Origin of the sequence: Microbacterium sp. NPDC089189 (assembly GCF_040685095.1) — a bacterium.
Classification (GTDB): Bacteria; Actinomycetota; Actinomycetes; order Actinomycetales; family Microbacteriaceae; genus Microbacterium.
The window spans coordinates 1-57162 of record NZ_JBFBHG010000021.1 but is presented as its reverse complement, the minus strand read 5'-3'; the positions used below and the strand labels follow the sequence as shown (position 1 = coordinate 57162).

The 57162-nt window shown below is 70.8% G+C and carries 51 protein-coding genes and 1 rRNA gene (1 of these 52 only partly in view); 26 read left to right on the top strand and 26 right to left on the bottom strand.

Features of this window, described 5'->3' with window-relative positions; translation table 11 throughout:
- The 9 genes in view from AB0N73_RS12610 to AB0N73_RS12570 are tightly spaced (at most 28 nt apart) and all read left to right on the top strand, a layout consistent with a single transcriptional unit that may run on beyond the window.
- A protein-coding gene (locus AB0N73_RS12610) for an Ig-like domain-containing protein (RefSeq protein WP_363563957.1) crosses the window boundary here: on the top strand, positions 1 to 4193 show its 3' portion. It extends 1843 nt beyond the left edge of the window; 4193 of the gene's 6036 nt are visible here — the last part of the coding sequence; its start codon lies beyond the left edge, outside the window; it ends in the stop codon at positions 4191 to 4193.
- Positions 4194 to 4203: 10 nt separating this feature from the next.
- The gene (locus AB0N73_RS12605; protein WP_363563955.1) at positions 4204 to 5169 is read left to right on the top strand and encodes a MoxR family ATPase; all 966 of its coding nucleotides are present in this window, start codon (positions 4204 to 4206) and stop codon (positions 5167 to 5169) included.
- On the top strand, positions 5166 to 6524 hold the full coding sequence (locus tag AB0N73_RS12600; RefSeq protein WP_363563953.1) for a DUF58 domain-containing protein: 1359 nt from the start codon (positions 5166 to 5168) through the stop codon (positions 6522 to 6524). Before AB0N73_RS12605 ends, AB0N73_RS12600 begins: the two co-directional genes overlap by 4 nt.
- Entirely contained in the window at positions 6521 to 9025 is a 2505-nt protein-coding gene (locus AB0N73_RS12595) for a transglutaminase domain-containing protein (RefSeq protein ID WP_363563951.1), read from the top strand. The genes AB0N73_RS12600 and AB0N73_RS12595 overlap by 4 nt, the downstream gene beginning before the upstream one ends.
- Positions 9022 to 9861: a protein phosphatase 2C domain-containing protein gene (locus AB0N73_RS12590; protein ID WP_363563949.1), complete on the top strand. Its 840-nt coding sequence runs from the start codon at positions 9022 to 9024 to the stop codon at positions 9859 to 9861. Before AB0N73_RS12595 ends, AB0N73_RS12590 begins: the two co-directional genes overlap by 4 nt.
- Complete coding sequence (locus AB0N73_RS12585) at positions 9854 to 10933, top strand: FHA domain-containing protein (RefSeq protein WP_363563947.1); 1080 nt, start codon at positions 9854 to 9856, stop codon at positions 10931 to 10933. The genes AB0N73_RS12590 and AB0N73_RS12585 overlap by 8 nt, the downstream gene beginning before the upstream one ends.
- A complete protein-coding gene (locus tag AB0N73_RS12580; protein ID WP_363563945.1) occupies positions 10930 to 11946 on the top strand; it encodes a hypothetical protein in 1017 nt (338 codons plus the stop codon). The genes AB0N73_RS12585 and AB0N73_RS12580 overlap by 4 nt, the downstream gene beginning before the upstream one ends.
- A 27-nt stretch (positions 11947 to 11973) precedes the next feature.
- Positions 11974 to 15873 carry an ATP-dependent RNA helicase HrpA gene (gene hrpA / locus AB0N73_RS12575; RefSeq protein ID WP_363563943.1) on the top strand — a complete coding sequence of 1300 codons (3900 nt, stop codon included), beginning with the start codon at positions 11974 to 11976 and terminating at the stop codon, positions 15871 to 15873.
- A 28-nt stretch (positions 15874 to 15901) separates the two neighbouring features.
- Complete coding sequence (locus AB0N73_RS12570; RefSeq protein WP_363563941.1) at positions 15902 to 16843, top strand: NADP-dependent oxidoreductase; 942 nt, start codon at positions 15902 to 15904, stop codon at positions 16841 to 16843.
- Positions 16844 to 16913: 70 nt separating this feature from the next.
- Here AB0N73_RS12570 and mmsB read toward each other — a convergent pair whose 3' ends face one another.
- The 5 genes from mmsB to AB0N73_RS12545 all read right to left on the bottom strand — a co-directional run bounded on the left by mmsB (position 16914) and on the right by AB0N73_RS12545 (position 22857).
- The gene (gene mmsB, locus AB0N73_RS12565) at positions 16914 to 18131 is read right to left on the bottom strand and encodes a multiple monosaccharide ABC transporter permease (protein WP_363563939.1); all 1218 of its coding nucleotides are present in this window, start codon (positions 18129 to 18131) and stop codon (positions 16914 to 16916) included.
- Positions 18132 to 18151: 20 nt separating this feature from the next.
- Positions 18152 to 19681 (bottom strand): multiple monosaccharide ABC transporter ATP-binding protein, encoded by a 1530-nt coding sequence (gene mmsA / locus AB0N73_RS12560; protein WP_363563937.1) that lies wholly within the window; start codon positions 19679 to 19681, stop codon positions 18152 to 18154.
- Between the two features lie 82 nt (positions 19682 to 19763).
- Positions 19764 to 20891, bottom strand: a complete 1128-nt coding sequence (gene chvE, locus AB0N73_RS12555; RefSeq protein WP_363563935.1) for a multiple monosaccharide ABC transporter substrate-binding protein — start codon at positions 20889 to 20891, stop codon at positions 19764 to 19766.
- 38 nt (positions 20892 to 20929) lie between these two features.
- Entirely contained in the window at positions 20930 to 21655 is a 726-nt protein-coding gene (locus AB0N73_RS12550) for an L-ribulose-5-phosphate 4-epimerase (protein ID WP_363563971.1), read from the bottom strand.
- Positions 21656 to 21840: 185 nt separating this feature from the next.
- On the bottom strand, positions 21841 to 22857 hold the full coding sequence (locus AB0N73_RS12545) for a LacI family DNA-binding transcriptional regulator (RefSeq protein ID WP_363563933.1): 1017 nt from the start codon (positions 22855 to 22857) through the stop codon (positions 21841 to 21843).
- Between the two features lie 324 nt (positions 22858 to 23181).
- Between AB0N73_RS12545 and AB0N73_RS12540 the strand changes: the two genes are divergently transcribed.
- Positions 23182 to 23733 carry a hypothetical protein gene (locus AB0N73_RS12540; protein ID WP_363563931.1) on the top strand — a complete coding sequence of 184 codons (552 nt, stop codon included), beginning with the start codon at positions 23182 to 23184 and terminating at the stop codon, positions 23731 to 23733.
- Here AB0N73_RS12540 and AB0N73_RS12535 read toward each other — a convergent pair.
- The gene (locus tag AB0N73_RS12535; protein WP_363563929.1) at positions 23717 to 25045 is read right to left on the bottom strand and encodes a M20/M25/M40 family metallo-hydrolase; all 1329 of its coding nucleotides are present in this window, start codon (positions 25043 to 25045) and stop codon (positions 23717 to 23719) included. The genes AB0N73_RS12540 and AB0N73_RS12535 overlap by 17 nt on opposite strands.
- Positions 25046 to 25086: 41 nt before the next feature.
- Between AB0N73_RS12535 and AB0N73_RS12530 the strand changes: the two genes are divergently transcribed.
- Together AB0N73_RS12530 and AB0N73_RS12525 are read left to right on the top strand one after the other, a co-directional pair.
- The gene (locus tag AB0N73_RS12530; protein ID WP_363563927.1) at positions 25087 to 26085 is read left to right on the top strand and encodes a Gfo/Idh/MocA family oxidoreductase; all 999 of its coding nucleotides are present in this window, start codon (positions 25087 to 25089) and stop codon (positions 26083 to 26085) included.
- 1 nt (position 26086) lies between these two features.
- Entirely contained in the window at positions 26087 to 26950 is an 864-nt protein-coding gene (locus AB0N73_RS12525) for an NYN domain-containing protein (protein ID WP_363563925.1), read from the top strand.
- 21 nt (positions 26951 to 26971) lie between these two features.
- Here AB0N73_RS12525 and AB0N73_RS12520 read toward each other — a convergent pair whose 3' ends face one another.
- Positions 26972 to 28498 carry a CitMHS family transporter gene (locus tag AB0N73_RS12520; RefSeq protein WP_363563923.1) on the bottom strand — a complete coding sequence of 509 codons (1527 nt, stop codon included), beginning with the start codon at positions 28496 to 28498 and terminating at the stop codon, positions 26972 to 26974.
- Positions 28499 to 28650: 152 nt separating this feature from the next.
- Between AB0N73_RS12520 and AB0N73_RS12515 the strand changes: the two genes are divergently transcribed.
- Together AB0N73_RS12515 and AB0N73_RS12510 are read left to right on the top strand one after the other, a co-directional pair.
- A complete protein-coding gene (locus tag AB0N73_RS12515; RefSeq protein ID WP_363563921.1) occupies positions 28651 to 30288 on the top strand; it encodes a sensor histidine kinase in 1638 nt (545 codons plus the stop codon).
- The gene (locus tag AB0N73_RS12510; RefSeq protein ID WP_363563919.1) at positions 30285 to 30938 is read left to right on the top strand and encodes a response regulator; all 654 of its coding nucleotides are present in this window, start codon (positions 30285 to 30287) and stop codon (positions 30936 to 30938) included. Before AB0N73_RS12515 ends, AB0N73_RS12510 begins: the two co-directional genes overlap by 4 nt.
- A gap of 7 nt (positions 30939 to 30945) precedes the next feature.
- On the opposite strand, the gene AB0N73_RS12505 is transcribed toward AB0N73_RS12510, so the two are convergent.
- The 4 genes from AB0N73_RS12505 to AB0N73_RS12490 all read right to left on the bottom strand — a co-directional run bounded on the left by AB0N73_RS12505 (position 30946) and on the right by AB0N73_RS12490 (position 35196).
- Positions 30946 to 31335 (bottom strand): hypothetical protein, encoded by a 390-nt coding sequence (locus AB0N73_RS12505; protein ID WP_363563917.1) that lies wholly within the window; start codon positions 31333 to 31335, stop codon positions 30946 to 30948.
- Positions 31332 to 31778: a hypothetical protein gene (locus tag AB0N73_RS12500; RefSeq protein WP_363563915.1), complete on the bottom strand. Its 447-nt coding sequence runs from the start codon at positions 31776 to 31778 to the stop codon at positions 31332 to 31334. Before AB0N73_RS12500 ends, AB0N73_RS12505 begins: the two co-directional genes overlap by 4 nt.
- Complete coding sequence (locus AB0N73_RS12495) at positions 31775 to 32584, bottom strand: LLM class flavin-dependent oxidoreductase (protein ID WP_363563913.1); 810 nt, start codon at positions 32582 to 32584, stop codon at positions 31775 to 31777. The genes AB0N73_RS12500 and AB0N73_RS12495 overlap by 4 nt, the downstream gene beginning before the upstream one ends.
- A 71-nt stretch (positions 32585 to 32655) precedes the next feature.
- Complete coding sequence (locus tag AB0N73_RS12490) at positions 32656 to 35196, bottom strand: ATP-dependent Clp protease ATP-binding subunit (protein ID WP_363563911.1); 2541 nt, start codon at positions 35194 to 35196, stop codon at positions 32656 to 32658.
- Positions 35197 to 35331: 135 nt separating this feature from the next.
- Between AB0N73_RS12490 and AB0N73_RS12485 the strand changes: the two genes are divergently transcribed.
- Genes AB0N73_RS12485 through AB0N73_RS12475 form a run of 3 tightly spaced genes read left to right on the top strand, consistent with a single transcriptional unit; the run spans position 35332 to position 36771 of the window.
- Positions 35332 to 36093, top strand: a complete 762-nt coding sequence (locus tag AB0N73_RS12485; RefSeq protein WP_363563909.1) for an EI24 domain-containing protein — start codon at positions 35332 to 35334, stop codon at positions 36091 to 36093.
- Entirely contained in the window at positions 36090 to 36563 is a 474-nt protein-coding gene (locus tag AB0N73_RS12480) for a hypothetical protein (protein WP_363563907.1), read from the top strand. Before AB0N73_RS12485 ends, AB0N73_RS12480 begins: the two co-directional genes overlap by 4 nt.
- A 55-nt stretch (positions 36564 to 36618) precedes the next feature.
- Positions 36619 to 36771 (top strand): hypothetical protein, encoded by a 153-nt coding sequence (locus AB0N73_RS12475; protein ID WP_363563905.1) that lies wholly within the window; start codon positions 36619 to 36621, stop codon positions 36769 to 36771.
- A gap of 26 nt (positions 36772 to 36797) precedes the next feature.
- Here AB0N73_RS12475 and AB0N73_RS12470 read toward each other — a convergent pair whose 3' ends face one another.
- Together AB0N73_RS12470 and AB0N73_RS12465 are read right to left on the bottom strand one after the other, a co-directional pair.
- A complete protein-coding gene (locus tag AB0N73_RS12470) occupies positions 36798 to 37262 on the bottom strand; it encodes a DUF3817 domain-containing protein (RefSeq protein ID WP_363563903.1) in 465 nt (154 codons plus the stop codon).
- A gap of 61 nt (positions 37263 to 37323) precedes the next feature.
- Complete coding sequence (locus AB0N73_RS12465; RefSeq protein ID WP_363563901.1) at positions 37324 to 37785, bottom strand: MarR family transcriptional regulator; 462 nt, start codon at positions 37783 to 37785, stop codon at positions 37324 to 37326.
- Positions 37786 to 37836: 51 nt separating this feature from the next.
- Here AB0N73_RS12465 and AB0N73_RS12460 point away from each other — a divergent pair, with 51 nt between their 5' ends.
- On the top strand, positions 37837 to 38949 hold the full coding sequence (locus AB0N73_RS12460; RefSeq protein WP_363563899.1) for a methyltransferase: 1113 nt from the start codon (positions 37837 to 37839) through the stop codon (positions 38947 to 38949).
- A gap of 10 nt (positions 38950 to 38959) precedes the next feature.
- Here AB0N73_RS12460 and acs read toward each other — a convergent pair whose 3' ends face one another.
- On the bottom strand, positions 38960 to 40963 hold the full coding sequence (gene acs, locus AB0N73_RS12455; protein ID WP_363563897.1) for an acetate--CoA ligase: 2004 nt from the start codon (positions 40961 to 40963) through the stop codon (positions 38960 to 38962).
- A gap of 204 nt (positions 40964 to 41167) precedes the next feature.
- Here acs and AB0N73_RS12450 point away from each other — a divergent pair, with 204 nt between their 5' ends.
- A complete protein-coding gene (locus AB0N73_RS12450) occupies positions 41168 to 41416 on the top strand; it encodes a DUF4287 domain-containing protein (protein ID WP_363563895.1) in 249 nt (82 codons plus the stop codon).
- Between the two features lie 134 nt (positions 41417 to 41550).
- Here AB0N73_RS12450 and AB0N73_RS12445 read toward each other — a convergent pair whose 3' ends face one another.
- From AB0N73_RS12445 to nrdH, 9 genes are all read right to left on the bottom strand, one after another.
- Complete coding sequence (locus AB0N73_RS12445) at positions 41551 to 41844, bottom strand: hypothetical protein (RefSeq protein WP_363563893.1); 294 nt, start codon at positions 41842 to 41844, stop codon at positions 41551 to 41553.
- Positions 41845 to 41961: 117 nt separating this feature from the next.
- On the bottom strand, positions 41962 to 42375 hold the full coding sequence (locus AB0N73_RS12440; protein ID WP_363563891.1) for a hypothetical protein: 414 nt from the start codon (positions 42373 to 42375) through the stop codon (positions 41962 to 41964).
- A gap of 398 nt (positions 42376 to 42773) precedes the next feature.
- A complete protein-coding gene (locus tag AB0N73_RS12435) occupies positions 42774 to 43106 on the bottom strand; it encodes a hypothetical protein (RefSeq protein ID WP_363563889.1) in 333 nt (110 codons plus the stop codon).
- 791 nt (positions 43107 to 43897) lie between these two features.
- Entirely contained in the window at positions 43898 to 44374 is a 477-nt protein-coding gene (locus AB0N73_RS12430) for a hypothetical protein (RefSeq protein ID WP_363563887.1), read from the bottom strand.
- A 129-nt stretch (positions 44375 to 44503) separates the two neighbouring features.
- Entirely contained in the window at positions 44504 to 44788 is a 285-nt protein-coding gene (locus AB0N73_RS12425; RefSeq protein ID WP_363563885.1) for a hypothetical protein, read from the bottom strand.
- Between the two features lie 174 nt (positions 44789 to 44962).
- Positions 44963 to 45937: a class 1b ribonucleoside-diphosphate reductase subunit beta gene (gene nrdF, locus AB0N73_RS12420; protein ID WP_363563883.1), complete on the bottom strand. Its 975-nt coding sequence runs from the start codon at positions 45935 to 45937 to the stop codon at positions 44963 to 44965.
- A gap of 29 nt (positions 45938 to 45966) precedes the next feature.
- Complete coding sequence (gene nrdE / locus AB0N73_RS12415; protein WP_363563881.1) at positions 45967 to 48123, bottom strand: class 1b ribonucleoside-diphosphate reductase subunit alpha; 2157 nt, start codon at positions 48121 to 48123, stop codon at positions 45967 to 45969.
- The gene (nrdI, locus tag AB0N73_RS12410) at positions 48105 to 48584 is read right to left on the bottom strand and encodes a class Ib ribonucleoside-diphosphate reductase assembly flavoprotein NrdI (RefSeq protein ID WP_363563879.1); all 480 of its coding nucleotides are present in this window, start codon (positions 48582 to 48584) and stop codon (positions 48105 to 48107) included. The genes nrdE and nrdI overlap by 19 nt, the downstream gene beginning before the upstream one ends.
- A gap of 3 nt (positions 48585 to 48587) precedes the next feature.
- On the bottom strand, positions 48588 to 48821 hold the full coding sequence (nrdH, locus tag AB0N73_RS12405) for a glutaredoxin-like protein NrdH (RefSeq protein ID WP_363563877.1): 234 nt from the start codon (positions 48819 to 48821) through the stop codon (positions 48588 to 48590).
- A gap of 382 nt (positions 48822 to 49203) precedes the next feature.
- Between nrdH and AB0N73_RS12400 the strand changes: the two genes are divergently transcribed.
- The 7 genes from AB0N73_RS12400 to AB0N73_RS12370 are packed head-to-tail and all read left to right on the top strand — an operon-like array spanning position 49204 to position 55518.
- Complete coding sequence (locus AB0N73_RS12400) at positions 49204 to 50409, top strand: MFS transporter (RefSeq protein ID WP_363563875.1); 1206 nt, start codon at positions 49204 to 49206, stop codon at positions 50407 to 50409.
- Between the two features lie 47 nt (positions 50410 to 50456).
- Entirely contained in the window at positions 50457 to 51212 is a 756-nt protein-coding gene (locus AB0N73_RS12395; RefSeq protein ID WP_363563873.1) for an alpha/beta hydrolase, read from the top strand.
- Positions 51209 to 52378 (top strand): acyl-CoA dehydrogenase family protein, encoded by a 1170-nt coding sequence (locus AB0N73_RS12390; RefSeq protein ID WP_363563871.1) that lies wholly within the window; start codon positions 51209 to 51211, stop codon positions 52376 to 52378. Before AB0N73_RS12395 ends, AB0N73_RS12390 begins: the two co-directional genes overlap by 4 nt.
- Positions 52375 to 53376, top strand: coding sequence for an aldo/keto reductase (locus tag AB0N73_RS12385; RefSeq protein WP_363563869.1), 1002 nt, complete (start codon positions 52375 to 52377; stop codon positions 53374 to 53376). Before AB0N73_RS12390 ends, AB0N73_RS12385 begins: the two co-directional genes overlap by 4 nt.
- Positions 53377 to 53402: 26 nt before the next feature.
- Positions 53403 to 54677 (top strand): DUF445 domain-containing protein, encoded by a 1275-nt coding sequence (locus tag AB0N73_RS12380; protein WP_363563867.1) that lies wholly within the window; start codon positions 53403 to 53405, stop codon positions 54675 to 54677.
- A 9-nt stretch (positions 54678 to 54686) separates the two neighbouring features.
- The gene (locus AB0N73_RS12375; protein ID WP_363563865.1) at positions 54687 to 55031 is read left to right on the top strand and encodes a gamma-glutamylcyclotransferase family protein; all 345 of its coding nucleotides are present in this window, start codon (positions 54687 to 54689) and stop codon (positions 55029 to 55031) included.
- 7 nt (positions 55032 to 55038) lie between these two features.
- A complete protein-coding gene (locus tag AB0N73_RS12370; protein WP_363563863.1) occupies positions 55039 to 55518 on the top strand; it encodes a histidine phosphatase family protein in 480 nt (159 codons plus the stop codon).
- Positions 55519 to 55538: 20 nt separating this feature from the next.
- Here the strand turns inward: AB0N73_RS12370 and AB0N73_RS12365 are convergent, their stop codons facing one another.
- From AB0N73_RS12365 to rrf, 3 genes are all read right to left on the bottom strand, one after another.
- Positions 55539 to 56015 carry a YbaK/EbsC family protein gene (locus AB0N73_RS12365; protein WP_363563861.1) on the bottom strand — a complete coding sequence of 159 codons (477 nt, stop codon included), beginning with the start codon at positions 56013 to 56015 and terminating at the stop codon, positions 55539 to 55541.
- 35 nt (positions 56016 to 56050) lie between these two features.
- Entirely contained in the window at positions 56051 to 56848 is a 798-nt protein-coding gene (locus AB0N73_RS12360) for a methyltransferase domain-containing protein (RefSeq protein ID WP_363563859.1), read from the bottom strand.
- 226 nt (positions 56849 to 57074) lie between these two features.
- Positions 57075 to 57162 (bottom strand): 5S ribosomal RNA (gene rrf / locus AB0N73_RS12355); the annotation flags it as partial.

The window sequence follows — 57162 nt, the reverse complement described above, 5'->3', positions numbered from 1 at the left end:
CGGAGTCCTTCGCCGCCATCGGCACGGCCGGCACGCCCACCACGGTCGACCTGCGCCCGCATGTCACCGGCCTCAACGGCGGCCTCTCGGTGCGCTCCGCGACGGCCATCACCGACGGCGCCGGCGACATCACCGTGAACAGCGTCGCGGGCACGTTCGTCTTCACGGCCGCCAATCCGGGCTCGTACCTCGTGCAGTACGTCGTCGCCGACGACATCGCCGAGGCGACGGGCACGGCGCGCATCACCCTCGTCGACCCGGCTCAGACCCAGATCTCCACCCCTCCCCTGACGGCGTTCGTCCGCCCCGGCGAGGACGCCACGATCGATGTCATCTCGCCCGTCGCGAACCCCGCGGGCCTCGTCCTGCTCGCCAGCGACATCCGCACGACCCCGGACGCGGTGGCGACGCTCGGCGTCGACCTGGTGGGCCAGAACATGCTGCGCGTGGCGGGTGCGACCGACAACGGCCAGCCGGGCGTGCTGGGCCTGGTGACCTACACGGTCTCGGACGGCACGGGCAACGGGTACACGACCACGACGGGCGAGGTCACGGTCGTCCTCCTGCCCGCGGCCACCGCCGAGCCGCCCATCGCCGTCGACGACGCGGTGACCGTGCGTGCGGGCTCCCAGATCGACATCCCGGTGCTCGAGAACGACACCGCCCCCGCGGGCGCGCTCTTCTCGATCGACGCCGAGACGATCACGAACGAGTCCGGCGCGGGCCTCGCCTTCGCGACGGGCCGGCTCGTGCGCTACCTCGCGCCCACGGAGCCCGGCACGTACACGGTCGGGTACTCGATCTACCGCATGGGCTTCCCCGACATGACCGACACCGCGCGGGTGACGATCACCGTCGTGCCGGGCGACGCGAACGCCGCCCCCGTGCCGCGCACGCTCGTCGGGCGTGTGCTCAGCGGCGCGACCGTGTCGATCCCGTTCGACCGCTTCGCCGTGGACCCCGACGGGGATGCGGTGGCCCTCGACCGCATCGTGGCGCAGCCGGAGCGCGGGTCGGCGACGATCTCCGCCGAGGGCGACGCGATCCTGTACTCGAGCGCGCCGGGCGACAGCGGTCAGGTCGGCTTCACCTATCAGGTGCGCGACGCGCAGGGGGCGACGGGCGTCGCCGAGGTGCGCGTGGGCGTGCTCGACGCCGAGTCGAACCCGAGCCCCGTCACGTACAGCGACTACCTCCAGGCGCAGGCCGGCGACGAGGCGGAAGCGGTGGTGCGCCCCGCCGACAACGACATCGATCCCTCCGGCAGCAACCTCGAGGTCATCGACGTGCGCCCCAACGCCGAGACCGGATCCGTCGAGTACCGCGCGATGGAGACGATGCTCGGCGGGCTCGAGGACGGCGAGGTGCGCCTCAAGGTCGGCACGCAGCTGGGCACGTACTCGTTCGCCTACACGGTGCGAAACGCCACCGGCGACACCGCGATCGGGCTGATCGTGCTGAAGGTCGTCCGCGACCCCGTGCCCGACTACCCGACCGTCCGGGACACGACGCTCACGGTCGAGACGCGCGAGGACTTCCCGACCGGGGTCGACGTGCTCTCGGGCAAGGTGTCGTGGAGCGCGGGAGACGCCGCCGACCTCGACCTGACGCTCTGGGGCGAGCACCCCGGTATCCGCGTGGAGGGCCGCAGCATCGCCGGGGCCATCCCGGACGAGACGCTGCTCATCCCCTTCCAGGTCGCGGGCACCGCCTTCGACGGCAGCGAGGTCGTCTCCTACGGGTTCCTGCGGGTGCCAGGAACGAACGATCTGCAGCTGACGCTCCGCGGCTCCGCCGCCTCCGCACAGGTCGACGAGCGTGCCACGGTCGACATCGACCTCGACCGCGCGGTCGCGCTGCCGCCGCGCGCCGACATCGAGATCGACCCGTCACGGGTGACCGTGGGCGGCGCACGCCCCGAGGCGCGGTGCGAGGCCACCACGGGCAACACGGTGCGCTACACCGCCGGCGCGGGAGCACCCTGGACCGACAGCTGCACGATCCCGGTGCGCCTGGTCGGCCAGGAGGACTACACGTTCCTGACCGTCCGCATCGAGATCATCGCCGAGGACCCGCAGCCCGAGCTGCGTCCCGCCTCGCTGACGGTGAGCCCCGGCTCGTCGCAGACCTACACCCTCACCGACATGACGACGTGGGCCGGGACCGAGGACTGGGCAGCCCTCCAGTACGCGGTCGGCTACGCCGGCGACCAGTTCACCGTCGAGCAGGCCGGCAACCAGGTCACCGTGACCGCGCGCGACGCCGCCCGCCCCGGTCGGCAGGAACCGGCAACCGTCACCCTGCCGAGCCACCGCGACGCGCGCCCGGCGACCCTCGCCCTGACCGTCGGTCCCGCGCCCTCCACGCTCCCGAAGGGCGCCACGCTCACGCAGCAGTGCTCGCAGTCGGCGGGCACCAGCTGCGCGATCAACGTCATCGGCGCCGGCGGCGAGATCAACCCGCTGCCGGGCACCCCCCTGACGCTCGTGTCCGTCGGCGCGAGCACCTGCACCGGCATCTCGTTCGCGGTGGCCAGCAGCACCGCCATCCAGGCCAGCTGGTCGCCGGATGCCGACGGCACCCGCTGCACGGTGGGATTCACGGTCGAGGACGCACAGGGCCGGCAGTCGGGAGGCGACCGCAACGGTCAGGTGACCCTCGATCTGCAGGGCTACCCGAAGACCCCGAACGCCGTGACCCAGACCGCCTTCGGCGACCGTTCCATCACGCTGCGCGTCGACCCGGGCACCGCGTCGAACGCCTACCCGGCACTCCAGGGCTTCCGCGTCTTCCAGGGCGCGCAGCAGGTCACCACGTGCGCCCCCAACGGCGCGTGCGAGCCGTTCAGCGTCGCCGCGAACGGCGACCAGCGCCAGTACGAGGCGCGCGCCTTCAACAGCGTCGGCGACTCCCGCACCGGCGTGCAGGTGCGCGCCTGGGCCTACCGGTCGCCGACCGTCGGCCGCGTCGTCGCGGAGCCGGTCTACCAGCCCGGCCGTACGACCAACGACACGGGCGTCGTGCATATCCGCATCGAGAACGCGGACCCCGAGGTGCGCTCCTACGAGGTGACGGGCGCCTCCGGCCCGGTGCCGGCCACGCGCACCAACGTGACCGAGGTCGACGTCACGCTGCCCGTGGGCTCGGCCAACATCACGGTCACGCCGACGAGCAACAACGCCGCCCCGGACGGCAGCGGCTCGGTCGGCTCGTCCGGCAACGCCGCCGTCACCGTCGCCGGCCTCCCCCGCACCGGCAACGTCGCGGTGGAGCGCGAAGCCCAGACCTCGCTGACCCTCTCCGAGGCGCCGCTCGACCGCAACGGCAGCTCCCGGCCGAACGAGGTCGTCTACGTGGCGGTGCGCGCCGGCGGCGACTTCTCATGCGACGTCGGCCCGGACGGCTCGGGCCTGCGCGTCCGCGGCGGCCAGGTGTCCCCGTCGCGCACGATCTCGGGCCTCGAGGAGAACGAGCAGTACACGGTCGGCGCGTGCGTGAGCAACGGATTCGGCGCCGCCAAGACCGGCACCGCCAACGGGTGGGCATGGAACCAGGGCGCGGCCCCGGTTCCGTCGGGCCCGGTGTACGAGATCCCGAACGGCCAGGGCAACGGCAACGGCACCTACCTGGTGCGCCGCGCCCCGTCGGTCGACGCGCCCCGCGGCTACGAGGCGGTCTTCTACGGCCACCAGGGCGACTCGACCCAGTGGCAGCAGCCCGTCATCGGCGCCGAGGGCAACATGCAGGTGAAGTTCTGCGTCCGAGGCTCCGAGATGTCGCGCTGCGGCGACGGCGTGCGGATCGCCGCGGCCGACCCCGCCCGCGCCAAGCAGGTGGAGCTGAACGATCCGCGCCTCACCGCGTGCGTCGTGGGCTCCAACCTGCAGGCCGCCATCAACCAGAACCCCGGGGGCCTGGGCAGCCTCGCCATCAAGACGACGGATCCCGCGCCGCGCTACTTCAGCGAGGGGATCCTCGGCGGCATCTTCGCCTCCGAGCTGGACCCCGACCCGAACAACCCGCTCAAGGTCCCCAACGGCACCTCGCGCGCGACGGCGACGCTCGTCTACACCTGGAACGACCCGGCCGCGCAGTACGGCACCCTGACGTTCCCCGCCGAGTTCCGCGGCTGCTCCGGCAGCGTCGCACCGGAACCCGAACCCACCCCGACCACCCCGCCGACGACCCCCTAAGGATGAACGCATGACCGTCACTCCCGAACAGACCTCCTGGTTCCAGGAGACGTTCGCGTCGCTCGTCGAGAACGTCGAGCAGGTGGTGCTGGGTAAGCGTCACGTGATCGAGTTGGCCTTCACCGCGATGGTCGCCCAGGGCCACCTGCTGCTGGAGGACTTCCCCGGCACCGGCAAGACCTCTCTCGCGCGGGCGATGAGCCAGACCGTGCAGGGCACGAGCTCCCGCATCCAGTTCACCCCGGACCTCCTGCCGGGCGACGTGACCGGCATCACGGTGTACGACCAGAAGCGCGGCGAGTTCGACTTCCACTCCGGGCCGATCTTCGCCAACATCGTGCTCGCCGACGAGATCAACCGCGCCAGCCCCAAGACGCAGTCGGCACTTCTCGAGGTGATGGAGGAGGGCCAGGTCACCGTCGACGGCGTCTCCCGCAAGGTCGGCGCCCCCTTCCTCGTCGTCGCGACCCAGAACCCGGTCGAGCAGGCGGGCACCTACCGGCTCCCCGAGGCGCAGCTCGACCGCTTCCTCATGAAGACCTCGCTCGGCTACCCCGACCACGCCGCCACCGTGCGGATCCTCGAGGGCAGCGCCGCGGGCAAGCGCGACGTCAACCCCGTGATCACGCCCGAGGCCGTGGTCACCCTGTCGCAGATCGCCCAGGACGCCTACCTGAACCCGCTCGTGCTCGACTACATCGCGCGCGTCATCGAGGCCACCCGCGCGGCCGCGCAGGTGCGTCTGGGCGTCAGCGTCCGCGGCGCCCTGGCTCTCACCCGCGCTGCACGCACCTGGGCGCTCGCCCATGGCCGCGGGTACGTCACGCCGGATGACGTGAAGGCGCTGGCCGAGCCGGTGCTCGCGCACCGCCTGATCCTCGATCCCGAGGCCGAGTTCGACGGCGTCACCGCGAACGCCGTCATCGGCCAGGTCATGCTCGACGTCGCTCCCCCGAGCCAGCGCGAGGCCGTGTGACCGACACCCAGTCCCGTCTGACCCGCGTCTCGTCGACGTCGACGTCCACGTCGACCTCCACTCGGACGCGGTACGACACATCGCGCCAGACGACGGTCATCGTCGTGGGCGGCATCAAGTTCTGGCGGCGCGTACGGCGCGCTCTCTCGCGCGCGGCCGAAGCCGTCGGCGAGACCGTCACCGCCGCGGGCTGGCTGCTGATCGGGGCGACCGTGCTCGGCCTCGGGCTCGGGCTGACGTTCGGCTGGCTCGAGTTCGTCATCGCGGGGGCTGTGTCGGCCGTGCTGCTGCTGTGCGCGGTGCCGTTCCTCTTCAGCGCCCGCGCGTACGACGTCAGCCTCAGCCTCGCGCACGACCGGGTCGTCGCGGGCAGCCAGGTCGACGCCGAGCTGCGCGTCGTCAACGTCGGCAACGGCGTCGCCTTGCCCGGACGCGTCGACGTGCCCGTGGGCGTCGGACTCGTGGATGTGGCGGTGCCGCTGCTGCGCAAGGGCGGCACGTACGACGAGACCCTCTCCATCCCGGCGATGCGCCGCGGCGTGCTGGATGTGGGCCCCGCCCGTTCGGTGCGCGGCGACCCGCTGGGGATCCTCCGCCGCGAGGTCACCTGGCAGGACGTCCACACGCTGTACGTGCACCCCGTGACGACGTCCGTTCCGAGCACCGCGACCGGATTCGTGAAGGACCTCGAGGGCAACCCCTCCTCGCTCATCGTCGACGCCGACATCTCGTTCCACGCGCTGCGGGAGTACGCCCCCGGCGACTCGCAGCGCCAGATCCACTGGAAGTCGACCGCGAAGACGGGCACCCTGATGGTGCGCCAGTACGAGGAGACCCGGCGCTCGCGCATGGTCATCGTGCTGGCCTGCGGCGCGGACGAGTACGCGGACGACGACGAGTTCGAGCTCGCCGTCAGCGCCGCCGCCTCGCTGGGCGTGCGCGGCATCCGCGACGGCCGCGACGTGTCGATCGTCGTGGGCGGCGAGGTGCCCGAGTTCGCACGCAAGGCCGTGCGCACCTCGCGGGATCTCACCACCATCACCGCCCGGACGCTGCTCGACGACCTCTCCGGTCTCGAGAAGGCCGAGCGCATCAGCCCCCTGCACGACGTCGCGAGCCTCGCCGTCGAGAGCCACCGCGATGTGTCGATCGGGTTCCTCGTGTGCGGATCGACCCCCACCGTGCGCACGCTCCAGCACGCGGCGCTCGCCTTCCCCTCGGATGTGGGCGTCGCCGCCCTGATCTGCGACCCGACGTCCGAGCCCGGCTACCGCTCGATCGCCGACGCCGCCTTCGTCACGATCGGCCTGCTCGAGGACCTGCGGCAGATCCTGGCCCGGAGCGCGAAGTCGTGAGCGCCCCCGCCGCCCCCGCCACGCGCCCGCGCCGCACGGCGCGCGCCGACCGCGACCTGTCGTTCCTCGTCGGCAACCTGCTCTTCATCGACGCCCTCCTGGTGGTCGGCGCGGCGTCCGCGTGGGCGGTGTACGAGTCCCCCTGGTACGTGCTCACGAGCGCCGCCGCGATCCTCCTCGCCACCGCGATCGGGCTCGTCGGCACCCTTCGCCGCTGGTCGTGGTGGATCATCGCCCTCGTCACCGCGGCCGCCTACCTCGTGGCGGGTGTGCCGCTGGCGGCGCCCACCATGATCACCGACCCGGCGACGATCCTGGGCGGCGTCCTCGGCGTCGTCACCGCCCCGGTCACCGGCTGGAAGAACCTGCTGACGCTCGAGCTGCCCCTCGGCATCTACCAGGCCTCGCTCGCCCCCTTCTTCTTCCTCCTGCTCGTGCTCGGCGTCCTCGCCCACACGCTGGCGCTGCGCGCGACCCGCCTGTGGGTGCTGGCGGGCCCGACGGCGCTGGTGGTCACCGTGTTCGGCGTCGTGTTCGGCTCGAGCGCCGTCATCGGCACCTGGCGGCTCGGCCCCTGGGAGCTCTCGGGCGTCTGGGAGGCCGTCGTCGGCCTAACGGCGCTCCTGGCGGGCTTCGCCTGGTACGTGTGGCGCAGCATCCACGCGCGACGCGCGGCGCTTCGTGCGGCCCGACGTGCCACCGGGGCGCACGGGGCCGGTCGCGCGAACCGCACGCTCGGCACGCGCATCGCCCTCTCGGCGGGCATGCTGGCGATCGGCCTGATCGCGGGTCTGGCCGTCGCACCGTGGGCCGTCGCCGGCTCCCCCCGCGATGTGCTGCGCACCGCCGTCGACCCCGAGGTCAAGGTGCGGGAGACCCTCAGCCCCCTCGCCGACTACCGCAACGCGTTCACCGACGACCGTTACGACGAGGTGCTGTTCACGGTCGCCACCGACGAGGCCGTCGACCGCGTGCGTCTCGCGACGCTCGGCTACTTCGACGGCCGTGTCATGCGCGCCACCGACCCCACCGGCACGGCGGCCGACGCGACCGCCTACACCCGCGTGCCGTCGGCGCTGCGGGTCGACACCGGCCGCGAGGTGCAGGCCGAGATCACGATCGGCGCCTACGAGGGCATCTGGGTGCCCACCACCGGCGAGCTCGTCGCGATCGACTTCGAGGGCAGCGCGCGCGCCGCCCTCGCCGACGGCTTCTTCTACAACGCCCCGGCCGGGATGGGCGTGGAGCTCGCCTCCCCCGGACTGACCGACGGCGTGGCGTACACGCAGATCGGCGCGGTGGGCGATCTCGTCCGCGATCCGGCGACGCTCACGCCCGCGCAGCGCGACACCGGCATCGACCCGGCCTACATCCCCGAGAGCCTCGGCGCGTGGATCGAGGCGCAGGACGCCCCGAGCGGCGGTGCCGGCCTGTCCGAGCTCATCTCCCGCCTCCGGGCGCGAGGGCTCCTCAGCCACGCGTTGACCGTCGACCCGGCGGCACCCCCGACCTGGATGTCGGAGCTCGGCGAGTACACGTTCGAGCCCAGCCGGGCCGGGCACTCGACCGACCGCATCGGCACGCTCTTCACCCAGCTGCTCGACAAGCAGAACGAGACCGGCGGTGACGACGACTCCCTGCTCGTGGCCGCCGCCGGCGACGACGAGCAGTTCGCGGTGGCCGGTGCGATGATCGCCGACCGCCTCGGGTTCCCCTCCCGCGTCGTGCTGGGGGCGCGTCTGACCAGCCCCGAGGAGGGCCTGACGGTCTGCGACGACGGCGCCTGCACGGGCGGCGACCTGTCGGCGTGGATCGAGGTGCAGGACATCGACGGCACCTGGACGGCGATCGACACGACGCCCCAGCACGACGTCGCCCTCTCGCCCGACATCCAGCAGCGTCGCGACCCGCAGAACATGACCGAGGTCGAGCCCGAGCAGGCCGACACGGTGCTGCCCCCCGAGGCCGATCCGGCCGATTCCGCCGCGCCCGACGAGGAGGAGCCCGACACGCCCGCCGACCTCAGCTGGCTGTGGACGACGCTGCGCATCTCGGGAATCGTGCTGTTCGCCCTGCTGGTGCTGTCGGTGCCCGCCATCGCCATCCTCCTGGCGAAGCTCTTCCGCCGCCGTTCGCGTCGCAACTCCCCCGATCCCGTCGACCGGGTCGTCGGCGGCTGGGAGGAGTACCTCGACACGGCCGTCGACCGCGGGTACCGCGTGCCGCGCACGGCGACGCGCTCCGAGACCGCGACAGCGTTCGGCGCCGCCCCGCAGGAGGCCGGCGGAACGCTGGCGGCGATCGCGGACCGCTCGGTGTTCGGCCCGTCCGAGCCGACCGAGGCCGAGAGCACCGCGTTCTGGTCGTTGATCGACGCGGAACGCGAACGATTCGACGGCACGCTGGGGTGGTGGGCACGCTGGAAGGCCCGCCTGTCGCTACGCTCGTTCGGACGAGGCCTGCGCGAAACGGCGGCACGCGTGCGAGGAGGACGCTCATGAGCGGAGTCGGTGTGATCGCCGGAGCCCGCAGCGACGTGGGTCGGGTGCGCGAGCTCAACGAGGATGCCGTGCTCGCGCAGCATCCGGTGTTCCTGGTCGCCGACGGCATGGGCGGGCATGAGGCAGGGGAACTCGCCAGCGCCGCGGTCGTCGAGGCCTTCCGCCCGCTGGTCGGCCGCAACGACGTGCACCCCGAGGAGGTCGTCGCCGCGGTCGAGGCCGCGCACGCCGCCGTCGCCGCCATCGGCAGCACGCACGCCCGCGGCGCGGGTTCGACGCTGTCCGCCATCGTCGCCGTCGTGCAGAACGGCACGTCCAGCTGGCTGGTCGTCAACATCGGGGACTCCCGCGTGTACCGGCTCGTGGGCTCCACGCTCGAGCAGCTGACCGTCGACCACTCCGTCGTCCAGGAGCTCGTGGATGCAGGGCGCATCTCGCGCAGCGAGATGGCCACCTACCCGGGCCGCAACGTCATCACCCGCGCGGTCGGCGACAGCGCGAGCCCCGCGGACTACTGGCTGGCCCCCATCGTGACCGGCGAGCGCCTCCTGCTGTGCACGGACGGGTTGTCGAACGACCTCAGCGACGAAGCGCTCCGCGCGGGACTATCGCTGGGCGGCTCGCCCGAGCAGACCTCGCACGCCCTCGTCGACCAGGCGCTGGCGCGCGGCGGCCGCGACAACATCACCGCCGTCGTCGTGGACGTCCGCTCGGGCGGGCTCACCCCGCGCGCGGACGACGTGACCGGAGGCTTCGCCACGAGCGAGCGCGGCGCCGTGCAGACGATCGACGTCGACACGATCACCTCGCGACGACAGCGCGTGCGCCATGACTGAGCGGACATGGTTCGACGGCGGCTTCCCGGCGATCGCCACCGACGCGCTGGCCGTCATCATCGGCGGCGACTCCCCGGTCGCCGCCGCGCGACGTGTGCTGGCCGTCGCCCGCGAGACGCCGGGCCCCGCCGATGTGCTCGACGCGCTCCTCGCCGACGGCGTCGCCGCCGTTCCCGCGTTCGCCGTCGTCGCCCTCGTGGACGAACGCCTCACGGCCTTCGTCCGCGGTGACTTCGTGCTGCGTTTCGAAGACCGCACGCGGCGGGTCTGGCGACTCGACGGCGTCGGCGCGCACACCTGGCGCGAGGTCGAGGCCGACGGCGTCACCCGCGCCTGGGCCGGCGCCCCGGACGCGGAACCCCGCCTGCTGGATCTCGGCACCACCCCCGAGCGTCCCGTCGTGCCGGGCCCGACGACGGCGGACGGCGTGGTGCTGCGGCACACGCCCGCCATCGCGCGCGTCGTGCCGGTCATCCCGCCCCGCCCGCCGCTCCCGCCCGTCCCCGCGGCGACCGCGGCCGGGAATCTGGACGCGTTGATGACCGCAGCACCCGCCACCGCACCGGTTCCGACCCCCGCCGTCGCTGCCGTCCCGGCGCCCGCCGCGGCTCCCGCTCCTGTCCCGGCGCCCGCCGCCGCCCCGGCACCCGCCCCGGCGGCGCCGTTCGCTCCCCCGGCGCCCGTCGCCGCTCCCGCTCTCGCTCCGGTGCCGGCTCCGCGCACCCCGCGCCCGCCCCACGCCATCGTGCTGCCCGACGGCGAGCGCATCCCCATCCGCGGCACGCTGCTCATCGGCCGCGGCCCGCGATCGGAGCGCGTCGACGGCGCCGAGATCCCCACACTGGTGCCGCTCTCGCGGGCGCCGCGCGACATCTCGCGCAGCCATGTGCGCATCTGGTCCGACGGCACCCGCGTGCAGATCGAAGACCTCGCCACCCCGGGCGGAACCGCCCTGATCGACGCCGACGGAGTGGCCCGACTGCTCGTCGCCGACCGTCCCGCCGAGGTCCGCGAGGGAGCGAGCGTCGAGCTCGCGGGCGGCGCCCGCATCCGTTTCGTGGGGGACGCGTGAACGACGACGACGAACGCACCCGCATCACCGCGCGCGACGATCCCGCGGACGACGGCACCCAGCTGGTCCGCCGCCGCATCCGCAGCACGCCCGATCCCGCGCCCGCTCCGCCCGTCCCGCCGCAGCACCCGGATGCGGCCGCCCCCATCGACGACGCGACCCAGCTCGTGCGACGTGCGGCGCCGGCGCCCGCGCCCGCGCCCGCGCCGAGCCTCGACGACACCGGCGAGGCGGAGGACGCGACCCAGCTCGTGCGGCGCCCCGCGCCGACGCCGGCGGAGGAGCCTCCCGCCGACGCCCCCGACGACGCCACCCAGCTCGTGCGGCGTGCGCCCGCAGCGTCGGCGCCGGTCGCCGATACCGGCGCCGAGGTCGAGGACGCCACCCAGCTCGTCCGGCGCGCGCCGGCGCCCGCCGACGTCGCGCCGCCGGCCGACCCCGACGACAGCACCCGGATCGTCGCGCGCGAGGCCGCCGCACCCGACGCGGATGCGCCGGAGGAGGTCGCCGCCCCGGAGGAGCGGACGCTGCTGCGGCGGCGCACACCGGCGCCGTCCGACGAGACGCGGCTGACACGCCGCGACCGTGCCGCGCGGCCCGCCGCCGGTGGTCCTCCCACGGAGGCACCGGCCGACGCCACCCGTCTGACCAAACGCCCCGCCGCCGACGAGCGCGACCGACGGGCACGCCCGGCGGATGCGGATGCCCCCGACGACGGCACGGCGCTCTCTCCGCGGGGACGCACCACCGCCACCGCGGCGACGTACGCCCCCGCGGCCGACCTCGACACCGCCCCGGCGATCGAGCGCTACGCGATCCGCGCGCCCCGCGTCGCCGCGGCGCTCCCACTGTCCACCGTGCCGGCGCCCGAGGCGGCCGTCGGGGACGGCGGCCTCGCCGCACGCCTCGCGCGCCGGCGCGCCCTGCGCACCCGCCTCACGATCGTCGGTGCCGCATCCGCCGTCGTGTTCGCCGGATCGCTCGCGGGCCTGATCGCGCTGATCGCCGCCTGAGCCGCACCCGCGATACCATCGAAGGCTGTGTCCACGCCACAACCCGTCATCGTCTTCCCGCCCGAGCTGCCCGTCAGCGCCGCGCGGGACGAGATCGCGCGCGCCATCGCCGAGAACCAGGTGGTGATCGTGGCGGGGGCCACCGGGTCGGGCAAGACCACGCAGCTGCCGAAGATCTGCCTCGAGCTCGGGCGTGAGCGCATCGCGCACACCCAGCCGCGACGGCTCGCCGCGCGCACGATCGCGGAGCGCGTGGCGGAAGAGCTGCAGGTGCCGCTGGGCGGGGTCGTCGGCTACAAGGTGCGCTTCACCGACAAGGTCTCCGCCGACACCAAGATCGCCCTGCTGACCGACGGCATCCTGCTCAACGAGATCCACCGCGACCGACTGCTGCGGCGCTACGACACGATCATCATCGACGAGGCCCACGAGCGCTCGCTCAACGTCGACTTCCTGCTCGGCTACCTCCGCCGCATCCTGCCGGAGCGACCGGATCTGAAGGTCATCGTCACCTCGGCCACGATCGACCCCGAGAGCTTCGCCCGCCACTTCGCGTCCGCCGACGACACCCCGGCGCCCGTCATCGAGGTGTCGGGCCGGACGTTCCCCGTCGACATCCGCTACCGCCCGCTCGTGCCCGATGCCGCGACGGACGACGAGGGCGACGCGGATGACGACGCGGCGCCGGCGAGCGATGCCGGGGGCGAGGACGAGGTGTCGGCGATCGTCTCGGCCCTGCGCGAACTCGACCGCGAGGCCGCGGGCGACGTGCTCGTGTTCCTTCCCGGCGAGGCCGAGATCCGCGATGCGGCGGATGCCGTGCGGGGCGCGTACGCCCGCGACACCGCGCCCACCGAGGTGCTCCCCCTCTTCGGCCGCCTGTCGGCCGCCGACCAGCACCGGGTCTTCGAGACCTCACGCGTGCCCGGTGTACGGCGGCGGGTCATCCTGGCCACGAACGTGGCCGAGACGAGCCTCACCGTTCCGGGCATCCGCTACGTCATCGACACGGGCACCGCGCGCATCTCGCGGTACAGCAATCGCTCCAAGGTGCAGCGGCTTCCGATCGAGGCGATCTCGCAGGCCTCCGCCCAGCAGCGCTCCGGTCGGGCCGGTCGCACCTCGCCCGGCATCGCCATCCGTCTGTACAGCGAGACCGACTTCGACCGACGCCCCGCGTTCACCGAGCCGGAGATCCTGCGCACCTCCCTCGCGTCCGTCATCCTGCAGATGCTCTCGCTCGGGTTCGGCGACATCTCCGCCTTCCCGTTCCTCACGCCGCCCGACTCGCGCGGCGTGCAGGCCGCCTTCGACCTGCTCGCCGAGCTCGGCGCGGTGAAGATCCGAGGCCGGGGCGGCGCGACGCTGACCGACCTCGGGCGCGAGATCTCGCGCCTGCCGATCGATCCCCGCTTCGCCCGGATGCTGATCGAGGCGCGGCGCACCGACGTGCTCCGCGACGTCCTGGCCGTCGTCGCCGGGCTCTCCATCCAAGACGTCCGCGAACGCCCCGAGGACCGACGGGAGGAGGCCGATCGGCTTCACGCGCGGTTCCTCGACCCGACGAGCGACTTCCTCACCCTGCTGAACCTCTGGAACCACCTCCGCGAGCAGCAGGAGGAGCTGGGATCCAGCGCCTTCCGGCGCCTCGTCCGCTCCGAGATGCTCAACTACGTGCGGGTCCGCGAGTGGTTCGACGTGCACCGCCAGCTCTCGCAGCTGATCGGCGCACCCCGCACCGCCCCCGCGGGCGCCGCCGATCCCGACGCGGTGCACCGCGCCATCCTCGCGGGCCTGCTCTCGCACATCGGCATGCTCGACGAACGCGAGAAGAAGCGCGGCGACCGTCCGACGCGCGCCGAGTACCGCGGCGCACGCGGCACCCGCTTCTCGCTGTTCCCCGGGTCGGGGCTGCGCAAGAAGCGACCGCAGGCGGTCATGGCCGCGGAGCTCGTCGAGACGAGCCGGCTCTTCGCCCGCACCGCCGCGGCGATCGATCCGGCCTGGGCCGAGCCGCTGGCGGGCGATCTCGCCAAACGCCAGCTGAGCGACCCCCACTGGTCCAAGGATGCCGGCGCCGCCGTCGCCGCCGAGAAGGTGACGCTCTTCGGCGTCGAGATCATCCCCCGCCGCCGCGTCCAGCTCGCCCGGTTCGACCGCCCGCTCGCGCGCGAGATGTTCGTGCGCCATGCGCTGGTCGACGAGGAGTGGGACGTCAGCGCGCTGCCCAAGACGCTCACCGCGTTCGCGCGGCGCAACCTCGAGCTCCGCCGCCGCCTCGAGAAGCTCGAGGAACGCGAGCGCCGCCGTGACATCCTCGCCGGCGACGAAGCCGTGTACGCGTTCTACGACGCCCGCGTGCCGGCCGACGTCTTCGACCTGCGCTCATTCGAGACCTGGTGGAAGGATGCGCAGACGCGCACACCGCGGCTGCTGGATCTCAGCGAGGCCGATCTGCTCGAGGGCGCCGAGCGCGCGGACGAGCAGGACTTCCCGGCCCGGTGGACGCAGGGCGATCAGGTGCTCTCGCTCGCCTACCGGTTCGAGCCCGGCGCACCCGACGACGGCGTGACCGTCGTCGTGCCGATGGCCCTGCTGGCGCAGATCCGCCCGGACGGCTTCGACTGGCAGGTGCCGGGGATGCGTGACGAGCTCCTCGCCGCGCTCATCCGCGCACTGCCGAAAGCCATCCGGCGTCATGTCGTCCCCGCCGCGGACTGGGCGGCGCGGTTCGCCGACGAGCTGCGCGCGGCCGGCCCGGAGAACCACGAGGGCCTCCCCGCGACGGGCCTGACCGATGCCCTCGCCGCCCGCATCCAGCGCGTCGCGAACCAGCCCGTGACGGCCGCCGACTTCGAGTGGGAGCGCGTGCCCGCCCACCTCACGGTGTCGTTCCGCGCGGTCGACGAGCGCGGGCGCACCGTCGGCTCCGACCGCGACCTCGCCGCCCTGCAGCAGCGGCTCGCCGATCGCGCACGCTCGTCGGTGGCCCGTTCGCTGAGCCGCCCGCCCGCGCCGCGGCCGGGAGCGGCCGCACCCGCGGGCGCATCGGCTCCGGTCGCCGAGCAGAGCGGGCTGACCGACTGGAGCTTCGGCGACCTGCCGCCGCTGGTCGACTCGCGCGTCGCCGGCGGGATCGTGCGCGGCTACCCGGCGCTCGTCGACGACGGCTCATCGGTGTCGCTCCGCCTCGAGGCGACGCCGGACGGCGCCGCGCGGGCCTCGCGCGCCGGCATCCGGCGCCTCGTGCTGCTCGCGGTGCCCTCGCCGGTGACGTACGTGCTCGATCACCTGACCGCCACCGAGAAGCTGGCGCTGACCACCTCCCCCTACGCGAGCGCGAAGGCGCTCGTCGAGGACGCCCGCGTGGCCGTGGCCGACGCCGTCATCACGCGGATCGTCCCGGACGGCATCGTGCGCGACCGCGCCGGGTTCGAGCGGCTCCGGGACGCCTTCTCGTCCGCGGTGACCGACGAGCTGTTCGCCGCGACCTCTCTCGCCGCCCGCATCCTCCTCGCCGCCCGCGAGGTCGAGCGCAGCATGAAGACGCAGAACTCGCTGACCCTCCTCGGCGCTCTGAAGGACGTACGGGCTCAGGTCGACGGGTTGATCTTCTCCGGATTCGTCTCGCGCGCCGGCCTCGCGCGCCTCGCCCACCTCCCTCGCTATCTGGCGGGCACCATCGAGCGTCTGTCGCAGCTGCCCGACCAGCCCGGACGCGACCGGCAGCGGATGACCGAGTACGAGCGCGCGGCGGCCGTGTTCTTCGACGCCGGGGGGACGATCCCGCCGGCCGCGGACGCGTCGCCCGGGCTCGTGCACGCGCGCTGGCTGCTCGAGGAGTTCCGCATCAGCCTGTTCGCGCAGCGCCTGGGTACCGCCGAAGCGGTGTCGGCGCAACGCATCGCCAAGGCATTGCGGGAGTGAGACCGCGCGCGGCAGAGTGGCAGGCACTATGACTCACGCGATCGTCTACACCGAACACGGCGACCCCGAGGTTCTCACCCTCGTCGACGTCGACCGCCCCACGGCCGAGCCCGGCCACCTCGTCGTCCGCGTCGAGGCCGCGGGAGTGAACCCCATCGACGCGAAGCTGCGCTCCGGGTTACGCAGCTCACCGCCCCTGACCAAGCCCCGCCGCATCGGCAACGACGGCGCCGGCACGGTGGTCGAGGTCGGACCGGACGTCGACGGGTTCCGCCCCGGCGACCCGGTGGTCGTCTTCGGTGCCTCCGGCGTCTACGCGAGCGAGGTCGCCGTGAAGACCTCCTCCGTGCAGCCGCGACCGCCGCAGGTGTCCGCCGCGGTCGGTGCCGCGCTCGGCATCCCCGTGGGCACGGCCTACCAGTCGCTGCGCTCGCTCGACGTGCGCGCCGGCGACACCCTCGTCATCCACGCCGGGTCCGGCGCCGTCGGACAGGCCGCCATCCAGCTCGCGGTGCTCTGGGGCGCGACCGTCGTCGCCACGGCCTCCCCGCGGCGCTTCGACCGCCTCCGCGAGCTCGGTGCGACCCCGGTGGCGTACGGCGACGGGCTCCTCGAGCGGCTGCGCGAAGCGGCGCCGCAGGGGTACACCGTGGCGTTCGACGCCGCCGGCACCGACGAGGCCCTGTCGGCGTCGCTCGAGCTCGTCACCGACCACCACCGCATCGCGACCATCGTGCGCGGGGCGGATGCGGCGGGTCTCGGCATCCGCGCCTTCTCGGGCGGCTCGCCCGATCCCCTGACGCCGCAGCAGCAGGCCTGGCGCGCCGAGGCCATCCCCGTCGTGCTGGCCCTCCTCGAGACCGGGCGCTTCTCGGTCGAGGTCGGCCCCGAGCTCCCGCTCGCCGACGCCGCCGAGGCCCACCGGCTGCTCGCCGCGAACACGGCGGGCAAGATCACGCTCACGCCCTGATCGTCGCCCGCCGGTGACGACGCAGCGGGCCCCGTCCGAGGAGGACGGGGCCCGCTGCGTCGTTAGGCGCTCAGTTGCCGGAGCGCCGCTTGTTGTAGACGTCGAACGCGACGGCCAGCAGCAGCACGAGGCCCTTGACGGCCTGCTGCCACTCGATGCCGATGCCCATGATCGACATGCCGTTGTTCAGCACACCGATGATCAGACCACCGATGATGGCGCCGCCGATCCGGCCCACACCGCCCTGCACCGCTGCACCGCCGATGAAGGCGGCCGAGATGGCCTCGAGCTCGAAGCCGTCACCGGCCTTCGGCCCGGCGAGGTTCAGGCGGGCGGTGAAGATGAGGCCCGCGAGAGCCGCCAGGAAGCCCATGTTGACGAACAGCCAGAAGTCGACGCGACGGGTCTTGATGCCCGAGAGCTCGGCCGCGTGACGGTTGCCGCCGATCGCGTAGATGTGGCGCCCGAAGACGGTGCGGTTCATCACGATGCCGTAGATGAGCACGAGCACGGCGAGCACGATGAGCGTCACGGGGATGCCCTTGTACGACGCCAGCGCGAGCGTGAACAGACCGATGGCGATCGCGATGAGCACGAGCTTGACCACGAACCACACCAGCGGCTCGGTGTCCTGACCGTACTTGCGACGCCCCGCCCGCGTGCGGCTCTGCTGCACGATGAGCGCGACGATGCCGACGCCGCCGAGGATCAGCGTGAACAGGTCGGGGTCGCCGCCCAGCACGCCGTCGAGGAAGCCGTTGCCGAGCGCGCGGTACTGCTCGGGGAACGAGCCGATGTTCGCGTTCTGCAGCACCACGAGCGCGAGCCCGCGGAAGATCAGCATGCCCGCCAGCGTCACGATGAAGGCCGGGATGCCGACGAAGGCCACCCAGAAGCCTTGCCACGCGCCCACCAGAGCACCGATCGCGAGCGAGAGGATGATCGAGAGCCACCAGGGAAGGCCCCACTGCACGGCGAACACGCCGGACACGGCGCCGACGAACGCGGCGACCGAACCGACCGACAGGTCGATGTGGCCGGCGATGATGACCATCACCATGCCGATCGCCAGCACGAGGATGTAGCCGTTCTGCACGACCAGGTTCGAGATGTTCTGCGGACGCAGCAGGATGCCGTCCGTCAGGACGGCGAACAGCACCACCACGGCGAGCAGCGCGATGAAGATGCCGTTCTTGCCGAGATCGGCGAGGACGTGCGCGAGCCAGCGGGTGGCTTTGTTGTCGACCGGGTTGATCGTCGCCCCGGCCGCGGTGTCGTTGTTGGACATGTCGTTGTCTCCTGCAGCCCTCAGCGGGGCTTCTCCATGGTCATGAGTTTGAGGACGGACTCGGGGTTCGCCTCGGCGATGGGGAGCTCCCCCGTGATGCGCCCCTCGGAGAGGGCGTACACGCGGTCCGAGATGCCGAGCAGCTCGGGCAGTTCGGAGGAGATCACGATGATCCCCTTGCCGGATGCTGCGAGCCGGTTGATGATCGCGTAGATCTCGTACTTCGCGCCGACGTCGATGCCTCGGGTCGGCTCGTCGAGGATGAGGACGTCCGGATCCGAGTAGATCCACTTCGACAGGACGACCTTCTGCTGGTTGCCGCCGGAGAGCTTCCCGGTCTTCACGAGCACGTTGGGCGCTTTGATGTTGAGGTCGCGGCGGTACTCGTTGGCGACCTTGTACTCCTCGTTGTCGTTCACGAGGCCGGCGGTCTCGAGCTTCTTCAGCGACGCCATCGAGATGTTGCGCTTGATGTCCTCGATGAGGTTGAGCCCGTAGGTCTTGCGGTCCTCGGTCGCGTACGCGAGGCCGTTGTCGATCGCCTCCGACACCGTGCGGGTCTTGATCTCCTTGCCGCGCATGAAGACCCGGCCGCTGATGCGCGACCCGTAGCTGCGACCGAACAGGCTCATCGCGAACTCGGTGCGCCCCGCGCCCATGAGTCCCGCGATGCCGACGATCTCGCCCGCGCGGACGGTGATCGACACGTCGTCGACGACCACACGCGACGCATCCACCGGGTGGTGCGCCGTCCAGTTCTCCACGCGCAGCAGCTCCTCGCCGATGTGCGGTTCGTGGTCGGGATAGCGGTGCTCGAGGTCCCGGCCCACCATGTCCTTGATGATGCGGTCCTCGGTGACGTCGTTCTTCGCGATCGTCTCGATCGTCTTGCCGTCGCGGATGACCGTGACGGTGTCGGCGACCTTCTTGATCTCGTTCAGCTTGTGGCTGATGATGATCGACGTGATGCCCTGACCCCGCAGGTGCAGCATCAGATCCAGCAGATGCGCGGAGTCCTCGTCGTTCAGCGCCGCGGTGGGCTCGTCGAGGATGAGGAGCTTGACCTCCTTCGAGAGCGCCTTGGCGATCTCGACGAGCTGCTGCTTGCCGACGCCGATCTGGTTGATCCTCGTCGTCGGGTTCTCCCGCAGGCCGACCCGCGCCAGGAGCTTGGCGGCCTCGGCGTTCGTGGTGTTCCAGTCGATCAGACCCAGCGCGCCGCGCTGCTCGTTGTTGAGGAAGATGTTCTCGGCGATCGAGAGGTACGGGCTCAGCGCCAGCTCCTGGTGGATGATGACGATGCCCTTCGCCTCGCTGTCGCGGAGGTTGCGGAACGCCACCTCCTCGCCGTCGAAGACGATCTCGCCGTCGTACGTGCCGTGCGGGTAGACACCCGACAGCACCTTCATCAGCGTCGACTTGCCGGCGCCGTTCTCGCCGCAGATGGCGTGGATCTCTCCACGCTGCACGGCGAGGGTCACGTTCGAGAGCGCTTTCACGCCCGGGAATGTCTTCGTGATCCCGCGCATCTCGAGGATGTTCTGGGACATCGTGCCTCCTTGCTCCTGGCTCAGGGTGCCGACCGGACCGGCCGGGCGGCGGAGTGCGCCGCCCGGCCGGGCTCGGGGTGTGTCAGCCGTTGATCTCTTCTTCGGTCCAGTAGCCGCTGTCGACCAGCACTTCCTGGATGTTGTCGCTGACGACGATCTGCGACTCGAGCAGGTACGACGGGACGACCTTCACGCCGTTGTCGTAGTCCTCGGTGTTGTTGACCTCGGGCTCTTCGCCGTTCAGCAGGGCGCTGGCCATGTCGACGGCGACCTTGGCGAGGTTGCGGGTGTCCTTGAAGATCGTCGCGTACTGCTCACCGGCGACGATCGCCTTGACGGAGTCGATCTCCGCGTCCTGACCCGAGATGATCGGCCATTCGGCGCCGACCGTGTAGCCCGAGCCCTCGAGCGCCGAGATGATGCCGCGCGAGATGCCGTCGTAGGGCGACAGGACCGCGTTGACGGTGGAGCCGTCCGAGTAGGTCGAGGTCAGGATGTTCTCCATGCGCTTCTGCGCCGTCTCGCCGTCCCAGCGCAGCGTCGCCGCCTGCTGGAAGTCGGTCTGGCCGCTCTTGACGTCGAGCACGCCCTCGTCGATGTAGGGCTGCAGGGTGTCGATCGCGCCGTCCCAGAAGAACGTGGCGTTGTTGTCGTCGGGCGAACCGGCGAACAGCTCGATGTTGAACGGACCGGCGGGAGCGTCGGCCGCGGCCGTTCCCTCGAGGTCGGTGAGGCCCAGGCCCGCCAGCAGCGACGTCGCCTGCTGGACGCCGACCTTGTAGTTGTCGAACGACGCGTAGTAGTCGACGTTCTCGCTGTCGCGGATGAGGCGGTCGTAGGCGATGACGGGGATGTCGTTGTCCGCCGCCTCCTGCAGGACGCTCGTGAGCGTCGTGCCGTCGATCGACGCGATGATCAGGGCCTTGGCGCCCTTGGTGATCATGTTCTCGATCTGCGATACCTGCGTGGGGATGTCGTCCTCGGCGTACTGGAGGTCGACCGTGAAGCCCTGCTCCTCGAGCTGCTCCTTGACGGCGTTGCCGTCCTGGATCCAGCGCTCCGAGCTCTTCGTGGGCATCGCGACGCCGACGAGACCGCCGTCGCCGCTTCCTTCGCCGGAACCACCGGAGGTTCCTCCGGCGCACGCCGAGAGCATGAGCGCGCCGGCGGCGAGCGTTGCCGCGGCGAACAGGATCTTGGTGCTCTTCACTGGGTTTCCTTTCCTTGGGACTTCATCGTCTGCTGTGTTCAGTTGTAGGTCTGGGTGGCGGCATCCACCGGGCCCGTGGGCGCCGGCCTGCCGGGGTCGGGCTGCTGCCCGTACACGTTCTGGTAGCGGGTGAACAGCCGGTCGATCGCGTCCTGCGGGATCGCGGCGATCTCACCGCCCTGGCGGGCCAGGTGCACCGCGCGGGCGACGTCCTCGAGCATCACGGCGGCCTTGACGGCGTCGCGCGCGGTGACGCCGACCGTGAACGGGCCGTGATTGCGCATCAGCACCGCTCGGGAGCGGTGGCCGCTCAGCGTCTCGACGATGCCGCGACCGATCGCATCGTCGCCGGCGATCGCGAACGGGCCGACCGGGATGGGTCCGCCGAACTCGTCGGCCATCGCCGTGAGCACGCACGGGATCTCCTCGCCGCGCGCCGCCCACGCCGTGGCGTACGGCGAGTGCGAGTGGACGAGTCCGCCGACCTCCGGCATATTCCGGTAGACGTACGCGTGCGAGGCCGTGTCGGTGGAGGGGGCGCGGTCGCTGCCCGGTGTGTCGGAGACGACGTTGCCGTCGAGGTCGCAGAGCACGACGTTCTCGGGCGCCAGCGTCTCGTAGGAGATGGCGGAGGGCTTGATGACGAAGAGATCCGCGCCGGGCACGCGACCCGAGACGTTGCCGTCGGTCCACACCACGAGGCCGTTGCGGACCAGTTCGCCGTGCAGTGCCGCGATCTCGGCGCGGGCGCGGGCGATGGCCACTTCGGTCTTGACGCCGGTGACGTAGCTGTCGCGCTGGGCAGCACTGGATGCAGACACGCTCGACTCCTTCGTCAATTCCGTTACCTCGTCGTGGGCAAATGTGACCGTTCACATTGCTGGCCCCATGTAACTCTCAGGACCGCGGAGATGTCAAGCCGAAGTGACGTCTCAGCTTGGTAACGGCGTCAGATCCGCGCTGCGGGGCCCGACGATCGACGCACCACGAGCTCGGGGACGATCGTCGTCGGAGCCGGTTCCACGCCGTCCGCGGGGCCCAGCAGCAGGTCGACGCAGCGTCGGCCGAGCTCGGTGAAGTCCTGCCGCACCGTGGTCAGCGGAGGCCAGAAGTGCGCCGCATCCGGGATGTCGTCGAAGCCGACCACGCTGATGTCGCCCGGCACGTCGAGTCCCTCGTCCCGGATGGCGTGCAGCAGACCCAGCGCCATCTGGTCGTTCGAGGCGAAGATCGCGGTGAAGTCGCGCACCCGCAGCAGCTCTCGGCCGGCGTAGTAGCCGAACTCCGCGGTCCAGTCCCCCAGGATCGGGGCGGTGGTGGGCACGTCGTTCGCGCTCATCTCCTCGAGGAATCCGCGCATCCTCGCCTCCGCCTCGATCCAGTCCTGAGGGCCGGCGATGTGGTAGATGTTGCGGTGCCCGAGGTCGATGAGATGCCGCGTCACGAGGCGGGCGCCGGCCATCTGGTCGACCGACAACGCGTGCTGGGGGTCGAGCTCCGTCGACTGGAGCGTGACGTACGGCACGTCGAGCTGCTGCGCCGCCAGCGCGCGGAAGACCCGCACCTGCGGCGCGATCACGACGAGCCCCTCCACGGACTGCGCCATGAGGTGGGCGATGCCGTCGGGGATGGAGCTCGGATCGTGCGGCGAGATGTTGGCGGTCGACACCCAGTACCCGCGCTCGCGCGCAGCCGCCTCGATCGCGGCGATGCTGGAGGCCGGTCCGTACTGCGTGCTCGAGGCCGACAGGATGCCGATGGTCTGCGATCGGCTCGTCACGAGCGCCCGCGCAGCGCGGTTGGGCCGGTACTGCAGCTCCGACATCACCGCCAGCACGCGGTCGCGCGTCTCCGGCCGGATGCTCGGATGGTTGTTGATGACCCGCGACACCGTCTGGTGCGACACCGCCGCCAGCCGCGCGACATCACGGATACTGGGCCGTCGCCCGGTCGCGTCGTCGCTCATGGATCTCCCGGCTCATGCGCACGGTCACATACTCGTTTGCCATTATGCACCCGCCGGCCGGTGCCGGCGCCGCCCGTTCCCCCGATGTGACAGTCACACAGCGCCCCATCCGCGCCCGCCCCGCTCCCCGCTCCCGATCCCGCCCCTCGCAAAGCCCACACGAGGACATCCGCCCGACCGGAGGACGTTGCCGCCGCAAGCGTCCTCGTCTCAGCCGAATGTCCTCGGCTCGGCCGCCGCTGCGGGCAAGGGCGAAAGCCCCTGCCGGAAGCAGCGCAGAACCTCACCCTGCGATTCGCGGCGGTCAGCGGTTACCCTGGAGATATGGCCGACGTTGCCCGGCACCTCCCTTTGAGCAATCGCCCGCGGGGCGATGAGTCCGCTGTGGATGCCGACCGCCGTCAGGCCCTGGCCGCCGTCCTTGACGAAGCCGCACGATTGCTGGATGCGGCGACGCCCGACCATGCCGTGCACTGCTCCCGCGCCCGCCGCTTCCTCGTAGAGGCCGGGCTCGGCACCGGCGCGGCGGGCGGGTCGCCCGACGATCTGGTGCGTCTGGCCGAGACGGTGCGCACGGGCCGCCGCCGCAGCATCCGACTGCTGACACGCGCCGTGCGCGCGCTCCTCGTCCTCGGCGACTCGCTGTCCGAGACGCCGAGGCTGGATCCGGCCGTGTCGGGATCGGTGGCGCTCTACGCGGCGACGACGGCGCCGTTCGACCGCCGCGCGGCGCTCCGGGGCCACGCCGTGCGGGCGAGCGACGAGGGGTGGGAGTTCGGGCTCGGCCCGGTGCTCGAGGCGACGGGGCGCACCATCCTGCGCTTCGTGCTCGCGCTCGACGACGAGCCGCCGCGGCTGGTCAGCTCGCCGCGATGAGGTCCCGGTAGAACCCGATCCCGCGCAGCCACACGTCGACGCGGATCCGTTCGTCGTGCGCGTGCAGGGCGTCACGCTCGCTGCGCGTCAGATGGAACGGTGTGAACCGGTAGACGTGATCGCTGATCGCCGTGAACCACCGGCTGTCGCTCGCGCCGAGCTGCACGTACGGGGTCGTGACGATCTCGGGGTCAAGCGCCGACGCGACCGCCCCGGCGATCCGCCGCCACGGCTCGCCCCGCCACGGCGACACCGGTGAGGGGTCCGACGCCTGGTGCACCTCGATCTCGATCAACGGGTCCGCGATCACCCGGCGAAGTCGCGCCGTGGCGGATGCGACCGTGTCGCCGGTCAGCAGGCGCACGTTCACCGCGGCGCGCGCGGTCGTTGCCAGCACGTTCTCGGCGGGCGCGCCCTCGAGCCGCGTCGGGACCGCCGTGGTGCGCACGAGCGCGTTCGTCTCCGGCCCGATGCGCGAGAACACGGCACCCACGAGCCGCCCCGTGAGGGCCAGGTTCTCGAACACGAAGCGCAGCGGCTGCGGCGCGTACGGGGCGAGGGTCGTGAGCATCGCGCGCACGGGAGGCACGATGCGGCGCGGGAACGGATGCCGCTGCACCCGCGTGATCGCGCGGGCGAGCCGAGCGGTCGCCGGCCACACGGGCGGGGTCGAGGCGTGCCCGCCGCTCTCGCGCGCGGTCAGCCAGACGGTCATGATGCCCCGCTCGGCGACGCCGACCATCGCGGTCTGGCGCTCCACGCCCGGAAGGACGCCCTCGACGACCGCGCCGCCCTCATCGAGCACGAGACCCGGGCGCACGCCGCGGGCGCGCAGCAGCTCGACGATCGCACCGGCACCGTCACCGGCCGTCTCCTCGTTGTGGCCGAACGCGAGGTAGACGTCGCGCTCGGGCGTCACGCCGTCGATCAGAAGCTGTTCGGCGGCCTCCATGATGGCCACCAGCGCGCCCTTGTCGTCGATGGCGCCACGGGCGTGGATCGTGGCGTCGGCGCCGTCGCCCACGAGTTCCGCACCGAACGGGTCGTGCTGCCAGTCGTCGCGGACGACGGGCACGACATCCTGGTGCGCCATGAGCACGAGCGGCGCGTCCTCGCGCGCGCCGCGCCAGCGGTAGAGCAGGGCGTGGCCTGCCACGACCTCGCGGTCGAGGTCGGCGTGGATCCGCGGGTAGAGCCGCGCGAGCGCCGCGTGGAACGCGTCGAACGGTGCCGGGTCGGTCTCATCCGGATCGGCGTGCGACACGGTCGGGATGCGGAGCAGCTCGCGAAAACGATCGAGGGAGGTCGCCACGCGCCGAGCCTACTGCGGGAGGTCCCGAGTACGGTGGTCGCATGAGCTCTCCCTCCCTTCCCGGCCTGCGCTGGGGCATCCTGGCCACGGGTGGAATCGCCCACTCCTTCACGAGCGACCTGCGAACGGCCGGACGCGATGTCCGCGCCGTCGGATCGCGCACCGCCGACAGCGCCGAGCGGTTCGCCGCGCAGTTCGACATCGGTCACGCCCACGGGTCGTACGACGCGCTCCTGGCCGACGACGACGTCGACATCGTCTACATCGCGACGCCGCATCCCCTGCACGCCGAGAACGCGATCGCCGCGCTCGAGCACGGCAAGCACGTGCTCGTCGAGAAGCCCTTCACCCTGACGGGCGACGAGGCGGAGCGGGTGCGCGCGGCCGCCGAGCACCACGGCCTGCTGGCCATGGAGGCCATGTGGACGCGCTATCTGCCGCACATGACGCGCATCCGGAGCCTCGTGCGCTCGGGGGCGCTGGGCGAGGTCCGGACGCTGGAGGCCGACCACACGCAGTCGATCTCGACCGATCCCGCGCACCGTCTGAACGCGCTCGAGCTCGGCGGCGGGGCACTGCTGGATCTCGGCATCTACCCGATCTCGTTCTCGTGGGATGTGTTCGGCGCTCCGACGAGCACCGTCGCCCGCGGTCGCCTGGGCGACACCGGCGCCGACACCGAGGTCGCCACGATCGCGACCTATGCGTCGGGCGCGATCGCCTCCACGCTCTCGTCGTCGCGGGCCGCCGGCCCCAACCGGGCTGCCGTCGTGGGCACGGACGCCTTCATCGAGATCGACAAGGTCTGGTACGCGGCGTCGGACTTCCGCCTCATCGGCTCCGACGGCGCCGTGCGCGAGGAGTTCCGCAGCGAGATCGACGGACGAGGGATGCAGTTCCAGGCGCTCGCCGCCGAGCAGATCATCGCCGAGGGGCGTCGCGACAGCGACATCCTCCCGATCGCCGAGACCGTCGCCATCATGCGCCAGCTCGACGACATCCGCGGGCAGCTCGGCGTGCGGTACCCGCAGGAGGGCTGACATGGTCGAACTCTCCAACGCCCGTGTCGCGGTGTACCTGGACTTCGACAACATCGTCATGAGCTGGTACGACCGGGTGCACGGGCGCAACGCCTACTCCCGCGACCGCCAGAAGATCGCGGAGAACCCGAAGGATCCGGAGATCGCCGAGAAGCTGGCCAAGGCCACCGTCGACGTGGGCACGATCATCGACTACTCCGCGTCGTTCGGCACGCTCGTGCTCACGCGCGCCTACGCCGACTGGTCGTCGCCGGTGAACGCCGAGTACCGCTCGCAGCTCGTCGCCCGCGCGGTCGACCTGGTGCAGCTGTTCCCGGCCGCCGCCTACGCCAAGAACGGCGCCGACATCCGGCTGGCCGTCGACACGGTCGAAGACATGTTCCGGCTTCCGGATCTCACCCACGTCGTGATCGTGGCGGGCGACTCCGATTACGTGCCGCTCGCCCAGCGCTGCAAGCGTCTGGGGCGCTTCGTGGTCGGCGTGGGCGTCGCGGGCTCCACCGCGAAGTCCCTCGCGGCCGCGTGCGACCGGTTCGACTCCTACGACTCGCTCCCCGGCGTCCAGGCCCCCGAGCCCACCAAGAAGGATGCCGCCGAGCCGCGCGCCCGCGCCCGCAAGCGCTCCGTCGACCCGGCGGCCGATCTCCTCGAGCGCGCGTTGCGTCTCGAGAACGACAAGGATCCCTCGCAGTGGCAGCACGCCTCGGCGGTCAAGAGCCTCATCACCCGGCTCGACTCCTCGTTCAGCGAGAAGGCGCTGGGGCACCGCAGCTTCACCGAGTTCGTCTCCGCCCATCCCGACATCGCCGAGATGGATGAGACCGACAACATCGTGCGGATGCGGCTGGTCGACAACAAGCGCTGACCAGCCGCATCCGGGGCCCGCTCACCCGAGGAACGGGATGGCGCCGGTCAGCACGCCGATGGCGAGCATCACGAGCGACACGATGCACGCCCGCCACAACACCTTCCTGTGGTGGTCGCCGAGGTTGACGCCGGCGAGCGAGACGAGCAGGAGGATCGCCGGCACGAGCGGGCTCTGCAGGTGCACGGGCTGGCCGGTGATGGATGCGCGCGCCATCTCGACGGGATCGATGCCGTAGGCGGTGGCGCTCTCGGCCAGGATCGGCAGGATGCCGAAGTAGAACGCGTCGTTCGACATGAAGAACGTGAACGGGATCGACAGGACTCCCGTGATCACCGCGAGGAACGGTCCGAGCGCGTCCGGGATGACGCCGGTGATCCAGTTCGCCATGGCCGTCACCATGCCGGTGCCGGTGAGGACCCCCACGAGCACGCCCGCGGCGAGCACCATCGACACGACGCCGACGATGCTCGGCGCGTGGGCGACGATCTCGTCGGCCTGCGACTTGAGCTTCGGGAAGTTGACGAGCAGCGCGATCGCCGCGCCCACCATGAACACGAACGCCAGCGGGAACAGGTCGAGCACGAGCAGCACCATGACGGCCACCGTCAACGCCAGGTTGAACCAGATGAGCTTCGGGCGGAGCGTGGCCCGCTGCGGGTCGAGCATCGTGTCGGCCATCGCCGTGTCGGTGGTGTCGACCAGGTCGGCCGCCGCCACGCCGCCGCGTCCGCCGCGCACCGTGACGATGTTGCCGGTGCGCAGGAGCGCGCGGGCGCCGGGCTTGTGCTCGGCACCGCGGAAGATCTTGGGAGCACCGAACGGACCGTCGCCGGCGGCCGCATCCATGCGCGACGTGTCGATCGACCCGGCCAGCCGGCGACGCTCGCCGAGACCGAGGAACCAGGCGAAGGTCAGCGCCACGACGATCCCGACGCCGAGGGCGGGCAGCATCGGCACGAAGACGTCGGTGGGCTGCAGCCCCAACGCAGTCGCGGCGCGGACGGTGGGCCCGCCCCACGGCACGATGTTGAGGGTGCCGTTCATGAGACCCGCGACGCACGTGAGCACGACGGGGCTCATGCCGAGCCGCAGGTAGATCGGCAGCATCGCCGACGTCGTGATGATGAACGTCGTCGACCCGTCGCCGTCGAGCGAGACGGCGCCGGCGAGGACGGCGGTCCCGAGCACCACCTTGGCGGGGTCGTCGCCCAGGAGGCGGGTGATGGCGCGGATGAGCGGGTCGAAGAGCCCGACGTCGATCATGATGCCGAAGTACATGATCGCGAACATGAGCAGGGCCGCGGTCGGGGCCATGCTGCCGATCGCGTCGAGCACCATCTCGCCGAGCCCCAGCCCCGCGCCCGCGAACAAGCCGAAGACCGTCGGCACGAGGATGAGCGCGACCATCGGGGTGAGGCGGCGCGTCATGATCAGCGCCATGAAGCTCAGGATCATCACAAACCCGAGGATCACCAGGACCGTGTCGGGCGGCACGAACGCCACCGCGTACTCGGCGGCTTCGGTGCGAACAGCGAGGGGATGCATCGCGACTCCTTCGTCGGCAGTGCCCGGGCGGAGCGCGGGCGGTGGTTCTGGGCGATGCTAGGGCGAAGCCCGATGCCCCCGCGCGGTATCTCGCATTGCGCCGCGTTGTGCGCGTACCGTGTGTTCTGTGCATTGTGCGCACGAGGAGGACCATGCGTTTCGCCACACGGCTGCTGGTGGTGCAGGTCGCCGCCCAGGTGGCGGTCGTCGGTGTCGCCGCCGGCGTCTTCCTCGCGCTCGGGGTGTCGCAGCTGCGCGAAGAGGCCGAGTCGTCGGCGCTCAACATCGCGCGGACCGTCGCCGAGGACCCGGATGTGCGCCGTCTGGTGACGGCCTACTCGGCCGACCCCGGCACCCCGCAGGCGTCCGAGCTGCGCGGCGGTGAGCTGCAGGAGTTCGCTCTCGCCGTCGGCGATCGCACGGACGGCCTGTTCGTCGTGATCACCGACGATCACGGCATCCGGCTCGCCCACCCCACGCCGTCCCGCCTGGGGATGCCGGTGAGCACGAGCTTCGCCGAGGCGTTGGCCGGCGACGAGGTCGTCACCTGGGAGCAGGGGACGCTGGGGGTCTCCGCCCGGGCGAAGGTGCCCGTCTACCCGCCGGACGGCGCGACCCCGGTCGGGGAGGTGAGCGTGGGCTTCGAGCCGGCCAGCGTGTTCGACGACCTGCCCGCGCTCCTGCTCGGCATCGGCGGCACGGTCGCCGTCGCGGTGGCGGTGGGGGTCGGGGTGTCCCTCCTCATGCGCCGCCGTCTCGAGTCGGTCACCCTGGGGGTGCAGCCGGAGGAACTGGCCGCGCTCGTCGGCATGCAGACCGCGGTCCTGGAGGGAAGCGGGGACGGCGTGATCGCCCTCGACCCGGACGGCGTCGTCCGGCTGTGCACGCCCACCGCCGAGCGGCTCCTCGGCGTCACCGGCTCGCCGCTCGCACTCCCCCTGTCGGAGGTCGCGCTCTCCCCCGCCGTGCGCGATGCCCTCCGCACGCCCGGCGCGACCGACGGCGTCGTCGTGGATGGCCGGGTGCTGTACGTCGATGTGCGGCCGGTGCGCCGAGGCGCCCGCGCGCTGGGCACCGTCGCCGTGGTCCGCGACCGCACGGACCTCGTGGCGCTCACCGAACGCCTCGGATCCGTCCGCACCCTGAGCGATGCCCTCCGCGTGCAGCGACACGAGTTCGCCAACCGGCTGCACGCCGCGGCCGGCCTGATCGACGCGGGGCGGTCGGATGAGGCGCGGCGGTTCCTGTGGGAGCTCGTCGAGCGCGGCCCGCTCGACTACGCCGTGCCCGGACTCGACGCCATCGGCGACCCGCTGCTGCAGTCGTTCGTCGGCGCCAAGGCCACGGCCGCACGCGAGCGCGAGGTGGCCCTGGTCGTCGATGAGCAGTCGCTGCTGCGCGGTCGTGTCGCCGACGTCGAGGACGTCGCCGCGGTGCTCGGCAACATCATCGACAACGCGGTGGATGCCGCCGCATCCGCCCCGCCTCCCCGCCGGGTGGAGCTCCTGCTGCTGGACGACGGCGCGACGCTCGTGGCGACGGTCACCGACACCGGCGCCGGCGTGTCCGACCCGGCGCGGCTGTTCGAACGGCGCGCGCCCGACCCCGGCGCCCCGGGCGACCGGGTGCACAACCTGGGCATCGGGCTCCCGCTCTCGCGCGAGCTCGCACGCCGACGCGACGGCGACGTGTGGCTGATCGACCCGGGCGGAACGGGCACGGGAGCGGTCTTCGGCGCGCGCCTGCCCGGAGTGATGGACGCCGTCGACGACGAGGAGGAACGCACATGAGCGAGATCACGGTCCTGGTCGTCGACGACGACTTCCGGGTCGCCGGCATCCACGGCGACATCGTCGCCGACCGTCCCGGGTTCACGGCGCTGCCGCCCGCCCGCACCGTCGATGAGGCGCGGCGCGCCCTCGGCAGCCAGCAGCCCGACCTCCTGCTCGTCGACGTCTACCTGCCGGACGGCGACGGCATCGACCTGCTCCGCGGCGCGGGGATCGACGGCTTCGTCCTGTCGGCGGCGACGGATGCGGCCACCGTGCGCCGCGCGGTGCGCGCCGGCGCCCTGGGGTACCTCGTCAAACCCTTCGAGCCGCGGGTCCTCGCGGACCGCCTCGACCGCTACGCCCGGGCCCGCAACCTCTGGACCTCGGGAGAGGTGCTCACGCAGGACGACATCGACCGCGCCGCGGCGATCGTGCACGGTGCGGGCGAATCCGCGTCGGTCTCGCGCGGGGCGACGGCACAGGTGATCCTCGGCGCGCTGGGCGGCGATGAGTCGTCCGCCTCGGAGGTCGCCGAGCGTGCGGGGGTGTCACGCGCGACGGCGCAGCGCCACCTCTCCGCGCTCGCCGCGCGCGGCCAGGTCGAGGTGACCCTGCGCTACGGCGTCACCGGCCGCCCGGAGCACCGATTCCGCGCTCGACGAGCCTGATGCGTGCTCAGCCGCGCGGGGTGCGGGTGCTCCAGAGCGCCCAGCACACCAGCAGCGGCTGGAAGAACAGCCGCGCGAGACGCTTCGCATCGGTGTCGAGCCCGAACCCGCTCCGCCGCTGCGTGTACTGCGCGATGTTGCCGGGGAAGATCGCCACGAAGAAGGCGGCGAGGATCGCCCCCGCACGGCGCCGTTCCTTCGGGAAGACGACGAGCGAGGCGCCCAGCATGATCTCGACGACACCGGACGCGACGACCACCCCGTCCTTGTCGATGGGCACGACCTCGGTGGTCCAGTCCGGAACCTGCGCCTGGAACTCGGCGCGCGCCCAGAACAGGTGGCTGATCCCGGCGAACATCATTCCCGCGGCGAGCAGCCAGCGTGCAACAGTCCTCATGAGACGATTCCACCGCGTCGACGCCGCCGTGTCGAGCCCCCCGTGCTCCACAACGCCCAGAGCACCAGAAGGGGTTGCAGCTGCAGGCGGATGAAGCGGGCCCGGTCGGTGCGCATCAGCGGCGCCGCCCGCCCCGTCCGCCACTGGTGCACGTTGCCGGGGAAGACCGCCACGAAGAAGGCGGCGACGGCCCAGCCGATCCGTCGCTTCTCGCGCGGCAGCGCGACCAGAGCCGTCCCGAGACCGAGCTCCACGACGCCGGAGACCAGCACGATCGTGTCCTTGTCGGTGCGGAGCAGCGCGGTCGCCCACTCCGGCACGACGATCCGGTAGCCGCGACGCCCCCAGGTGAGGTGCGAGGCGCCCGCGGCGGCGAGCAGGAGCGCGAGCGCCCAGCGGGCGCCGGTGCGCCACGGCGCGGTCCGGCTCCGGCGCCGGCTCATGATCGACCCTCGGTCCGGTCGGCGAGGGACGCGGCCCGGACGACGAACTCCTCGTACGAGCGCAGGTCGTCGGCGGCGACGACGGCGCGCAGGACCACCTCGTCCGCCGCCGCGCGATACGCGCCGAGCCGGGCAGCGACGTCGCCGCCGCCCTCGCCGGGCAGCGTCGTGTCGAACACGCCCACCCCCAGCCGGGCGAAGTTCGCGGCGTACGCGGGGTACCCGGCGTAGCGCTCTGCGTCTTCCCGCATCCGCGGCACGGCGGCGTCGTCGAGCGCCGTCCGGACGTAGACCGCGACGTGCGCATCGGCGCTGACCTCGCGTGCCTCGTCCCGCTGCGCGCCGGCGACCTGCGGCGGCAGCCAGTTGAGCAGTACGCCGTGCGCGTGGCGGGCACCGAGCGCGCGCATGCGCGGTCCGAGCGCGCCGACGAAGACCCGCGCATCGGGCCGGGCCTCACGCAGGCGGTGGATGCCGTGGCGCACGAGCTCGAGCTGGCCGTGCCGGGCGGCGCCCGATCCGATGCCGAACACCAGCCGCTCATCGGGGATGCCGGAGTCGGCGAGCTCGTCGATGATCGCCCCCGCGGGGCGCCGATCGAGCGCCACGACGCCGGTGGCGAGGCGCAGCGTGCTCGTGGTGCGCGCGGCGGCGGCGAGCGCGGAGATCGCGTCGCCGTCGGGGGTGTCGTTGACCCAGAGGGTGGCGAAGCCTTCCCGCTCGATCACCGGCGCCAGCCGGCCGATCAGGTCGGGGCCCAGCGCTCCGGCGACGCCGATGGACAGGGAGGCGGGATCATCGCGCATGCCCTCCAGACTGCCCCCGAACGCCGATGACCGCCACCCGGAGATCGGGTGGCGGTCATCGGCGTCGACGCTCAGGCGGCGCGGAGTTCGCGCTCCCCCGCCCGTGCGGCCGGTCGGCCGTCCACGATCTCGATGCGCACCGATCCGCCGTCGGCGAGGTCGCCCGAGACCAGGCGGTCGGCGATCCGGTCGTCGATCTCCCGCTGGATGAGCCGTCGCAGCGGGCGAGCGCCGTACTCCGGCTCGTACCCGTGCTCGGCCAGCCAGTCGATCGTCTCCTCCGAGACGGAGAACGCGATCTCACGCCCTGCCAGCCGGACGGAGGTCCGCTCCAGCATGAGCGTGACGATCCGGCGCAACTGCGACTGCTCGAGCTTGCGGAACATCACGATCTCGTCGATGCGGTTCAGGAACTCGGGACGCATGGCCTCGCGGAGCTTGCCCATGACCCGGTCGCGCAGGTCCTTCTCGGCGCCGAAGCCCGTGGCCCCGCCGCCGTCGGCGACGAAACCGATCGCGCCCGAGCGCGACGCGAGGAACTCGCTGCCGATGTTCGAGGTCATCACGATCACGGTGTTGCGGAAGTCGACCGTCCGCCCCTGTCCGTCGGTGAGGCGCCCGTCGTCGAGCATCTGCAGCAGCAGGTTGAAGACGTCGGGGTGCGCCTTCTCGATCTCGTCGAACAGGATGACCGAGTAGGGGTTGCGACGCACCTTCTCGGTGAGCTGTCCGGCCTCGTCGAAGCCGACGTATCCGGGAGGCGCTCCGACGAGTCGTGACACGGTGTGGCGCTCGCCGAACTCGCTCATGTCGAAGCGGATGACGGCGTTCTCGTCCTCGAAGAGCGACCCGGCCAGGGTCTTCGCGAGCTCGGTCTTGCCGACCCCGGTCGGTCCGAGGAAGAGGAACGAGCCGACCGGACGCCCGCCGTCGCCCATGCCGGTGCGGTTGCGTCGGACGGCGGTCGCCACCGCGGTGACCGCATCGTCCTGCCCGATGACCCGGGCATGCAGTTCGTCTTCGAGCGTCGCGAGCCGCTGGCGCTCGGACTCGGTCAGTCGCGACACCGGGATGCCGGTGGCACGGCTGACGACGGCGGCGATCTGCTCCTCGTCGACCACGGCGGTCACGGGGCGTCCCTCCGGGCGCGACGCGTCGTCGATCCGCTCGCGGAGCGCGCCGATCTCGTCGCGCAGCCGCAGCGCCTCCTCGTAGCGCTCCGCGGCGACGGCGGCGTCCTTCTCCGACTCCAGCTCGGCCATCCGTGCGCTGAGGGCGCCGACGTCGACCGCGACCCCCAGTCGCAGGCGGAGGCGTGCGCCGGCCTGGTCGATGAGGTCGATGGCCTTGTCGGGGAGCACGCGTTCGGTGAGGTAGCGGTCGCCGAGCTCCACGGCGGCGCGCAGGGCGTCGTCCGTGTACGTCACGGCGTGGTGCTGCTCATAGGCGGGGCGCAGACCCTCGAGGATCCGCACCGCGTCGGCGATCGACGGCTCACCCACGCGCACCGGCTGGAACCGGCGCTCGAGAGCGGCGTCCTTCTCGATCGTGCGGTACTCGGTGAGGGTCGTCGCCCCCACCAGGTGCAGGTCGCCGCGGGCGAGGCGCGGCTTCAGGATGTTGCCCGCGTCCATCGCGCCGTCGCCGGCCGCTCCCGCGCCGACGACGGTGTGCACCTCGTCGATGAAGACGATCACGTCGCCACGGCGCTCGGCGATCTCATCCATGGTCTGGGTGAGGCGTTCCTCGAAGTCGCCGCGGTAGCGGGCGCCGGAGAGCATCGCCGCGAGGTCGAGCGCGATGACACGCGTTCCCCGCAGCTGCTCGGGCACCTGCTCGGCCACGATCGCGCGGGCCAGGCCCTCGACGATCGCGGTCTTGCCGACGCCGGCCTCGCCGATCAGCACGGGGTTGTTCTTCGTGCGGCGGCTGAGGATCTCGATGGTCTGCTCGATCTCGTCGTCGCGTCCGATGACGGGGTCGAGCTCCCCGGCTTCGGCGAGCGCCGTCAGGTCGCGGCCGAACCGCTCGAGGGCGCTGGGCGCCTGCGCCGGCTCCTGGCCGGTCTGTTCGGCAGTCCCGGGGGTCACGGTCTCCCGCGCGCTCGCCAGGAGCGCGTCGGCGGTCACGCCGGATGCCGCGAGCACCTGCCCGGCGGGCGCGTCCTGTGCGAGCACGAGCGCGAAGAACAGGTGCTCGGGGTCGATGTACGTCGATCCCGAGGAGCGCGCCACCTGGAAGGCGTGGAAGAGCGCGCGCTGCACCGACGAGGTCACCACGGCACCGTCCACGTCCGCCGAGCCCGCTGCCTGCGGCAGACGCGCGTCGGCTGCGCGGACGATGACATCGGGGTCGACGCCGATGCGCGTGACGGCCTCGCGCACCTGGTCGGTGGCGACGATCTCGCGGAGCACGTGCAGGGCGTCGAGTTCGTGCTGGCCGCGAGCGAGCGCGAAGCGTCCCGCATCCTGCAGAACCTCCTGCGTACGGGCGCTGAGGAACCGGCTGAGGTCGATCGAGCGGGCGGCGCGGCTGCGCTCGCCGTCGAGGTAGCGCGCGAGGAAGTCGTCGAACGCGTTACGGCCCTCGTCGGGGGTGAAGTCTTCCGGCATGTCTTCTCCTGATCGGATCACAGTAGATGCGCCCTCGAACCGAAGTTGAGTACAGCGCTGTCAAGTTCAACGCTGGGGTCCACGATCTATTCCCGGATACGCTCGACGGGTCGATCCATCACGAGAGGAGGCCCGGTGAGCGAGTTCTTCGCCGGTGTGCGGCTCTTCCTGGGCGGCTTCTCGTGGTGGCGCCGGCGACCGGGCCTCATGGTCCTCGGGCTCATCCCTGCGGCGATCGTCAGCCTCGCCCTGGGCGCCGCACTCATCACGCTCCTCGTGTGGATCGCGCCGCTGACCGAGACGCTCACCCCCTTCGCCGACGGGTGGCCGAGCATCTGGGCGATCCTCATCCGTGTCGCGGTCGGCACCGCGGTGTTCGGCGGGGCGCTGCTGCTGACGGCCGCCACGTTCACCGCGCTCACGCTGCTGATCGGCGAGCCGTTCTACGACCGCATCTGGCGCGCCGTCGAAGAGGCGGAGGGAGACGCCGCCGCGATCGAGAACGACCCCGGGTTCGCGGCGGGCATCGCGGACGCGGTGTCGCTGATCGCCCGCGGTGCGCTCGCAGCCCTCGCGGCGTTCGCCATCGGCCTCATCCCGTTCGTCGGCGGCGTGCTCGGCGCGGTCGTCGGGGCGCTCCTGTCGGGATGGATCCTCGCCGACGAGCTCTCGGCACGCGCGCTGACCGCCCGCGGCATCCGCCATCGGCAGCGGCGCGCGCTGCTGCGTCCGCACCGCGCCAGGGCGCTCGGCTTCGGGGTCGCGACGCAGCTGTGCTTCCTCATCCCGCTCGGGGCCGTCTTCGCGATGCCGGCGGCGGTCGTCGGCGCGACGCGACTCGCGCACGGCATCCTTCCGCGCGATCCGGCGTCGGCACTGACAGAATCCCCGACATGACCGTTGCCCGCCGCACCGACGCCGCCGCGATCATCGCGGGCGTCGCCCTCATCGTCCTGCCGCTGGTCGGGCTGTTCTTCAAGATCTTCTGGCCCGGCTGGTACCTCTTCTTCCTGCTCTTCGCCTCGCCGGTGCTCCTGGTCGGCTATGCGCTGCAGATCGTCATCGCCGTGACCGGGTTCCTGACGCCACGGGCCGTGTTCCGCACCAGCCCCGCGCGAGCCCGCGCCCTCGCGGCCGCGTGGATCGGCGCGGTCGGCATCGCCCTGACCGGACTGTTCTTCGTCGACGGCGGCGACACCACCTACGGCTCCGCCTTCATGTACCTCATCGGAGCGGACGGCGACGCGGGCGTCTCGACGGTCTCGACCCTCATCTCCTTCGCCACCGGGGCGGCGTGGATCGGCGGGTGGGTCTGGCTCGTAATCGAGTGGATCGTCGCCCTCGTGCGGCGGCGCCGGGCCCGATAGAAAGCACGCGGCGCTTCGACCGGTTACGCTGGAGGGAGTCTTCCGAAGGAGTGCCATGTACATCGTCGCCCTGCTGCTGTTCCTGCTCGGCATGTTCGCCTTCGGCATCTCCTTCTCGGTGCCGGGCCTCGAGGCCGTCATCTTCGTCGCCGGGATCCTGCTGATCTCGCTCGCGATGGCGCTGCCGATGCACCTGCGCGCCAAGTAACACCGCAGGCTCGATCCTTCTCCGGGTCAGCCGCGGCCGCCGGGCGGCCCGATGATCAGCAGCACCGTGAAGACCACGGCCACGAGCACGGCGATGACGCCGGCCGACAGGATCGGGTGGGAGAGCACGACCCGCAGCACACGATCGTGCCACGCGCGGTCACGCGGATCGGCGGTCTGCTCGCGTCGCCACATCCCCTGCAGTCGTCCGGTGCGGTGCAGCCACCGCTCCACCGGCAACGTCGCATACGGGATCACCGCACTGCCGATCGCGGCGACGGCGACGCCCGCCGACCACCGCTGATTCTTCGCCACCAGCACGGCGGTGGCGCCGTACGCCAGGAAGACGAACCCGTGCACTCCCCCGCCCACGGTGACGGCGGGCGCGAACCCGGTGAGAGCGCGCACGATCAGGCCGCCGATCAAGAGCGTCCACGAGATCATCTCGGCGATGGCGAGCGTGCGGAAGAGTGCCAGGGGCGTGCGGAACACAGTCGTCTCCAGGTCGAGAGAGCGCGTCGATCGACGCTCCGTCAGCCTAGGCCAGAATGCTTCAGCTTCCCTGAAGGTTCTCTCCGAACGGCTGCTCGTGCAGGCCGCGGAGCGCCTGCGAGAGCTCGGGCACGCCCTGAGCGAAGACGACGTCGAGCGCGGCGAGGCGAGCGTCCGCCTCGGCCAGGGTCGCAGCGCCCTGCGCGGTGACGCGCAGGTCGGATGCGGCGCCGGCATGAGCCGTGGCGTCCTCCACGAGCCCGTCGGCGGCGAGCGTCTTGACGGCCGTGTGGGCGGTCTGCACCGTGATCTGCGATCGGCGGGCGAGCTCAGAGAACGAGATTCCGGGCGTGGCCTGCAGATGGGCCAGGAGCCCGTATTTGCGGGTCGTGAGGCCCAGCTCGCGCAGACCCGCGTTCAGCTGCGCGTCCCAGATCGACGAGACCGTCAGCAGCGAGATGACGGGGCTGAACGGGGGGCGGGGTCGACCGGTGGCCGGCGTCGAACCCGCGGCTTCTCCCATCACTCCATGCTATCCGTCGGCGCACCTCCGCGGGGCGCGTAGCGTGAGGGGGTGGACTTCCCCTTTGACACCCTGCGCCGCTGGCCCGACATCGATACGGACGATCTCGTCGCCGTGGATGCGGCCGACCGGCTCATCCTCGACGAGTCCGTCACCCTGCGGGCGGATGTGGCGGCGACCGACCTCGTCGTCATCGGCGACGCCTTCGGCGCGCTGGCGTTGGCCGGCGCTGCGGCGCTGCCCGACGGCACGATCCGCGTCCACCAGGACACCCTCGCCGGCGAGCGCGCCCTCGCCGCGAACGCCGCGCGGCTTGACCTCACCGATCGCGTGCGTTCGCTGCCGCTCGATCGCGCGCTCGTCGAGGGCGCGCGCGTCGTGCTGCTGCGTCTTCCCCGCTCGCTCGAGGAGCTGCGGGATGTCGCCGCGCTCATCGCCGCGCACGCGGCATCCGACGTCGTGGTGGTCGCCGGCGGCCGGCTCAAGCACATGACGGTGACGATGAACGATGTGCTCGCCGAGCACTTCGGTCGCCTCGACGTCTCGCACGCGCGGCAGAAGTCGCGAGTGCTCCTGGCCCGCGACCCGCACGACGGCCGCGACCCGGCGCCGCGGCATGCCGAGCACGACGGGATCGTCGTGTGCGCGTACGGGGGCGCGTTCGCCGGTACCGGCATCGACATCGGCACCCGCTTCCTGCTCGACCACCTGCCCGACGAGCTGCCCGCCGACGGCCACGTCGTCGACCTCGCCTGCGGCACGGGCGTGGTGGCCACCTGGCTGGCGCTGCGTCATCCCGAGCGCGCCGTCTACGCCAGCGACCACTCCTCGATCGCGGTGGCGTCGGCGCGGGCGACGGCGGACGCCAACGGTGTGGGCGATCGGGTGGAGGTCGTCCGCGACGAGGGTCTCGGCGCTCTGCCCGACGCCAGCGCCGCGTTCATCGCGTTGAACCCGCCCTTCCATTCCGGACCCGCCGTCCACACGGGTCTCGCGACCCCGTTGTTCCTGGATGCGGCCCGCGCGCTGCGGCCGGGAGGCGAGCTGTGGACGGTGTGGAACTCCGCCCTGCAGTACCGCGGCGAGCTCGAACGCCTCGTGGGCCCCACCCGACAGGTCGCGCGCAACCGCAAGTTCACGGTCACGGTCTCGACGCGCCGCTGAGCGCCCGGCGTCAGCGCCCGAGCGCGATGCGGACGACCTCGGCGATCCGCGGCGGCACGGTCTCGTCCTGCAGCGAGGTCGTGTCGCCGAGGGGACGCTCGTCGACGAGGTCGACGAGCAGACGCCGCATGATCTTGCCGCTGCGGGTCTTGGGCAGATCCGGCACCGCGAAGACGTGCTTCGGCTGCGCGACCGGACCGATGGCGGCCCGCACGTGGCGCCGCAGCTCCGCCGCATCCCCCGCCCCCGTCACGAACGCGGCGATCGCCTGCCCGGTGAGCGGGTCGGCGACACCGACGACGGCGGCCTCTCCGACCGAGGGGTGAGCGACCAGCGCCGACTCGATCTCGATCGTCGAGAGGCGGTGGCCCGAGACGTTGATGACGTCGTCGACACGGCCCAGCACCCAGAGGTCGCCGTCGGCGTCGAGCTTCGCCCCATCCCCCGCCAGGAAGTAGCCCTGCGCCGCGAAGCGCTTCCAGTACGCGTCGCGGTAGCGCTCCGGGTTGCCCCAGACCGTGCGCGACATGCCCGGCCAGGTGCCGTCGACGACGAGAAGTCCGCCGCCGCCCGGTCCCACGTCGGCGCCGTCGGCATCCACGACCCGCACCCGCAGCCCCGGGAGCGCGGTGAGCGCGGAGCCCGGCTTCAGGGTCGCGACGCCGGGCAGCGGCGCGGCGATGGCGCCGCCGGTCTCGGACTGCCACCACGTGTCGACGACGGGGGTCTCGCCGCGGCCGATGTGCCGATGGAACCAGACCCAGGCCTCCGGGTTGATGGCCTCGCCGACGGTGCCGAGCAACCGGATGCTCGACAGGTCGTAGTCCGCCGGCGGCCCGTCCGGGAAGCGGCTCATGAGCGAGCGGATGAGGGTCGGTGCCGTGTAGTACGTCGTCACGCGGTACTGGTCGAGGATGCGGAAGTGCCGCTCCCAGTCCGGGGTGTCCGGGGTGCCCTCGTAGAGCACGCTGGTCACGCCGTTCAGCAGCGGACCGTACGTCTCGTAGCTGTGCGCGGTGACCCACGCGAGGTCGGCGGTGCACCAGTAGACGTCGGTCTCGGGCTTCGCGTCGAACACGGCCCAGAACGTCCACGCCACGTGGGTCAGCCAGCCGCCCGTCGTGTGCACGAGCCCCTTGGGCTTCCCGGTCGTGCCGCTCGTGTAGATGATGAATAGCGGCGTCTCGGCGTCGAAGAACTCCGGCTCATGGATGTCGGAGGCCGCATCCACCGTCTCGTGCCACCAGAGGTCGCGCCCCTCGGTCCATGGGATGTCGTCGCCGGTGCGGCGGATGACGAGCACGTGCTCGATGCTCTCGACGCCGTCGACGGCGGCGTCCGCCTGGTGCTTGACGGGCACGGCCGCGCCCCGACGGAACTGCCCGTCGGTCGTGACGAGGAGCTTCGCGCCGGTGTCCTCCACGCGGAACCGCACGGCCTCCGCCGAGAACCCGCCGAAGACGAGCGAGTGGATGGCGCCGATGCGCGCGACGGCGAGCTGGATGATGATCGTCTCGACCAGCACCGGCAGGTACACCACGACGCGGTCGCCCTTGACGATGCCGATGGCGGTCAGCGCGTTCGCCGCGCGCGAGACCTCGCGCTGCAGCTCGGCGTACGTGATGGTGCGCCGGTCGCCCCGCTCCCCCTCGAAGTGGAAGGCGACGCGGTCGCCGTGCCCGGCCGCGACATGCCGGTCGACGGCGTTGACCGAGGCGTTGAGCGTGCCGCCAGCGAACCATTCCGCCGTCGGGATCGAGGTGCCGTCGGTGGGAGCCCAGCTGTGGGCGGTGTGCCAGGGCTCTGCCCAGTCGAGGATGTCCGCGCGGTGCGTCCAGAACGCCTCGGGGGCTTCGCCCGCGCGCTCGACCCACTCCCGCGCGATCCACTCCGGCGTCACGTTCGCCTGCGCGACGAAGTCCGCCGGCGGCGCGAACGTGCGCCGCTCGTCCAGCAGGCTGCGGATGGTGTCGTCGTGCGCCGGGGCGTCGAGGGGCGTGTTGGGCGCGCTCATACCGTCTCCCCGGTTCGGTGGTCTGCCCTCCAGCATCCCCGCCCCACCCCACCCCCGCCCAATCCATGACACCGTGTGACGCCCCGGGCCCCCGCACCCCCGCTGGACCCGCGAGACAGCGCTTTCGCGCCGAGACGGTGGGTTTAACCCACGGTCTCAGCGCCGGGTTGCTATCTCGCGGGTCGGGAGGCCTAGCCTGGGGGCATGAGCAGCCGCGTCGTCGCACCTGTCATCGATCCGGACAACCCGCCCAAGGGGCCGGCGTCGTACTTCGCCAGCATCGAGAAGACCTACGGTCGCCCGGTGCAGGAGTGGCTCGACATCGCCGTCGCGGACCTGGATGCGGGCACGCCGCACATGGCCGTCGTGTCACGGCTCAAGCAGGACCACGGGCTCGGTCATGGCCACGCCAACGCGGTCGTCGCCTATGCCAAGGCGAAGGTCGCCGAGTAGAGCCGGCGGAGCGACGTCAGTCGCCGTCGAGGATCGACTCGTGCCCGTCCGATTCCGGATCCTCCGGCTCGGCGGCGGTGGTCGTGTCGGGCTCGGGGCCGGGGGTCACCGGGCGGTCGCGATCGCTCATCCGTTCAGCCCGCCGGGTTGTCGACGGGCGTTCCGTCGGGGTTCGTGGTGATCGACTCGTCGGGCGCACCGTCTCCGGCGCCGTGGGCCGCGACGTCCGCCGTTCCCTCCGCACCCTCCCGATCGGGCTCGCCGGGGCGCACGGCCGCATCCTCGGCGATGTCGATGCGTGTCACGCCGTCGTGATCGGAGACCACGATGCGCGGGGCAGCATCCGCTTCGGTCGCGTTCGGAGCCGTCGTCAACTGGTCGTGCCGCTTCTCTTCATCCGTCATACCCATGACATCGACGGTACGCATCGCAGCCCGATCCGCCACCCGGGTTGACAGCATCCGAGGGCGTTGACGACGAGGCCCCGGCCGCGGCTCAAGGCGAGCGCGGCCTGAGTTGCGGGACGGCGCGACGCAGCCGATTGATCAAGACATCTTCTCGAATCGAGCTGTCTGGTCAGTCAGACGATCGTCAGGGTCGAGGGACGGCGCCAGGGTGATCTCCAACACCGAGGAATCGTCCGGCATCAGAACAACAGAGGGCGCGATGCTGACGTTGCGTTCCGGCGAGTCGATCACGATCAGTAGGCGCTCACCGCCATCCGTATCGACGCTCCGCCAGCGCCCGTTCACGTCGATCTCATCTGACGCGACGAGCGCGTCGAGGTTCGCGGCTCCCGAAGATATGCACACAAGGCTCCGGGGCCACCTGGTCGCCGCCACGCCGCCCGCTGCGTCGAAGACCAACTCAGCATGTAGCCGCTCATCGACGATCTGCCACCGACCGACCATGTGCTCCTGCGTCGCGTCGCGTCGAGCGGGACGGGCGTCTGCCCGCATGCGACAAGCAGCAGACCTGCGGCGCCCATCGAGATGGGCGCCGCGCATTTGACTGCCACGACGGCCACCCCTCCGCCAGCAGATCGATGAGCGCGCCCAGGCAACCTCCCTAACGCATCTTTGCGAACGTCGAGGTATGGTCCGGTCGGCGAAGGTCTGGGTCGACCAAGATCTCCATGACCACGGAGCCATCGTTACGACCCATCGATCTCTCTAGTGCGGGTCTCTCGGCACCGGATCTACCGTCGTCCGAGACGCTCGCGGCTCATGCACCGACTGCAACGTCAGGCAGGCCCGCGTCCTGTTCCCTCGTCCTCGACCCGATCGCACGGCACCGTCGCGCCGGCAGCGGCCACACAACCTCGCCATCCGCTCCCCACACGTTGCCCCTCACGCGCTCATGAGGTCTTGACGAACCTGGCTGTCTCATCGGGGAGGAGATCGTCGGGGTCTATCTGGGGTCGAAGGGGGATGTCCAGCACGACGGTACCGTCGGGCAAGGTCATGACCGAAGGCGCGATACTCACCCGGCATCCATCTGCATGGAAGTACAACAGCAAGCCAGTCGAACCCTTTGTGGCGATGGCCTCCCACTCGCCTTCAATGCTCAGTGTGGACGCAGTCGCAAGTGCGCTGAGGTTCTCGCCCCCCGGGGTTTCACACAAGAGATTCCGAGGCCACCCCGTTGCGATGAAGTCCCCGTCGTCCTCTATGACAAGCGTCGCGGCCATACGATCATCGGCGATTTCCCACCGCCCGGGCATGTTTTCAGAGGTGGCTTGAAGGACGACAGGCACGTATCCGCACGCGACAAGCTGCACGCACAAGACCGCCAGGAATGCGCAAGCTAGCAGCCCCTTTGACCTGGTCACCATCTGACGGTCTCAGTCCAGGTGAATGTCTGCAACACATCGGACATTGGACCACTATCGCTCGTGAGATTGTTGCCGATGGCTCTCAGTTCATCCGAAAAGCTGATCCCTGACCCAAGCGACATGTTGTTCACCGCGGCAAATGTCACGTCAGCCGAGTTACTCGAGGTAGAAACGGCGGCTGCTGACAGGCTGAAAAGTACCGATGGCGGCGAGTGAGCGATCAACGTTTGACGAGTTCTTCCAGGTCGCGATTGTGAGTATGTCGCGCGTGAAATTGGCATTATCAAGCGCTGGCTTGATCAAGCGCTGGCTTGATCAAGCGCTGGCTTGCCAGCACCGTAGCCAGCGAGCGTGGGCACTGGCTCGCCCCTGCTCAACGCACGCCGAACAGTTTCGACCTGATCCCTCACCTCGTCACTGTCGCGCAATCCCTGCGTGATCACAGATCCCTCACCGAACACGATTGGCGACCGTAGAGTCCCTTGCGCCCAAGCGTACAGAAGCGCTCCCTGCTGACTCTTGAGTATTCTTCCGACATCGATTGATGAGTACGCGGACTGTTCTACGCTCCAGCGTTGCAGCCAATCGACTCTTGATCGTGTCCGAACGATGCTTCGTCTGCCTGAGCGCAGAAGCGCAGGCCCGCACTAGAGCGCCTTTACGAACCTCGCTGTCTGGTCAGGTCGACGGAGATCTGGATCAACCAGAGGTGCTAGCACAATCTCCAAAACCACGGAGCGATCGGGCATCGTGACGACCTGCGGAACGATACTGATCTCGCACTCCGGAGACGTGAAGATCATCAGCACTTCTGTCCCGGAGCCGACTTCGATGACGCTCCACCGTCCACTCAGATTCAACTTGTCTGTCGAAGCGGCCAGAGCGTCGAGACTGTCTCCCTCCGGAACAGCGCACTGGAAGTTCCTTGACCAGCTCGTCGCGGTGACTTCACCGGAAGCGTCAAATGTCAACGCAGTCTCCATGCGCTCATCCGCAATCTGCCATCGGCCGATCATGTTCTCCTGAGTGACATCCAGCGCCTCCGGCCTCGGTACACACGCTGCGAGCAAAACACCCACGAGGGCCAGCACAGTCGCCCCTAGACGCCGCTTGCTCTTCACCACCTGATCGTGTCTCCTGCCACGTGAACTCCTGCCTCACATCAGACGCGGGCCCGGTCTCGCCTGAGAAGTTGTTCGCCAGCTCTCTCAACTCATCCGTGAAGCTAATGCCCGATCCGAGCGACATGACATTCACTGCTTGAGTGAATCGTATGAGTAGCAACAGCGTTGTGTGTTCGCGGTGGGAAGAACCGAGGCGATCGACACGGCGGTGATGTTCCCGGCACGATCTCTGGTGTAGTTGCGGTCGGCAACGTAGTGCCCGGCACCGCCGAAGACCGCGTTGTCTTTCATGCTCACCCCACCCGACAACGCGCTCACAAAACTGTCGCCTTGCCGCGGACGCGTCCGGAGGCGGCCGCGCGACGCGCCGTCAATACAACCTGCGTTGTGAGAAACGCCCGGGGCATCCACCATGCGCGGTCCTGCTTGCCTCCACCGATACAGGCGCGGCACTCGGGTTCTCGCCTCTCACCACCGCGTCACCACCAGGAGGACGCCCGCACGACGAAAGGCCCCCGGCTGACCACCCACGAGGGTGACCGGCCGGGGGCCTTGTCGTTGTGCTAGATCCGCGGAACCACGCGGTCTTTAGAAGTCCCAGTCCTCGTCCTCGGTCGCCTCGGCCTTGCCGATGACGTACGACGAACCGGAGCCCGAGAAGAAGTCATGGTTCTCGTCCGCGTTGGGCGAGAGCGCCGACAGGATCGCCGGGTTCACGTTCGTGACGGTGGCGGGGAACATGGCCTCGAAACCGAGGTTCATCAGGGCCTTGTTGGCGTTGTAGTGCAGGAACTTCTTGACGTCCTCGGTGAGACCGACGGCGTCGTAGAGGTCCTGCGTGTACTGCACCTCGTTGTCGTAGAGCTCGTACAGCAGCGAGAACGTGTAGTCCTTGATCTCGTCGCGCTCGGCCTGCGACAGCTGCTCCATGCCCTTCTGGAACTTGTAGCCGATGTAGTAGCCGTGCACGGCCTCGTCACGGATGATGAGGCGGATGATGTCGGCGGTGTTGGTGAGCTTCGCCTTGGCCGACCAGTGCAGCGGCAGGTAGAACCCGGAGTAGAAGAGGAACGACTCGAGCAGGGTCGAGGCGACCTTGCGCTTGAGGGGTTCGTCGCCACGGTAGTAGTCCATGACGATGTGCGCCTTCTTCTGCAGGCTCTCGTTCTCGGTCGACCAGCGGAACGCATCGTCGATCTCGGGGGTCGAGGCCAGCGTCGAGAAGATCGACGAGTAGCTCTTGGCGTGCACCGACTCCATGAACGCGATGTTGGTGTACACCGCCTCTTCGTGCGGGGTGATCGCGTCGGGGATCAACGACACCGCGCCCACGGTTCCCTGGATCGTGTCGAGGAGCGTGAGCCCCGTGAACACGCGCATGGTCAGGGTCTGCTCGTCCGGGGTCAGCGTGTTCCACGACTGGATGTCGTTCGACAGCGGCACCTTCTCGGGCAGCCAGAAGTTGTTCACCAGACGGTTCCAGACCTCGAGGTCCTTGTCGTCCTGGATGCGGTTCCAGTTGATCGCCTGCACGGCGGTCAGCAGTTTGAGCTTCTCGGTCATCGTTCCTTCTCGGTTCTTCGCCGCAGCCGTCAGAGCATGCAGCTGACGCACTCGGACATGTCAGTGCCCTCGAGCGCCATCTGCCGCAGGCGGATGTAGTAGATCGTCTTGATGCCCTTGCGCCAGGCGTAGATCTGCGCGCGGTTGATGTCGCGCGTGGTCGCGGTGTCCTTGAAGAACAGCGTGAGCGACAGACCCTGGTCCACGTGCTGCGTGGCCGCGGCGTACGTGTCGATGACCTTCTCGTAGCCGATCTCGTACGCGTCCTGGTAGTACTCCAGGTTGTCGTTCGTCATGAACGGCGCCGGGTAGTAGACGCGGCCGAGCTTGCCTTCCTTGCGGATCTCGATCTTCGACGCGATCGGGTGGATGGAGCTCGTCGAGTTGTTGATGTACGAGATCGAGCCGGTGGGCGGCACCGCCTGCAGGTTCTGGTTGTAGATGCCGTGCTTCTGGATCGACGCCTTCAGCTCGGCCCAGTCGCCCTGGGTCGGGATGTGGTGACCGGCGAACAGCTCCTGCACGCGAGCCGTCTGGGGCACCCACTCCTGCTCGAGGTACTTGTCGAAGAACTCCCCCGACGCGTAGGTCGAGTCGGCGAAGCCGTCGAAGGCGACGCCGCGCTCGATCGCGAGCGCGTTGGAGGCGCGCAGCGCGTGGAAGAGCACCGTGTAGAAGTAGATGTTCGTGAAGTCGATGCCCTCTTCCGACCCGTAGTGCACGTGCTCGCGCGCCAGGTAGCCGTGGAGGTTCATCTGGCCCAGGCCGATCGCGTGCGACCGGTCGTTGCCGTCCTCGATCGAGCGGACCGAGCGGATGTGGCTCTGATCGCTCACCGCGCTGAGCGCACGGATCGCGGTGCCGACGGTTCCGCCCAGGTCACCGCCATCCATCGCGAGGGCGATGTTCATCGAGCCGAGGTTGCACGAGATGTCCTTGCCGATCTCGGCGTACGAGAGGTCCTCGTTGAAGGTCGTCGGCGTGTTCACCTGCAGGATCTCGCTGCAGAGGTTGGACATGTTGATGCGGCCCTTGATCGGGTTCGCCTTGTTCACCGTGTCCTCGAACATGATGTACGGGTAGCCCGACTCGAACTGGATCTCGGCCAGCGTCTGGAAGAACTCGCGGGCGTTGATCTTGGTCTTCTTGATGCGCGCATCGTCGACCATCTCGCGGTACTTCTCGGTCACCGAGATGTCGCCGAACGGCACGCCGTAGACCTTCTCGACGTCGTACGGGGAGAACAGGTACATGTCCTCGCCGTTCTTGGCGAGCTCGAACGTGATGTCGGGCACGACGACACCCAGCGACAGCGTCTTGATGCGGATCTTCTCGTCCGCGTTCTCGCGCTTGGTGTCGAGGAACTTCATGATGTCGGGGTGGTGCGCCGACAGGTAGACGGCACCCGCGCCCTGGCGTGCGCCGAGCTGGTTGGCGTAGCTGAAGCTGTCTTCGAGCAGCTTCATGACGGGGATGATGCCGCTGGACTGGTTCTCGATCTGCTTGATCGGCGCGCCGGCCTCGCGGATGTTCGACAGCAGCAGTGCCACGCCGCCGCCGCGCTTGGAGAGCTGCAGCGACGAGTTGATGCCGCGCGAGATCGACTCCATGTTGTCTTCGATACGCAGCAGGAAGCAGGAGACGAGCTCACCGCGCTGCGCCTTGCCCGCGTTGAGGAACGTGGGGGTGGCGGGCTGGAAGCGGCCCGAGAGGATCTCGTCGACGAGCTGCATCGCGAGCTTCTCGTCGCCGTCCGCGAGCGCGAGGCCCGTCATGACGACGCGGTCCTCGAAGCGCTCGAGGTAGCGCTTGCCGTCGAAGGTCTTGAGCGTGTAGCTCGTGTAGTACTTGAACGCGCCGAGGAAGGACTCGAAGCGGAACTTCTTGCCGTAGGCGAAGTCGTTGAGCGCCTGGATGAACTCCAGCGAGTACTTCTCGATGACGGTCGGCTCGTAGTACTCCTTCTCCACGAGATAGTCCAGGCGCTCCTTGAGCGAGTGGAAGAAGACCGTGTTCTGGTTGACGTGCTGCAGGAAGTACTCCCGCGCCGCGCGCTTGTCGGCGTCGAACTGGATCTGCCCGTTCGCGTCGTACAGGTTCAGCATCGCGTTGAGGGCGTGGTAGTCCAGCCCCTCGAAGCGCGCCTCGACTTTGAAGTCCATATCGGTCACTGTCGCTGCCACCATCGTTCCAATCCTCCGCCGATCCGCTCGACGTCTTCTGGCGTGCCGAATACTTCGAACCGGTCCAAGTGCGGCACTCGACACTTGCGGCTGATGATCTCCCCGGAGGCGCAGTACGCGTCACCGAAGTTGGTGTTGCCTGCGGAGACGACTCCGCGGATGAGGGACCGGTTGCCCTCGTCGTTGAGGAACCGGATCACCTGCTTGGGGACCGCGCCCTTCTCCTCGCCCCGGCCCTGTCCGCCCCCGTAGGTGGGGGTGAAGAGGACGTACGGCTCCTCGACGCGAAGAGGAGGTGCCGTGGGGTGGAGCGGAATACGCACCGCCCTCATCCCGAGCTTCTCGATGAAACGTGCCGTGTTGCCCGACACGCTCGAGAAGTAGACCAGGAGGGGGGAGGTGGATGCGGCGTCCGCGCCCGAGGAGGCAACCGCGCCGGCAGACTCTGCGACCGCGGTTGCCATGGGTCAGGCCAGGCGCGCGGCCAGCTCGTCGATCTTGTCCGGCCGGAAGCCCGACCAGTGGTCCTCGTCGGTGATGACGACGGGGGCCTGCAGGTAGCCGAGGGCCTTCACCTGCTCGAGAGCGGTGGGGTCTTCGGAGAGGTCAAGGACCTCGTATTCGATGCCCTTCGAGTCCAGTGCTCGGTAGGTGGCGTTGCACTGCACGCACGACGGCTTGGTGTAGACCGTGATCGCCATTTCGACCTCTTCTCTCCCCTCAACGGGCTGTGTGTCCGGCTAGGGTTCCGCCGGGACCTCAATACTACATATGGGTACGGACATCGGAAGGCACCACAAGGGGTAGTAGTTACATCCGTGTCATTTTCCACCGTCCATCCCCATGTACAACACAGGTTGTCCACCGTTTCATCCACAGGTCACGGCGTGTCCGACGGATTCGAAAAGTCCTGAATCACGCCGAAAACGCTCGGGGCACGGAGCCTCATCCACAGGGGGCACGTTACGAGCGGCCTCCGACATCCACAGATCCGACGGATTCGTCCGCACGGCGTGTCGCGCGGGTCGAACACCACGGCCGCACGCACTGCTCCGGACGGCCGCGGCGCGATACCGTTGAGGGGTGGCGGGCTATCAAGATCTCCTGCGCACCCCTGGAGTCGCGCGCATCATCGCCGCCCAGCTGACGGCGCGCTTCCCCAACGGCATGACGAGTCTGGCCGTCCTCCTTCACGTCGAGCACGTGACGGGCTCCTATGGCGCGGCCGGGCTCGTGCTCGCCGCCACCTCCGTCGGCCAGGCGGTCGCGGGACCCATCACGAGTCGGTGGATGGGGCGATGGGGCATGCGGCGCGTGCTGACGCTCACGATGATCGTCTGCGCGCTCGCGATCACCGCCATCGCGATGCTCGATCTGCCGGTCCCGGGCTTCATGGCGTTCGGGCTGATCGCGGGCATGTCGACTCCGCCGGTGCAGTCCGCGGTGCGCACCATCTATCCCAAGATGGTCAACTCCCGGCAGCTGACGCCCCTCTACTCCCTCGACGCCTCGCTGCAGGAGATCATCTGGATCCTGGCGCCGGTCGTCATCACGTTCGTCGCGACGCAGGTCGGCACGTGGGAGGCGCTCATCCTGATCGTCGCGTTCCTCCTCGGCGGCGGCACGTGGTTCATCCTGCTGCCGGAGGTGGGCCGCGTGCGTATCCCCCGCAGCAAGCGCCGATTCGGCAAGGTGCTCGCACGCCCGCCCGTGCTGCTGGCGACCGTCATCGGGTTCCTCCTCATCGGCGCATGCTCGGCGGTCGAGGCGGGGGTGGTCGCCACCTTCGACCACGGCGGGCTCGAGGCGGGCCTCGTGCTGGCCGTGTTCTCGATCGGCAGTCTCGCCGGCGGCCTCAGCTTCGGGCACATCCCGATCGGCCCGTGGGCGATGGCCCGGCGCATGGGCATCGTCGCCGTGGGGCTCATCCTCACCATGTTCTCGCTCAATGTGTGGTGGCTGGGCGGCACGCTGCTGCTCGCCGGCATCGGCATCGCGCCCGCGCTGGCCGTGCTGTTCGCGATGACCTCGGTCAGCGTCAAGTTCTCCGACACCGCCGAGGCCTACGGATGGGTCGGCACCGGCCAGCTCATCGGCGCGGCAGCGGGCTCCGCGGTCGCGGGATTCCTCATCGACGCGGTCGAGGCACCGGGCGCGTTCATGGCCGCCGCCGGGTTCGGCGTCGCCGGAGCGCTCGTCGCCGCGGCGTGCGTGCGGGCCTTCCCCGACCTCCGCCACCGGGATCCGAGCCCCATCCCCGACACCGAACCCGTGCCGATCATCACCTGAGGACACACAAAACGCCCCGAGCGGCGCGGGGGTCGTACGCTCGTCACATGCCCGCATCCGTCGTTCTGCCGCGCCTCGCCTGGGGCTCTCCCACCGCTTCCCGCCGCGTTCTGCTCGTGCACGGGCTCGGCTCGTCGGCCGCGCTCATGTGGCGATTCGGCACCGCGCTGGCCGACGCCGGCTGGTACGCGGTCGCCGTCGACCTGCGCGGCCACGGCGCCGCGCCCCGCACGCTCGACTACACGCTCGAGGCGTACGCCGCGGATGTGGCCGCCACCCGCGCCGACGAGGGCCCCTGGGATGCGGTGATCGCCCATTCGCTGGGCGGCGCGGCCGCGACCCTCGCCTCGGTGGCAGACCCCGCGTGGACGCCCCGGCTCGTGCTGGTCGACCCCGCCATCCATCTGCTCCCCTCGCACCGCGCGGTCATCGACCGCAGCCAGCGCGAGGCCTTCGCCGATCCCTCCCCCGAGGCCGTACGCGAGCAGCATCCGCTGTGGCACCCGCAGGACGTCGAGCTCAAGGCGGATGCGGCGCGCACCGCCGGCCGATGGGCCGTCGAGCAGACGCTCGAGCAGAACCCCGAATGGGACGTGCGCGCGACCACCGCCCGCCTGAGCGTGCCCACGCACATCCTGGGCGCGGACCCGGCGGTCTACAGCATCTTCACCGGCGCGACCGCCGCCGAGGTGCTCGCCGGCAACCCCGCGATCACGATGTCGGTCGTGCCGGGTGCGGGGCACTCCCCCCACCGTGACCGCCCTGCCGAGACGATCGCGGCGCTCCTCGAGGTGCTCGCATGACACTGGATGCGGCGGCCTACCTGCCGGACGATCTCCTCGAGCGGATCCGGGCACGGGCGGCCGCGACCGATCACGACAACGTCTTCCCGGACGAGGACCTCGCCGAGCTGCGCGCCGTCGGGTATCCGGCGATCCTCGTGCCTGCCGACCGCGGCGGCGCCGGGCTCTCGCTCGCAGACGCCTCGGTGCTGCAGCAGCGCCTGGCCACGGCCGCTCCGGCCACCGCGCTCGCGATCAACATGCACCTCGTGTGGACCGGTGTCGCGAAGGTGCTGCAGGATCGCGGCATCGACGACCTGGCTTTCGTGCAGACGGGCGCCGCGGCTGGCGAGGTGTTCGCCTTCGGCATCAGCGAGGCCGGCAACGACGCGGTGCTGTTCGACAGCTCGACCACCGCCGCCCCCCTCCCGGACGGCGGATACGCCTTCACCGGCACCAAGATCTTCACGTCGCTGGGTCCGGTGTGGACCCGGCTCGGCGTGCACGGCCTGGACACCACCTCTCCCGATGCGCCGCGCATCGTCTACGGCTTCGTCGAACGGCAGGCCGGTGTCGTCACCCGCGACGACTGGGACACGGTCGGGATGCGCGGCACCCAGTCGCGCACGACCGAGCTGCACGACGCGGTCGCCCCCGCATCCGCGATCGTGCGGCGGGTGGAGCCCGGCCCGAGCCCCGATCCGCTCGTCTTCGGCATCTTCAGCGTGTTCGAGATCCTGCTGGCCTCGGTCTACACCGGCATCGCCCGGCGCGCGCTCGATCTCGCGGTGGCAGCGGCGCAGAGCAAGACCTCGCGCCGCACCGGAGCCGCCCTCGCGCAGGATCCCGACATCCGCCGTCGGATCGCGTCTATGGTGCTCGCCTACGACGCGCTCGGCCCGCAGCTCGCCGCCCTCGCGGGCGACGTGGACGACCTGACCGACCACGGCAGCCGATGGTTCTCGCTCCTGGCGGGCGTCAAGCACCGCGCGGTCGTCTCGGCCAAGGCCGTCGTCGATGACGCCCTGCTGGTCGTCGGGGGCTCGTCGTACCGGTCGTCCTCGGAGCTCGGCCGGCTCTACCGCGACGTGGCCGCCGGCCTCTTCCACCCCTCCGACCCCGACTCCGCGCACAGCGCCGCGGCGACGGCCTGGCTCGGACCGATCCTTCCCACGGAGTCGCGATGACCCTCCCCCACGTCACCCTCGGCGACGGGCTGACCGTCTCCGCCCTCGGCTACGGCGGGATGAGCCTGAGCGACATCTATGGGGCCGTCGACGACGAGACCGCGCTGGCCACGCTGACCCACGCCGTGGATGCGGGGCTGACGTTCGTCGACACCGCGAACATCTACGGCCAGGGCCGCAGCGAACGCACGATCTCACGTCTGCTGGCCACGCGTCGCGACGAGGTCGTACTCGCCACGAAGTTCGGCATCGCCGGCGGCACGGTCGGTGCGCGCGGCATCCGCGGCGACGCCGCCTACGTCCGTGAGCAGATCGATCTGAGTCTCGCCCGGCTGGGCACCGACCACGTCGACCTCTACTACCAGCACCGCGTCGACCCCGACGTGCCCATCGAGGACACCGTGGGCGCGATGACCGAGCTCGTCGCGGCCGGCAAGGTGCGCCACCTGGGGCTGTCGGAGGCGACGGCGGACGAGCTGCGTCGCGCGCACGCCGTGCACCCGATCGCCGCCGTGCAGACCGAGTGGAGCGTCGTCAGCCGCGATGTGGAGCTGTCGGTGATCCCCGCGGCGGCGGAGCTGGGCGTCGGATTCGTGCCCTACTCGCCGCTCAGTCGCGGATGGCTCTCGGATGCGTTCACGCCCGAGCAGATCGGCCCCGGCGACGGGCGGCCCCGCTTCCCCCGGTTCGCCCCCGAGAACCTGGCTGCCAACGCCGGGCTGCGGAGCGAATTCCGGGAGATCGCGGCGGCGCAGGACCTGACGGGCGTGCAGCTCGCGCTGGCGTGGCTCTTCACCCGGGCCGCGCAGACGGGCGTCACCATCGCGCCGATCCCCGGCTCGCGCTTCGCCGCGCACGTCGACGAATGGATCGCCGGCGCCACCGTCCGCCTCGACGACGCCGTCATGGCCCGGCTCGAACCGTTCGCCGGCCGCATCCATGGCAACCGCAGCTTCGATCGCAACTGGACGAGTCAGCGCGGCGACACGGCGCCCTGACCACGGCACCGTGCGAGGATGGCGAAATGCCCCGCACCCCTGCCGCCCTCCTGAGCGCCGCCGACCAGGAACGCCTGCGTTCGCTGCGCGTCATGAAGGGCATCGCCCTCGGGGCACTCATCCTGCTCGCGATCGTGTTCGTCATCGCGTTCGCGCTCCAGAGCCGGTATCCCTGGCTCGCCTACGTGCGCGCCGCCGCCGAAGGCGGGATGGTGGGCGCGCTCGCCGACTGGTTCGCCGTGACGGCGCTCTTCCGCCGCCCGCTCGGCCTGCCCATCCCGCACACCGCGATCATCCCGACGCGCAAGGACGAGATCGGACGGACGCTCGGCGAGTTCGTCGAGACGAACTTCCTCTCCGGCGACATCGTCCGCACCAAGCTGCAGTCGATGTCCGTCTCCGCCCGGCTCGGCGAGTGGCTCGCGGTGCCGGAGCACGCCGAACGCGTGGCCACCGAGGGCGCCACCATGGCGGCGAACGTCCTCAACGCCCTCAGCGACGACGATGTGCAGGACGTCATCGGCGACCTCGCGCGCGAGCACCTCATCGTCCCGGAGTGGGGTCCGCCGCTCGGCGGGTGGCTCGAGCGGCTCGTCGCCTCGGGAGCCCACCACCAGGCCGTCGACCTCGCGGCCGACAGCATCGCCACCTGGCTCTCCGCCAACCGGCAGTCCTTCGCCGGTCTGATCTCGGGCCGCCTTCCGTCCTGGGTGCCCTCGATGGTGCACAACCTCATCGACGAGGCCGCGTATCACGAGGCGACGAAGTTCGTCTCCGCCGTGCGGGTCGACCCCGACCATCCGGCGCGTCACGCGATCGACGGATATCTCGCCCGGCTCTCCGACAACCTGCAGCACGACCCCGCCACGATCGGGCGGTTCGAGGATGCCAAGACCTCGGTCTTCGACTCCCCGCGGGTGCGCGAACTCGCCGGCGAGGCCTGGCAGACCGCGAAGAACGGCCTCACGCAGGCGCTGCAGGAGCCGACGAGCGGTCTGCGTCGACGCCTCGTGGAGGCGCTCACAGAGATCGGGCAGCGCCTGTCGACCGACCCCGTGCTCCGCGCGCGGGTGGACGGCTGGGTGACGGATGCGGCCGTCTTCCTCGTCGAGCGCTACCGGCACGACATCGCCTCGATCATCACCGAGACCGTCGAGCGCTGGGATCCCGAGGAGACGAGCGAGAAAATCGAGCTCATGGTCGGGCGCGACCTGCAGTACATTCGCCTCAACGGCACCATCGTCGGCTCCCTCGCCGGCCTCGCGATCTTCACGATCGCCCACGCCGTGTTCGGAGCCTGAGGAGCGGAAGTGTCCACGTCGCGCGACGAACTGCTGTTCTCCTACGGCACGCTCCTGCATCCCGAGGTGCAGCTCGACACGTTCGGCCGCCTCCTCGACGCGGACGACGATGTCCTGCCGGGGTTCACGGTGGACTACGCGCCGATCGAGGACCGCCGCGTCGTCGAGCTCTCGGGGCTCGACGTGCACCCCATCCTCCGGCGCACCGGCGACGCCCGCGACAAGGTCGTCGGCAAGGCTCTGGCGGTGACGGCCGACGAGGTCGACGCCGCGGACGAGTACGAAGTCGCCCTCTACACCCGGGTCGCCGTCACGCTCGCGAGCGGACGGCGCGCCTGGGTGTACGTAGGCTGAACCCATCATGATCACCCTCGCCATCGTGCGCCACGCCACCGCGCAGTGGGCCGACGCCCGTACGTCCGACCACGAGCGCCCGCTGAACGCACGCGGACGGCGCGAGGCGCCGCGCATGGCGCAGCTGCTCGCCGAGCGCGGCGTCCGTCCGGACGCACTCCTCGCCAGCGACGCGCTCCGGGCGCGCACCACGGCCGAGGTGTTCGGCGAGACCTTCGGCATCGCCCCCGTCCTGCTGCCCTCGCTGTACGGAGCATCCGCCGACGCGGTGCTCGACACCGCGCGCGAGGCGGCACTGGAGGCCGAACGCGCGACCATCATGATCGTCGCACACGACCCGGGGCTCAGCGAGCTCGCGACGCGCCTGGCCGGTGCAGAGGTGCAGATGACGACGTGCGCCATCGCGAGCTTCGAATGGGACGCGGCCGACTGGGCAGACATCGCGACCGTCGCCCCCAGCCGCTGGCGCCTCGACGCGCCCCGCTGACCGCGATCGGACGACCGCGCTCAGACGACGGCGGCCACCGTGCCGCCGGTCAGTGCGACCAGCTCCGCGAACGTCAGCGGGAACAGCGTGTGCGGTGTCCCTCCCGCCGCCCAGATCTCCTCGAACGCGGCGAGGTCCTCATCGACGATCGTCGTCAGGGGCGCGGGGTGCCCGGTCGGCGCCACTCCCCCGATCGCCTGTCCCGTCGCCTCGCGCACCTGCTCGACGCTGGCCCGCTGGATGCTTTCCCGCCCCAGGCGCTTCGCCAGAGCCGCCGTGTCCACGCGGTGCGCGCCGCTGGTCATCACGAGCAGCGGTTCGCCGTCCGACCAGAAGACCAGGCTGTTGGCGATCGCCCCCACCTCGACCTGCAGCGCGGATGCCGCCGCCGCGGCGGTCGAGGCCGCATCCGGAAGAACACGGATCCCGCCCGTGATCCCGGCAGCCGCGAGGGCATCGGCGACCAGACGGCTTCGCGGCGGCAGGGATGCAGACATGCCCCCAGCGTAGAGCCGCCGGCGAGCGTCCTGGATCACCCCCGCGCGATGACCTCGCCGTGCGGCATCAGGAACCATCCGTCGGCGACGTCGGCCCACGCGCGCCATCCGGCGGCGATCCGCTCGAGACCGTCGCGATCGGTGATGCCGAGGTCGACGGCGTGCTGTGCGAACGACGACTCGAGCGCCCGCTCGGCCCAGCTGTGCCCCCACCACGCACGGTCGGCGTCGGTCTCGAACAGCCACAGCGACGCGCTGGAGGAGACCTCCGCGAAGCCCGCGGCGCGAGCCCACGACTTGAGCTTGCGCCCCGCGGCGGGGTCACCGGCGACCCGGCGGTGCACCTGCAGGTAGACGTCGTGCCACTCCTGCAGACCGGGCAGCATCGGGTACCAGATGACGCCCTCGTAGTCGACGTCGCGCGCAGCCACGAGCCCATCCCCCACGACGCGGCGGAACTCCCGCAGCGCGTCCACGGGTCGGCTGAGGTGCTGCAGCACCTGGTGGGCGTGCACGATGTCGAAGCTGCCGTCGGCGCGGTCGAGCGCGTAGGCGTCCTCGGTGGTGAAGGTGACGTTGTCCAGGCCGTCATCCGAGGCCAGCTGCACGGCGCGCGCGACGACGTCGGCGGCCGCGTCGATCCCGACGACGGATGCCGGCGCCACCCGCCGAGCGATGTCGACGGTGATGGTGCCCGGGCCCGAGCCCACGTCGAGCACACGCACGCCGGGACGGAACGCGTCGGCGACGTAGGCCGCCGAGTTGTCGACGGTGCGCCATTCGTGGGAACGCAGAACGCTGGCGTGGTGTCCGTGGGTGTAGCTGTCGGCCATGCCACGACACTAATTGCCCGTGAATGCGCACGACGACCGTATGACGATCGGCGGGAACAGCGCGGTTCGCGCGCGGTCGGCAGCCCGCTGTCAGCGCGCAGAAGGGCGGTTTCACGCGGAATTCCGCGCCGCCGCATCCGTTACGACACAGGACGCGAGCGACGCGAAAAAGCGCCCGTAAACGAGAAAGAGCCACCCAACATTGGGTGGCTCTTTCACAAAAGAAGTCCGGCGGTGTCCTACTCTCCCACAGGGTCCCCCCTGCAGTACCATCGGCGCTGAGAGGCTTAGCTTCCGGGTTCGGAATGTGACCG

Coding starts and splice junctions, on each gene's coding strand:
- AB0N73_RS12605 (WP_363563955.1), top strand. CDS start 4,204: ATGACCGTCACTCCCGAACAGACCTCCTGGTTCCAGGAGACGTTCGCG.
- AB0N73_RS12590 (WP_363563949.1), top strand. CDS start 9,022: ATGAGCGGAGTCGGTGTGATCGCCGGAGCCCGCAGCGACGTGGGTCGG.
- AB0N73_RS12585 (WP_363563947.1), top strand. CDS start 9,854: ATGACTGAGCGGACATGGTTCGACGGCGGCTTCCCGGCGATCGCCACC.
- AB0N73_RS12570 (WP_363563941.1), top strand. CDS start 15,902: ATGACTCACGCGATCGTCTACACCGAACACGGCGACCCCGAGGTTCTC.
- mmsB (WP_363563939.1), bottom strand. CDS start 18,131: ATGTCCAACAACGACACCGCGGCCGGGGCGACGATCAACCCGGTCGAC.
- mmsA (WP_363563937.1), bottom strand. CDS start 19,681: ATGTCCCAGAACATCCTCGAGATGCGCGGGATCACGAAGACATTCCCG.
- AB0N73_RS12545 (WP_363563933.1), bottom strand. CDS start 22,857: ATGAGCGACGACGCGACCGGGCGACGGCCCAGTATCCGTGATGTCGCG.
- AB0N73_RS12540 (WP_363563931.1), top strand. CDS start 23,182: ATGGCCGACGTTGCCCGGCACCTCCCTTTGAGCAATCGCCCGCGGGGC.
- AB0N73_RS12530 (WP_363563927.1), top strand. CDS start 25,087: ATGAGCTCTCCCTCCCTTCCCGGCCTGCGCTGGGGCATCCTGGCCACG.
- AB0N73_RS12525 (WP_363563925.1), top strand. CDS start 26,087: ATGGTCGAACTCTCCAACGCCCGTGTCGCGGTGTACCTGGACTTCGAC.
- AB0N73_RS12520 (WP_363563923.1), bottom strand. CDS start 28,498: ATGCATCCCCTCGCTGTTCGCACCGAAGCCGCCGAGTACGCGGTGGCG.
- AB0N73_RS12515 (WP_363563921.1), top strand. CDS start 28,651: ATGCGTTTCGCCACACGGCTGCTGGTGGTGCAGGTCGCCGCCCAGGTG.
- AB0N73_RS12510 (WP_363563919.1), top strand. CDS start 30,285: ATGAGCGAGATCACGGTCCTGGTCGTCGACGACGACTTCCGGGTCGCC.
- AB0N73_RS12505 (WP_363563917.1), bottom strand. CDS start 31,335: ATGAGGACTGTTGCACGCTGGCTGCTCGCCGCGGGAATGATGTTCGCC.
- AB0N73_RS12500 (WP_363563915.1), bottom strand. CDS start 31,778: ATGAGCCGGCGCCGGAGCCGGACCGCGCCGTGGCGCACCGGCGCCCGC.
- AB0N73_RS12495 (WP_363563913.1), bottom strand. CDS start 32,584: ATGCGCGATGATCCCGCCTCCCTGTCCATCGGCGTCGCCGGAGCGCTG.
- AB0N73_RS12490 (WP_363563911.1), bottom strand. CDS start 35,196: ATGCCGGAAGACTTCACCCCCGACGAGGGCCGTAACGCGTTCGACGAC.
- AB0N73_RS12480 (WP_363563907.1), top strand. CDS start 36,090: ATGACCGTTGCCCGCCGCACCGACGCCGCCGCGATCATCGCGGGCGTC.
- AB0N73_RS12475 (WP_363563905.1), top strand. CDS start 36,619: ATGTACATCGTCGCCCTGCTGCTGTTCCTGCTCGGCATGTTCGCCTTC.
- AB0N73_RS12465 (WP_363563901.1), bottom strand. CDS start 37,785: ATGGGAGAAGCCGCGGGTTCGACGCCGGCCACCGGTCGACCCCGCCCC.
- acs (WP_363563897.1), bottom strand. CDS start 40,963: ATGAGCGCGCCCAACACGCCCCTCGACGCCCCGGCGCACGACGACACC.
- AB0N73_RS12450 (WP_363563895.1), top strand. CDS start 41,168: ATGAGCAGCCGCGTCGTCGCACCTGTCATCGATCCGGACAACCCGCCC.
- AB0N73_RS12445 (WP_363563893.1), bottom strand. CDS start 41,844: ATGCGTACCGTCGATGTCATGGGTATGACGGATGAAGAGAAGCGGCAC.
- AB0N73_RS12440 (WP_363563891.1), bottom strand. CDS start 42,375: ATGCGGGCAGACGCCCGTCCCGCTCGACGCGACGCGACGCAGGAGCAC.
- AB0N73_RS12435 (WP_363563889.1), bottom strand. CDS start 43,106: ATGGCCGCGACGCTTGTCATAGAGGACGACGGGGACTTCATCGCAACG.
- AB0N73_RS12425 (WP_363563885.1), bottom strand. CDS start 44,788: ATGGTGGATGCCCCGGGCGTTTCTCACAACGCAGGTTGTATTGACGGC.
- nrdF (WP_363563883.1), bottom strand. CDS start 45,937: ATGACCGAGAAGCTCAAACTGCTGACCGCCGTGCAGGCGATCAACTGG.
- nrdE (WP_363563881.1), bottom strand. CDS start 48,123: ATGGTGGCAGCGACAGTGACCGATATGGACTTCAAAGTCGAGGCGCGC.
- nrdI (WP_363563879.1), bottom strand. CDS start 48,584: ATGGCAACCGCGGTCGCAGAGTCTGCCGGCGCGGTTGCCTCCTCGGGC.
- nrdH (WP_363563877.1), bottom strand. CDS start 48,821: ATGGCGATCACGGTCTACACCAAGCCGTCGTGCGTGCAGTGCAACGCC.
- AB0N73_RS12395 (WP_363563873.1), top strand. CDS start 50,457: ATGCCCGCATCCGTCGTTCTGCCGCGCCTCGCCTGGGGCTCTCCCACC.
- AB0N73_RS12390 (WP_363563871.1), top strand. CDS start 51,209: ATGACACTGGATGCGGCGGCCTACCTGCCGGACGATCTCCTCGAGCGG.
- AB0N73_RS12385 (WP_363563869.1), top strand. CDS start 52,375: ATGACCCTCCCCCACGTCACCCTCGGCGACGGGCTGACCGTCTCCGCC.
- AB0N73_RS12380 (WP_363563867.1), top strand. CDS start 53,403: ATGCCCCGCACCCCTGCCGCCCTCCTGAGCGCCGCCGACCAGGAACGC.
- AB0N73_RS12370 (WP_363563863.1), top strand. CDS start 55,039: ATGATCACCCTCGCCATCGTGCGCCACGCCACCGCGCAGTGGGCCGAC.
- AB0N73_RS12365 (WP_363563861.1), bottom strand. CDS start 56,015: ATGTCTGCATCCCTGCCGCCGCGAAGCCGTCTGGTCGCCGATGCCCTC.
- AB0N73_RS12360 (WP_363563859.1), bottom strand. CDS start 56,848: ATGGCCGACAGCTACACCCACGGACACCACGCCAGCGTTCTGCGTTCC.